The organism is Microcoleus sp. N9_B4 (assembly GCF_036701635.1).
In the GTDB taxonomy this organism is placed as follows: domain Bacteria; phylum Cyanobacteriota; class Cyanobacteriia; order Cyanobacteriales; family Microcoleaceae; genus Microcoleus.
The window spans coordinates 1-57671 of sequence record NZ_JAUBRC010000044.1 but is presented as its reverse complement, the minus strand read 5'-3'; the positions used below and the strand labels follow the sequence as shown (position 1 = coordinate 57671).

41 protein-coding genes and 1 tRNA gene are annotated in these 57671 nt (G+C 46.2%); 18 read left to right on the top strand and 24 right to left on the bottom strand.

The features are described from left to right. Positions 1-42: 42 nt before the first annotated feature. From QUA43_RS24390 to QUA43_RS24365, 6 genes are all read right to left on the bottom strand, one after another. The gene (locus QUA43_RS24390; RefSeq protein ID WP_333377161.1) at positions 43-819 is read right to left on the bottom strand and encodes a DUF6816 family protein; all 777 of its coding nucleotides are present in this window, start codon (positions 817-819) and stop codon (positions 43-45) included. Positions 820-1073: 254 nt separating this feature from the next. After that, positions 1074-1478, bottom strand: coding sequence for a ChuX/HutX family heme-like substrate-binding protein (locus tag QUA43_RS24385; protein ID WP_333377159.1), 405 nt, complete (start codon positions 1476-1478; stop codon positions 1074-1076). A gap of 112 nt (positions 1479-1590) precedes the next feature. Continuing rightward, complete coding sequence (locus tag QUA43_RS24380; RefSeq protein WP_333377157.1) at positions 1591-2544, bottom strand: PhoH family protein; 954 nt, start codon at positions 2542-2544, stop codon at positions 1591-1593. A 373-nt stretch (positions 2545-2917) separates the two neighbouring features. Beyond that, positions 2918-3439 carry a KH domain-containing protein gene (locus QUA43_RS24375; RefSeq protein WP_333095964.1) on the bottom strand — a complete coding sequence of 174 codons (522 nt, stop codon included), beginning with the start codon at positions 3437-3439 and terminating at the stop codon, positions 2918-2920. Continuing rightward, positions 3378-3662, bottom strand: a complete 285-nt coding sequence (rpsP, locus tag QUA43_RS24370; protein ID WP_333377155.1) for a 30S ribosomal protein S16 — start codon at positions 3660-3662, stop codon at positions 3378-3380. The genes QUA43_RS24375 and rpsP overlap by 62 nt, the downstream gene beginning before the upstream one ends. An 81-nt stretch (positions 3663-3743) precedes the next feature. Then, positions 3744-5078, bottom strand: a complete 1335-nt coding sequence (locus QUA43_RS24365; RefSeq protein ID WP_333377154.1) for a D-alanyl-D-alanine carboxypeptidase — start codon at positions 5076-5078, stop codon at positions 3744-3746. Between the two features lie 366 nt (positions 5079-5444). Here QUA43_RS24365 and plsX point away from each other — a divergent pair, with 366 nt between their 5' ends. The 5 genes from plsX to QUA43_RS24340 all read left to right on the top strand — a co-directional run bounded on the left by plsX (position 5445) and on the right by QUA43_RS24340 (position 10860). Continuing rightward, positions 5445-6494: a phosphate acyltransferase PlsX gene (plsX, locus tag QUA43_RS24360; protein WP_333377163.1), complete on the top strand. Its 1050-nt coding sequence runs from the start codon at positions 5445-5447 to the stop codon at positions 6492-6494. Between the two features lie 164 nt (positions 6495-6658). Then, a complete protein-coding gene (locus QUA43_RS24355) occupies positions 6659-7660 on the top strand; it encodes a beta-ketoacyl-ACP synthase III (RefSeq protein WP_333377152.1) in 1002 nt (333 codons plus the stop codon). 403 nt (positions 7661-8063) lie between these two features. Beyond that, positions 8064-8945 carry an ACP S-malonyltransferase gene (fabD, locus tag QUA43_RS24350; RefSeq protein ID WP_333377150.1) on the top strand — a complete coding sequence of 294 codons (882 nt, stop codon included), beginning with the start codon at positions 8064-8066 and terminating at the stop codon, positions 8943-8945. A 243-nt stretch (positions 8946-9188) separates the two neighbouring features. Next, positions 9189-9902: a PspA/IM30 family protein gene (locus QUA43_RS24345; RefSeq protein WP_333377148.1), complete on the top strand. Its 714-nt coding sequence runs from the start codon at positions 9189-9191 to the stop codon at positions 9900-9902. Between the two features lie 10 nt (positions 9903-9912). Beyond that, entirely contained in the window at positions 9913-10860 is a 948-nt protein-coding gene (locus QUA43_RS24340) for a phosphate ABC transporter substrate-binding protein (protein ID WP_333377147.1), read from the top strand. A gap of 562 nt (positions 10861-11422) precedes the next feature. On the opposite strand, the gene QUA43_RS24335 is transcribed toward QUA43_RS24340, so the two are convergent. The 3 genes from QUA43_RS24335 to infC form a co-directional block, all read right to left on the bottom strand. Continuing rightward, positions 11423-11899, bottom strand: a complete 477-nt coding sequence (locus tag QUA43_RS24335) for a Crp/Fnr family transcriptional regulator (protein WP_333042796.1) — start codon at positions 11897-11899, stop codon at positions 11423-11425. A gap of 157 nt (positions 11900-12056) precedes the next feature. Continuing rightward, positions 12057-15101 carry a HEAT repeat domain-containing protein gene (locus QUA43_RS24330; RefSeq protein ID WP_333377145.1) on the bottom strand — a complete coding sequence of 1015 codons (3045 nt, stop codon included), beginning with the start codon at positions 15099-15101 and terminating at the stop codon, positions 12057-12059. 107 nt (positions 15102-15208) lie between these two features. Beyond that, positions 15209-15745, bottom strand: coding sequence for a translation initiation factor IF-3 (gene infC / locus QUA43_RS24325; RefSeq protein WP_006635262.1), 537 nt, complete (start codon positions 15743-15745; stop codon positions 15209-15211). A gap of 423 nt (positions 15746-16168) precedes the next feature. Here infC and QUA43_RS24320 point away from each other — a divergent pair, with 423 nt between their 5' ends. From QUA43_RS24320 to QUA43_RS24295, 6 genes are all read left to right on the top strand, one after another. Next, positions 16169-17191 (top strand): alpha/beta fold hydrolase, encoded by a 1023-nt coding sequence (locus tag QUA43_RS24320; RefSeq protein WP_333377144.1) that lies wholly within the window; start codon positions 16169-16171, stop codon positions 17189-17191. A 502-nt stretch (positions 17192-17693) separates the two neighbouring features. Next, the gene (locus QUA43_RS24315) at positions 17694-18176 is read left to right on the top strand and encodes a hypothetical protein (protein WP_333377142.1); all 483 of its coding nucleotides are present in this window, start codon (positions 17694-17696) and stop codon (positions 18174-18176) included. 455 nt (positions 18177-18631) lie between these two features. Further along, on the top strand, positions 18632-20422 hold the full coding sequence (locus QUA43_RS24310) for an N-acetylmuramoyl-L-alanine amidase (RefSeq protein ID WP_333377140.1): 1791 nt from the start codon (positions 18632-18634) through the stop codon (positions 20420-20422). Positions 20423-20585: 163 nt separating this feature from the next. Continuing rightward, entirely contained in the window at positions 20586-21446 is an 861-nt protein-coding gene (gene murI / locus QUA43_RS24305; protein WP_333377139.1) for a glutamate racemase, read from the top strand. 180 nt (positions 21447-21626) lie between these two features. Further along, complete coding sequence (locus QUA43_RS24300) at positions 21627-22181, top strand: NYN domain-containing protein (protein ID WP_015176151.1); 555 nt, start codon at positions 21627-21629, stop codon at positions 22179-22181. A 107-nt stretch (positions 22182-22288) separates the two neighbouring features. Then, a tRNA-Asn gene (locus QUA43_RS24295) sits at positions 22289-22360 on the top strand. 176 nt (positions 22361-22536) lie between these two features. On the opposite strand, the gene QUA43_RS24290 is transcribed toward QUA43_RS24295, so the two are convergent. The 4 genes from QUA43_RS24290 to QUA43_RS24275 all read right to left on the bottom strand — a co-directional run bounded on the left by QUA43_RS24290 (position 22537) and on the right by QUA43_RS24275 (position 25708). Then, positions 22537-24249, bottom strand: coding sequence for an NAD(P)/FAD-dependent oxidoreductase (locus tag QUA43_RS24290; protein ID WP_333377137.1), 1713 nt, complete (start codon positions 24247-24249; stop codon positions 22537-22539). A gap of 105 nt (positions 24250-24354) precedes the next feature. Then, positions 24355-24546: a hypothetical protein gene (locus tag QUA43_RS24285; protein WP_333377136.1), complete on the bottom strand. Its 192-nt coding sequence runs from the start codon at positions 24544-24546 to the stop codon at positions 24355-24357. Between the two features lie 83 nt (positions 24547-24629). Beyond that, complete coding sequence (locus QUA43_RS24280; RefSeq protein WP_333377135.1) at positions 24630-25373, bottom strand: hypothetical protein; 744 nt, start codon at positions 25371-25373, stop codon at positions 24630-24632. Between the two features lie 188 nt (positions 25374-25561). Further along, positions 25562-25708, bottom strand: a complete 147-nt coding sequence (locus QUA43_RS24275; protein ID WP_333377133.1) for a hypothetical protein — start codon at positions 25706-25708, stop codon at positions 25562-25564. Between the two features lie 162 nt (positions 25709-25870). On the opposite strand from QUA43_RS24275, the gene QUA43_RS24270 reads away from it, so the two are divergent. Further along, complete coding sequence (locus tag QUA43_RS24270; protein ID WP_333377131.1) at positions 25871-31783, top strand: AAA family ATPase; 5913 nt, start codon at positions 25871-25873, stop codon at positions 31781-31783. Positions 31784-31912: 129 nt separating this feature from the next. On the opposite strand, the gene QUA43_RS24265 is transcribed toward QUA43_RS24270, so the two are convergent. The 3 genes from QUA43_RS24265 to QUA43_RS24255 form a co-directional block, all read right to left on the bottom strand. Next, a complete protein-coding gene (locus QUA43_RS24265) occupies positions 31913-33118 on the bottom strand; it encodes a glycosyltransferase family 2 protein (protein WP_333377128.1) in 1206 nt (401 codons plus the stop codon). Positions 33119-33540: 422 nt separating this feature from the next. Continuing rightward, positions 33541-35172, bottom strand: a complete 1632-nt coding sequence (locus QUA43_RS24260) for a polysaccharide biosynthesis protein (RefSeq protein ID WP_333377127.1) — start codon at positions 35170-35172, stop codon at positions 33541-33543. A gap of 569 nt (positions 35173-35741) precedes the next feature. Next, on the bottom strand, positions 35742-37025 hold the full coding sequence (locus tag QUA43_RS24255) for a PilT/PilU family type 4a pilus ATPase (protein WP_333377125.1): 1284 nt from the start codon (positions 37023-37025) through the stop codon (positions 35742-35744). A 281-nt stretch (positions 37026-37306) separates the two neighbouring features. Here QUA43_RS24255 and QUA43_RS24250 point away from each other — a divergent pair, with 281 nt between their 5' ends. After that, positions 37307-38476 carry a DUF58 domain-containing protein gene (locus tag QUA43_RS24250; protein WP_333377123.1) on the top strand — a complete coding sequence of 390 codons (1170 nt, stop codon included), beginning with the start codon at positions 37307-37309 and terminating at the stop codon, positions 38474-38476. 217 nt (positions 38477-38693) lie between these two features. Continuing rightward, the gene (locus QUA43_RS24245) at positions 38694-39149 is read left to right on the top strand and encodes a TerB family tellurite resistance protein (protein ID WP_333224981.1); all 456 of its coding nucleotides are present in this window, start codon (positions 38694-38696) and stop codon (positions 39147-39149) included. Positions 39150-39176: 27 nt separating this feature from the next. Here QUA43_RS24245 and QUA43_RS24240 read toward each other — a convergent pair whose 3' ends face one another. The 4 genes from QUA43_RS24240 to minC form a co-directional block, all read right to left on the bottom strand. Beyond that, positions 39177-39662: a zinc-dependent metalloprotease family protein gene (locus QUA43_RS24240; protein WP_333377122.1), complete on the bottom strand. Its 486-nt coding sequence runs from the start codon at positions 39660-39662 to the stop codon at positions 39177-39179. 282 nt (positions 39663-39944) lie between these two features. Further along, positions 39945-40316, bottom strand: a complete 372-nt coding sequence (minE, locus tag QUA43_RS24235; protein WP_333377120.1) for a cell division topological specificity factor MinE — start codon at positions 40314-40316, stop codon at positions 39945-39947. Between the two features lie 202 nt (positions 40317-40518). Continuing rightward, positions 40519-41325 (bottom strand): septum site-determining protein MinD, encoded by an 807-nt coding sequence (gene minD / locus QUA43_RS24230; protein ID WP_333377119.1) that lies wholly within the window; start codon positions 41323-41325, stop codon positions 40519-40521. A 199-nt stretch (positions 41326-41524) separates the two neighbouring features. Further along, on the bottom strand, positions 41525-42334 hold the full coding sequence (minC, locus tag QUA43_RS24225) for a septum site-determining protein MinC (RefSeq protein ID WP_333377117.1): 810 nt from the start codon (positions 42332-42334) through the stop codon (positions 41525-41527). A gap of 157 nt (positions 42335-42491) precedes the next feature. Here minC and QUA43_RS24220 point away from each other — a divergent pair, with 157 nt between their 5' ends. The 3 genes from QUA43_RS24220 to QUA43_RS24210 all read left to right on the top strand — a co-directional run bounded on the left by QUA43_RS24220 (position 42492) and on the right by QUA43_RS24210 (position 45988). After that, positions 42492-43421: an ADP-ribosylglycohydrolase family protein gene (locus tag QUA43_RS24220; protein ID WP_333377116.1), complete on the top strand. Its 930-nt coding sequence runs from the start codon at positions 42492-42494 to the stop codon at positions 43419-43421. 294 nt (positions 43422-43715) lie between these two features. After that, entirely contained in the window at positions 43716-43952 is a 237-nt protein-coding gene (locus QUA43_RS24215; RefSeq protein WP_333377114.1) for a hypothetical protein, read from the top strand. Between the two features lie 305 nt (positions 43953-44257). Then, the gene (locus QUA43_RS24210; protein WP_333377112.1) at positions 44258-45988 is read left to right on the top strand and encodes an NAD(P)H-quinone oxidoreductase subunit 4; all 1731 of its coding nucleotides are present in this window, start codon (positions 44258-44260) and stop codon (positions 45986-45988) included. 67 nt (positions 45989-46055) lie between these two features. On the opposite strand, the gene QUA43_RS24205 is transcribed toward QUA43_RS24210, so the two are convergent. The 4 genes from QUA43_RS24205 to QUA43_RS24190 form a co-directional block, all read right to left on the bottom strand. Beyond that, positions 46056-47699 carry an NB-ARC domain-containing protein gene (locus QUA43_RS24205; protein ID WP_333377110.1) on the bottom strand — a complete coding sequence of 548 codons (1644 nt, stop codon included), beginning with the start codon at positions 47697-47699 and terminating at the stop codon, positions 46056-46058. Positions 47700-48133: 434 nt separating this feature from the next. Beyond that, positions 48134-50098: an ABC transporter ATP-binding protein/permease gene (locus tag QUA43_RS24200; protein ID WP_333377109.1), complete on the bottom strand. Its 1965-nt coding sequence runs from the start codon at positions 50096-50098 to the stop codon at positions 48134-48136. Positions 50099-50309: 211 nt separating this feature from the next. Beyond that, positions 50310-51167 (bottom strand): DUF1361 domain-containing protein, encoded by an 858-nt coding sequence (locus QUA43_RS24195; protein ID WP_333377107.1) that lies wholly within the window; start codon positions 51165-51167, stop codon positions 50310-50312. Between the two features lie 322 nt (positions 51168-51489). Continuing rightward, entirely contained in the window at positions 51490-55767 is a 4278-nt protein-coding gene (locus QUA43_RS24190; RefSeq protein WP_333377105.1) for a PAS domain S-box protein, read from the bottom strand. A 459-nt stretch (positions 55768-56226) separates the two neighbouring features. Here QUA43_RS24190 and QUA43_RS24185 point away from each other — a divergent pair, with 459 nt between their 5' ends. Further along, entirely contained in the window at positions 56227-57594 is a 1368-nt protein-coding gene (locus QUA43_RS24185; RefSeq protein ID WP_333377102.1) for a TldD/PmbA family protein, read from the top strand. Positions 57595-57671 lie beyond the last annotated feature (77 nt).

Below are 57671 nucleotides of genomic sequence, written 5' to 3'. Positions count from 1 at the left end.
AAAAAGTCGATCGTTGCTAGGTCGATCGAGATGACAATGTAATTATGCCCGCACCAACTCCAACCGATATCGGTACAAAGCCACAGGATGCCCCCCAGCCGCAAAATAATCCGGGTCTTGCGGCGACAAATAAATCGCTGTCACCTGATCCGCCTCAATTCTTTTACTCGCAGAATCGCCATTTTTCCCGCCTCCAACAACTCGATAAGCCGTTGTTGTTTCCACCTCATTTAAATAAATATCAGACTCTCCACGAAAAATCTGCTGAGAAATCTCTGTAGACACAAACTCGCGAGGATTCGGCGTCTCAGTTCCCCGACTCGTAACAATCGAAATTAGTTGGCGTTCCCCTTTCAAAACAGTAATTTGGCGGTTGGGATTGGTCGGATCGACTTTCACCGAAACTACGCCACGATCGCCTAAATAAGCCTTGGCAATATTCAAACCGTTAAAAGTGCGATCGGCTACAATTTTTTGAGCATTTTTAAATGTATAATTAGAAATTAACCCAATATTTTTTTCCGGTTGAAATCGCACTTTAAATAATACCGGCTGCTGCAAATACTGGCGGTTGCTTTCAAACCCTGGCGTGACAATATTTGGCGCTAAAGGAGCGGCTAAATCTACCAAAGTGCTAGCAACATTCCAATTCCCCGCCATCCAGTCGGGATATACCAAATCTCCCTTAGCTACAGCGATCGGAGGCTTGCTTTCCCAATTGGGAAAACTTGATATGCGATCGCCCAAAACCCCCGCCCTCGCACCGCCACCCCACAGCAACACCAGCAAAACCAGACAAAAACCCCAAATTCCCTTCATACCCAATTACATTCAAACAACTAATTTTATTTCTCTCTTTCTCTTCTTTATCTCTTCGGGGCGTTCTCTGCGCCCTCTGCGGTTCATTAATCCAAAAATTAGACAACAAATCAGTTAAACATCATATTTTATACCATTTTCATAAACAGGCAAGATGCCTGTTGCACAAAAATAAATGTGCGGCTTGTGGGGATTAGGGGTTGGGAATCCTACCCGCCCCCCATATGCAATTCAAAGGTGGAAAAGCCTATTTTTTAAAGCGCCTCAACAGGTGCCGGTTCCCAAACCTCCCCGTATTTTTCCTTCAACTCGTGCCAATTTTCCACCTGTCCTGGTTCGTATTCTCCCGGCTTTCCCCACTGCAAAAACGCGCTCAAAGCAGCCTCATTTTGTTCGTCGAGAAAACGAATTGCATAAGTAGTGAAATTGCCTCTTTTCGCCTCACCCGTTTCAAACTTCACCTGTTTGATTTTGTCCATGTTCAAGTGAAACTCAAATATTTCGGCGTGCATATTGGCATACTTTCCTTTCGGCAAATCCGCATAAAACAGCTTGTGAATTGAACCGCGCACTTCCAGCACCGCCGCGCTGCTAGTCACGATTAAACGCAGCGTTCCCAATTGTTCGCAAGCTTCCAAGAATTCTTTCAAATTAGGCATAATTTAATTTGGGAATTGGGTATTGGGTATTGGACTTTGAGCATTAGAACCAACAACAACTAACAATCAACCAATGACTACTGACTAATGACTACTGACTACTAACTAATGACTATGTTTCGTGCAGTTCGTAAGCAGCCACAATCCGCTGCACTAGAGGGTGTCGCACCACATCCGCCTGAGAGAATTCGCAGAAAGCAATGCCCTCAACGTTGCGTAGAATGTTTTGGGCGACTGACAATCCCGACTGTTGGTTTGGCGGCAAATCTGTTTGAGTGATATCGCCCGTTACTACCATTCTCGATCGAAAGCCCAGACGAGTCAACACCATTTTCATCTGAGCCGGCGTCGTATTTTGAGCTTCGTCCAAAATTACGAAAGCATTGCTGAGAGTGCGCCCCCGCATATAAGCTAAAGGAGCTACTTCGATCAAGCCTCTTTCCATTAAATCGGCCATTTTTTCAGGGTCGATCATTTCTTGCAGGGCGTCGTAAAGCGGGCGCAAATAGGGATCTACTTTTTGCTGCAAATCTCCCGGCAAAAACCCTAATTTTTCGCCAGCTTCCACGGCGGGCCTGGTTAAAATCAGCCGTTCGTACTGCTTGCTCAACAGCGCTTGCACGGCGAAAATAGCTGCTAGAAATGTTTTGCCAGTACCAGCGGGGCCAATGCAAAAAGTCAGGTCGTGCGTGCGTACTGCTTGGACGTATTGCCGCTGCTTGAAGGTTTTGGCTCTAATTTCTTCGCCGCGGCGGGTTCTGGCGAGAACGTCTCGCTGCAAGTCTTGTAAATCGCCTTGGCGGTTGGTATCCAAAGCTTGGCGCGCCGTCTGGATTTCAACTCCGGTAATATTTTTGCCGGATTTCCAATAGTCGGAGAGCGATCGCACTAATTTATGACACAATTCTACTTGACTTTTTGTGCCGGAAATCAGCAGTTCTTGCCCTCGCATTACCACGTTAGCACCGGTTTGCTTAGAGATCATTTTCAGGTTTTCTTCTTGATTACCGGCCAGCGACATTGCGCTTTGGGTGCTCGGTAACTCTATTATTAGTTTTTCATTCATGCCAACATAAGCTCCTCCAAATAAGCAATTAAAAGTTAACAACTAAACGTTCAACCTGTCGTCACTATTTGCGAACAAAAAGACGCCAGTTACTAGGTTTTACCTAGTATCTAAGGCGTCTTTTAGATTTAGCTCCCAAATGAGTTTGGTGCTTGAGGCACAAATCAAATCTCCCTTCTATTAAGTCAGGCAATTTTAGATTTTAGATGGGAAATTTTAGATTTTAGATTAACCTGATGCCGCTGACATTTGAAATTTAAAATTTTACATTTGTTTCCGATCGCAAAACCGGCAATTTCAAATCAAGCGGGGCTTGTAATACAAAGTTTACAACAGGCAATCTAAAATCTAAAATTGTTTTGGGGATATGCAGTTAATAACCGGGAGTATTTCTGCTCGTTCTAAACGTAGGTGTGTTAGTACGGCGAGGTTGTTCTCTCGGAGTTCTGCTAGCTAAGGGACTCGGCGACGGAGGTGGCGTCCGGGGTCGGAAGTCGCCTCGCGGCTCCCGCGAGCCACGATCCGGGCGGTCGCGATCTGGCCGATCGCGATCGCCCCTGGGCGGGCCAGATCCACGATCGCCCGCTTCACCATCGTATATATCTAAGTAGAGGGACTGACCCGCCGTCTGCGCCACCGCTTCGAGCGTAGTTCTAATTGCCTGAATATTGCGTCCGCCCCTACCGTAAACCCGGCCTTTGTCCGGATCTTCAAAAGCCAGCCTAACCCAGACCCGCGATTGGCGCGGGTGCAGTTCGCAATCAACCCGCAAAGAACCTGGGGTCTCTAAAAAAGGCCCAATTAAAAACTTAACCAGTCCAGCATAGTTGGGACTAGCTGACTGTTGCTGTGCTGGATTCAACGTTGGCTCCGGCTCCGACTTGTTCAAATACATGGGCTTTTCTCAGGATGTCACGCACGGTGTCAGTTGGCTGAGCGCCTTCTTGGAGGCGCTTGACAATCGCTGGAACATCCAGCCTGGTTTCATTATTTCTCGGGTTGTAAAAGCCGAGCTCTTCTAGGGGACGGCCGTCGCGGCGAGTAGAACTGTTCATCGCTACAATCCGGTAGCTTGTCTCGCGTTTTTTCCCGTATCTCTTCAATCGCAGTTTGATCATCTTCTTGCACAATAGTCTTGTTCCAATTCTAAGCTATTTTGTCAGTGCTCCTTCCCCGAACCCCAACTCAACCCCTATTTCTTAACCTCCGACCAAAATATCGCTACGATTTGCGGCCCCCAAGGCAGGTCTGGCGCCGTCAATGTGCGGTGTAATTGCTACTGGCAAAATCGATGCAGTTCCCCACTGCTGCACCAATTTTTGCAAAAATATATCTTGCTGCTCTCTCAAAGAGTCCCAATCGGTGCCGCGATTAATAATTGCAAACCACACTAAACCCCGATCGCGCGTGGGTATAGCTCCAGCCAAAGCAATCACCGTGTCCAAAGTACCAGTTTTCACCACAGCCGATCGCGGAATGTGTCGGTATTCCAAAGTTCCTTTATCGCGCCCGGACACCGGAAACAAGTCAGCAATCGTCAGCCCAGTAGTCTGAAGGTTGCGGGCGATCGCCTGCATCATCCCACAAGCCGCCCTCGGAGACATCCGATTTTCCACTCCCAATCCCGAACCGTTAACTAATTGAAGTTCCTCCTCCGGCACCCCCGCAGCCCAAGTCGCTTGCTGCTGCACTATTTTTGCCCCGCCCAAATCGTCGGCCAGCATCTGAGCTATTTCATTATCGCTGTGGACGTTCATCTGCTTGAGAATTTCGGCTAAAGGAAGCGATCGGCGTTTCAGCAGCAAATGCCCCGAACTCACAAATTTCTCAGCAATGACGCTGCCGGCCACCGTTACTTGCGGCTTTCTAGTTCCTGGAGCCATCTTAGAATACATTGCCACCACGTCCGCAGGCCAATTGCTACCCTCAAGAGCTTGCCGCAGTATCTCCCCCGCCACCAAAGGATCGGACTCGTAATTCATGCGGAAATTGCCTGTCACCACCAAATTTCCCGCCACACGATTGATACCCATTTGATTGAGAGCATTGCCAACGGCGATCGCCTCCTCCCACACAAACAGCGGATCGCCCCCGCCGCTGACCACCAAATCTCCCTGCAATACACCATTGCTAATCGGTCCCGTTCCCCGGAACCGCGTTTCAAACTGATAATCCGGGCCCCAAGTTTCCAGGGACGCCAGAGAAGTCGCAATCTTAGTCAGCGAAGCCCCAGGCATCAGCGTCTTGCCCTGCTGACTTACCAGCGGCACCATTCCCGCTTGCACCCAAATTCCCTGATTCCCATCAATCAGGTTCTTTTCTTTCAACTCTTTTAAATATTCCCGCACCGTCGCTTCTGCAGGCAAGTCGGGATTTGCCGCATTTATTCCCCCAAAAGCCAAATCTTCGGTCACCACTAACCCGGGTATCCCTCCCCGCCAAGCCAGCACTGACGCAGCATTAGGCGCGGCACTGCCTACCCCAGCCATGTCCAGCCACAGAGACATCATCCCTGAGCTAAATAAATCCAGCATTTTTTACTCCTAAAGTCAATCGATTTTAGATATTAGATTTTAGATTTGAGATTAAAGAATTGAAGAAAGCGCTCCCACTGATAAATCCGGGGGCAAGTGATGAGGATGGGGAGCTTTTTTTTCGCTCCACGGATGAATCCGGGGTTTCCGGACTAAAGTGCTTGCGGTCATGTAAACTATTTCATTGATTTTTTCAATTTGCAGTCAAAAATAGTAAAGTAGTGACAAAACAAGTTCTATCAGAGTAGTCGGAAATGAGAATTGTCCGATCGCCGTAGCGAGCGGATTTTAGTTCTTTATTCAGACTTGTGGATTCACGCTCCTGACTTCCTGGTAGAATTTTTAGTGTTTCTCAAACATTGGTCAATGGGATCGACACGCGCAAGAATTGCAATAGACGCTATGGGTGGGGATCATGCCCCCGCCGAAGTTGTAGCTGGAGCGCTTAAGGCACAAGAAGAATTAGGCGTAGAGATTTTGCTTGTGGGCGACCCACAGCAAATAGAAGACTCGCTCCGGCAACAAGACGCGATCGGCCGCGTCTCTACAGGTCAGCTAGAAATCGTTCCTTCTGAAGGAGCGGTGGAAATGCACGAAGAACCTTTGAGTGCCCTCAAACGCAAGCCCAACGCTTCGATTAACGTAGCGATGAACTTGGTAAAGCAGCAGCAAGCTGATGCTGTGGTGTCCGCCGGTCACTCCGGCGCGGCAATGGCTGCTGCCCTGCTCAGGTTGGGCCGGCTCCCCGGCATCGATCGCCCTGCGATCGGTGCGGTTTTGCCGACAATGATACCGGGCAGCTCTGTACTCATTCTCGATGTTGGCGCTAATGTGGACTGCCGCCCCAAATTTTTGGAGCAGTTCGCTCTTATGGGAACTATTTACAGCCAGTGTGTGCTGGGTGTCGCCGAACCTAAAATCGGCCTGCTCAACATTGGCGAAGAACCTTCTAAAGGCAACGACGCCGCAGTGCGAACTCACCAGTTATTGGTGGACAACCCGAACATTCCTTTTGTGGGGAATGCCGAAGGCCGCGACGTGCTGTCGGGGAAATTCGACGTGATTGTCTGCGACGGGTTTGTCGGCAACGTGTTGTTGAAGTTTGCCGAAGCGGTGGGCGAAGTCGTCGTGCAAGTGCTGAAGGAAGAATTAGTCAAAGGACTCCAACATCAAATGAACGATCCTCTGCTGCAAAAAAGCTTGCAAGGATTTAAGCAGCGGGTAGACCACGTTGAACACGGCGGCGGTTTGCTATTGGGCGTTGCTGGAGTTTGCATTATCAGCCACGGTTCGTCTCAAGCTGGCTCGATTTTTAATGCCATTCGTTTGGCGAAGGAGGCTATTGACAACCAAGTGCTGGAGCGAATTCGATCGTCCAATCAGCAAAGCGCTCTGGAACAAGAAGCTGTGAATTAGAGGCAGTAAGTAGGAATTAAAAATTAAAAATGTAAAATTAAAAATGTCAGCTTAAACCAACTGTTTTGCTTAAAAAAAAAGTAATTTCAGCAGTTTAAAAAATAATTTTAATTGGTAGTTTTTAATTTTTAATTTCTAGATGGATCGCTCATAAATGGAGAGGAATGTTGCAGCAATCAGGGTTCGGCATTGCCGTCACGGGTAGCGGTTCTTGTACACCGCAGGTTTCGCTGGATAATAACGGTTTGAGTCAGATAGTAGAAACTTCTGACGAGTGGATTGGAGCGCGGACGGGCATTCGTTCCCGCAGGCTGGCGGACGATCGCACTTCTTTGTGCGATTTAGCGTCGGAGGCATCGCTTCAGGCGATCGCAATGGCAGAAATTTCGCCGACAGATATCGATTTAATTATTTTGGCGACTTCCAGTCCTGACGATTTGTTTGGCACTGCCAGTAAAATTCAATATCAGTTGGGTGCGACAAAAGCTGTGGCTTTTGATTTGACAGCAGCTTGTTCGGGCTTTATTTTTGGTTTAGTTACAGCCTCGCAGTTCATTCGGACAGGGGTTTATCAAAATGTTTTGCTGATCGGAGCCGATATTTTATCTCGCTGGGTGAATTGGTCGGATCGGGGTACTTGCATTCTCTTTGGAGACGGTGCAGGTGCGGTGGTATTACAAGCTTCAGAAGTCGATTCCTTTTTGGGATTTGAAATTCGCAGCGACGGTACGCAAAATTCGTCTCTCAATTTGGCTTACAAAGCCGAGCCCAAAGAATTAATTGAGGGCGTCAGCGTCGGAGTTGGCGGATTTGAACCCATCACAATGAATGGTCAAGAAATCTATCGCTTTGCCGTGAGAAAAGTGCCGGAAGTCATAGAAAAAGCTATGTTTCGGGCAAATATTAGCGTCGCTGAAATAGACTGGCTGTTGTTGCACCAAGCCAATCAGCGGATTCTGGATGCAGTTGCCCAAAGGCTAAAGATTCCCCCCGAAAAAGTAATCAGCAATTTGGCGAATTACGGCAATACCTCAGCGGCTTCAATTCCCCTTGCCTTAGACGAAGCCGTGCGTCTGGGTAAAGTTAAAGCGGGCGATACTATTGCTGCTGCAGGTTTCGGTGCAGGTTTGACTTGGGGGGCTGCGATTTTTCAATGGGGAAGGTAATATTTGGCGGCCGGCTGTAAACTTGCTCCGGTTATTGTCGGGAGTTCGATTGAGTAAAATACAAATCCTTTAACACGCCATACATAGGGCAAGGTTCGCAGCGGTGTACCACCCGGACAGCAGTTATTGACAAGCGCGTGCTGAAATGGAAAATCCTCTATTCTTCGATCGACTTTCCCCGGTTTGAAGGTTAAAAATTTTGTTACGGCTATTAATTAAATTAAAGTAGCAAAAAAAATATAAACCTGGTAAAAAGGGCAATTATATGTTATAATTGTGAGTCGCGAGTAGATAGTTCGTTAACCGAAAGATAGCGGATACCAGCGAGCGAAGTTAGAAGCGGGAAAGAAAGAATTTTTGCAATCACCAATTAGCAACCACCAATTAGCAGATTACCGGAAAAATGACTAAAACAGCATGGGTATTTCCCGGACAAGGTTCCCAGGCGATCGGGATGGGTGCAGACTTATTAAACTTGCCAACAGCCAAAGCCAAATTTGAGCTCGCTAAAGAAATTTTAGGTTGGTCTGTCTCGGAAGTTTGCCAAAAAGAAGAAGCAAAACTATCTCGGACTCTCTACACTCAGCCTTGCTTGTTCGTAGTAGAAAGTATTTTGACCGACTTAATGCGAGAAAAAAGCGATCGACCAGCGGTAGTTGCCGGTCACAGTTTAGGAGAATACGTTGCCCTCTACGCAGCAGGCGTCTTTGATTTTGAAACCGGATTGCGCTTAGTCAAACGCCGCGCCGAACTCATGGAGACTGCCTCCGGCGGGCAAATGGTGGCTTTGATCGGATTCGACAGGCAGGAACTAGAATTGCAAATTCAATACAGCCGAGATGTGGTGCTGGCAAACGACAACAGCGAAGCACAAGTCGTGATTTCTGGAACGCCCACAGCAGTAGAAGAGTTACTCGCCAAAATCAAAGTCAAACGCGCCGTTAAATTGAATGTTTCTGGTGCGTTTCATTCTCCCCTGATGGCATCAGTGGCGGCAGAGTTTCAACTAGCCTTAAAGTCTGCAAGGTTTTCCGATGCTAAAATGCTGGTGCTCTCGAACGCAGAACCCTCAGCCACTACCAGCGCAGCCACTTTAAAGCAGCGGTTGAGTCAGCAAATGACCAAAGGCGTGCGCTGGCGAGAAATTTCCCTGCAATTGCCGCAACAAGGAATCGATCGGGTAGTGGAAATTGGCCCCGGCAAAGTTCTCACAGGTTTGATCAAACGCACTTGTCCCGATTTAGCGTTGGTAAATGTTAGCAGTTTTGCAGATTTGCCGGCTTAATCTATTTTTAACCTGTTATTAAACGGCAGGTTATAAAATTGAGAGTTAACAAGCCTGAAGATTGCCGAAAAACAAATAGCACAACAGGCAAATCCGAATATTGCCTGTTGTGCAAATTGGGGATAGACGATCCAGACAGTTAGAAAATATTAATCAAAAATCGAGAAATCGATCGACCTGACGGGGCGATCGACAAATCCTGATGTAGACTAGGCGTAAAAACCAAGCTTATCTGGTACTTATATGAAAAAAGTCCTTTACTGGTTGATGGGCGACAAGGCAGGCAGAACCATAGTAGGCGCGTGGAATTGGATGTGGGGACTGCCCGTGGAATCCGGCGGCCAGGTGTCGGTGGCGGTAGCCGAAGAGTCACTGCGATCGATGCAAGAATCAGTGCAAAAGCTAGCAGCAGCAGTCTCCACCCAAGTTGCAGCCTACCAGCGCGCCAAAACGAAATATGAAGAAAAAGTTAGGGAAATGCAAACCCTAGAGCGCCAAGCCATCACAGCCCAGCGCAACGGCAACGAAGAAGCAGCCCGCTTGGCAATGGCGAAGGTAATTCAGACAGAACAAATTCTGCCGCAATTAGAATCCCAAGTAAAACAAGCCGAACAGTACGTCAACGCTTCCAAAGACAAGCTAAATCGAGAACGGATGAAGTTGGAAGCCTACAAAACCGATATGCAAAATATGAAAGATATGGCCGAGATTAACGAAGCCCTCGGAGCCATATCCCAAGTCAACAACGACCTCAGTATCGATTCAGCTCGATCGCAATTTGAGCAAGCCAAAAACGCCGTCCACGGCCGCCACCTCAAACAGCAAGCTTTAGCAGAAATCTCTGAAAACCCCCAAGAAAGACTTCAGGCCGAATTAGAAAATATGACCTTAGACGATGAAGTTAATCGCAGGCTACAAATGTTAGACGACTCCAACAACAAACAACTTCCAAACTAAGGAGAGTTTTATGGCTAAGAGCGGGCCTCCCCCCATAGTTTTTATTCTGTTATTTCTGTTGCTCGCCGGTGGCGGTTGGTTCTTTTTTCTCAACAAACCAGCATCGGAAGATGTTAGTAACAATCCCCCCACTCCCATACCCGCAGGCGGTGGTGGGGCCAATCTGCCTCCCGTCGCGCCAGTAGTCGGCGGCGCTTCGCCTGTAGCAGCTAGTTCCTTTGCGCTTCCAGATTCTGTTCCTGCGGGTACGACTGTCAGGATTCAAGGTTCTACCAGTATGGTGACAATCAACCTCAACCTTAAGAATGGCTTTCAAGCCAAGTTTCCTGGCACTAGAGTTGATTCCAAAGCTAACGGTTCTGCAAAGGGAATTCAAGATTTGGTCGCAGGAACAGCCGATATTGCGGCGGTATCGCAGCCTTTGACGGCTCAAGAACAAGGTCAGGGTTTGGCTGCGGTGCCTGTTGCCCTAGATACGATCGCCCTTGTAGTTGGCATTAACAACCCCTTCAAAGGAGGTTTAACTTCCGCTCAAGTTCAAGATATTTTCAAGGGAAATACTCAAGACTGGTCGAAAGTGGGCGGCCCGGCAGGCCCGATTAAAGTAATTAACAGACCGGCAGTTAGCGGCACTCACCAAACGTTTAAAGAACAAGTGCTCGGAGGTGGCGAGTTTGGCGCAGCGCCAAATATTACCACGCTCGATCGAGATGCAACAACTCCCCTGCTACAAGCTTTAGGCAATAACGGTATTGGGTATGCGACTTTCGCTCAAGTAGCCAATCAGAAAACGGTGCGCGTTGTTCCCGTTAACGGTGCGACGCCGGATGCGGGTAACTATCCTTACAAGCGGCAGTTGTACTACGCCTACAAAAATCCTCCTAGCCAAGCAGTTAAGGATTTCTTGGGCTACGCGACTTCTTCGGAAGGACAGAAAGCTATGCTGGCCGGAAATTGAGCCTTTGCAAACATCCGACATTGAGTGAAATAGTCCACCAGACTGAAGTCTGGCGCTACACAAGCTTGCGTCCGCGCAGGCGGACTTCTTCTTTAACCGGATATGATATCAATTCCCCCTGCGCCGGAATGATATCATATCCGCGCTTGATCGTCATGGTAAAGTCGAATGAAGCTGCCAACAAATATCAACGCAACTTTCAGTTTTTTGACTCACCGTCAACAGTTAACAGTTAACAGTTAACAGTTAACAGTCAACAGTCAACAATCATGAGGAGTGCAACCGGAATCGATATGAGGTAGAACCCCAATTTGGTGGGTAGCGGGCTATCACAAACCTACTAAATTGGGGGGTCTTACTTCACGAGTATCTCTTGAATGCTGCTGTCACTTTTTTGAATAATTTCCCGCTCTTAGGTATCTCTAATAAAATGCGATTACCCTGGCATTGTGTAATCTACCAGAGAAATTGTGTATATTCGTAATCGCTATTCGCACCTTACAGAAGATAAATTGTGCAGAATTACCGATCGACTAAAAACACAATTCCCAACTCCCCAATTTCATCGCATTTCAGGAACTCTCACAGTCTCTGTAGGAGGCATAATTGCCTCTTTAGCATTCAACTTTTGATTCAACTCCCGAATCCGGCGCGACAGCAAGCGAATAATATTCACCGCAATTCCCGGCGTTTCATCAATCGCATCGTATAGCTGCATTTGAGTCAGCATCAAACACTCGGATTGTTCGACAGTAGAAATAGAAGCCGATCGAGGTTCTGCATCAAACAGCGACATTTCCCCGAAACAAGCCCCCGCTTTCAACTGTGCCAAATCCCGATCGCCTATATGCACCCGCACCGTTCCCGATACCAAAATATAGAGAGACCGACCTTCTTGTCCTTCCGTAAAAATCCTGTGCTTGGAAGGAAACGAAAGTTCATCCATTACCGATGCTAGACGCACGAGAAAATCATCCCGCAGTTCCTTAAAAATCGGAACCTCCCTCACAAACAATAGGCGTTCGACGCTTGTTAACATAATGAGATGCAATGATTAATTTAAACTTAAACAAAGGAAGAGGCATTGGGCATTGGGCATTGGGCATTGGGCATTGGGCATTGGGCATTGGGCATAGTTTCTTGTTGTTCCCTTTTCCCTCTTCCCTCTTCCTTCTTCCTTCTTCCTTCTTCCTTCTTTACCTTTTTCCCCCGGCACCCAACTCTGCCATCATCTCTTCAACTTGAGCGGATACCAAATTATCGGGGTCATTTTGCAGCCTGGGCAACAATTCGACCAAAGCCCGCGGCGAGGCTATTTTCAAATAGGCTAACACTGCTTCGCGGACAAAACCCGTCGGGTGCTGCAGACAGACGAGAGTTTGTTGAGCCGTAAGACTCCAGCGCGCTTCTCTCGCCAAGTGAAAGCAGCAGGCCAAGGCCCAATCCGAAAGGAAGTGGCGCAATTCTAGCAAGCGGCGCAAACGATCGCTAGGGGCTAGAGGTTTGTAAACCATCAATTCCGAGAGGTTGCTCAATTTTTCTCTTTCCGAGTGTTGATCTAACAAATTGATGAGCGATCGCTTCCTAGCTATATCCACAGTATTATCGAGAATTTCCAATCCCCTAGCAACCAAAGAAGGTTGGCCAGAAGCGATGTTGAAAGCAGCGGCTTGTACCGTGTCCAGCGGATAAAGAAACTTCATCAGCAAAAAACACCGCTCCCTAGCATCAGCTTCCAACCCCGCCAGAGCCCGCTGCAACAATTGAGCCGTATCGTTCCCCGGTTCCCGGGCGCTGTTGGCCTCTCGCTCTGAGAAATTGCCGTAGCTTGTTACCCCAGACAAATCTACCAGAGCTGCATAAATTTGACCGATAAACATTAACTCCTGTTCGATAAGAGTTTCCAAGCCACTACGGCCGATGCGGTCTAGAACCCCTTCTATCCCCGCCTCCGAAGGCATTTTTAACAGGATGCGGAGGATATTGCGCCTCGTCGTTCCCCAAGCCGTCATCAAATTGCTCACCAAAATGTCGATCGCCTCCGGAGTCCCAATTTGACCCAGAGCCGTCCAAGCTTGCAACCTGACCAAATCCGACTTGTGGATATCCTCAGCCAAATACACTAGCAAAGGAATGGCGTCGTTGTGAAGTTTGACTATAGCCTGCAAAGCCGCTTCCCTAGTCGATTTGTAACCCAGTCCGCGCAGCAGCGAAGGATAATATTCTTCCGAATGAGTAGACGAAATCACGTCTAACAGAGCGCAGCGCACTCGCAGAGATTCATCTTGCAACAGATTGGGGATATGCAGCCGCAGTCCTTGCAAATAATCAGCTTCTCCCAGAGCCCGCGTCCCCATGACACGTTCCCGCTCTTGTTTGTGCGTCAGCATTTGGCGAAGCGTGTTAGTAGCCTCTGCCTTTTGCAGGCGATCGCCCCTTCTCATAATTAAAGCAGCCGCCGTCCCCCGCACCACCGGATCGACCGTCGGCTGCAAGTAAGGCCTCAAGCTCTCAATATTTGGTTCAGCTTCCGTCAGCCAGATGTAGCGCAAAGCCAAGGCCAGAACCTCCGGCGGCAAGGATTGCTGCGAGAGTGCGCGGACTGATTCTAAATATGCGGGGTTCGGGTGTTGCAGCATCGTTTCCAAGCTCTGGCGCTGCAAACCTGGGGACAGCGAATCGAGGAGGGGAGCTAGAACTTCTCCGACATTTTTGGGGTCAATTTGCGTCAGGAGTTCTATGCAAGAGCGCTTTTCATCTTCGCCCCCCGGCTTTTGTAGAGTTTCCACCACTGCGCGCTTGAGAGCTTTGAGGTCAACGTCTGTGACTCCCAAGCGCCCCCGCTCCGCACTTTTGACCAACAAACCCACGTATTGAGAGCGGATCAACCATACGACAAACACCCACAACAGTGCCAATATGACGATCACGCCAATAAATATCAAGCTTTGCTGGTCGTGAAATACATTTTCGTCTTGCTGGGGGAGTATCTTGCCTGTCACCCACAGCATAATCAGGATGCCTACTCCTGTAGCTCCGCAGGACAAAGGTTCGCCCACACCGTTGACCAGAGTTTGAATTCCCGATCGAATATTGTCGGGAATCGGTTGAAATAAAACCGGGCTAACAGTTTCCAAAAGCGTGTAGTGCAGCAGTTCGTCTAAAAATCTCAGCAATATCAGTCCGATGAACACAGATACTAGCTGGCCGAGGGATGCTCCTATGGTCAGCACCCCGAGTATCGCGATGCCCGCCGGCAAAATCATCGCCGTCACAAATACACCGATTCTTTCCACCAACCGGCTCGAAGCGAACCACTGAGTCGCCACTTGAAACAGGCCTTGTATGCCTTCATAAATGCCCAGGAAGCTAGCGATCCAGCTAGCTCCGTCCCCCGGGTTTTGGTATTCTAGCTGGCTGTAGAATTGGAAATCTACCAGCACGTAGACGACTTCTGCGAGGATGAAAAAACTGACTAGAGGTACGGCGTATTTTTGAAGTGGGCCTGTAACTTTGCGGGCGGTAAATTCTTCTTGGTCGTCGTCTTCGTCGTCATCCGTCCAGTGAGCCGTTTCCGGGAATGCTTGGCTGTATTTTTCCGTGAGGTAGTAGAGCAACACCGAGCCTGTCGCCACCATCAGCCCCGATATGAGGGTAACGTTTTTGAGTCCGACTACGTACAGCAAAACAGGCAGAGAAAATCCGCTGACTACTCCAGCTACTAGATAGCCGCTACTGACTAGCGGATAGGTGCGCTTGATTTCTCTAATATTAAACAGTTGGTTGGAAGTGATAGAAGTATTAAGGTCATTGAGGACATAGCAAGCTTCCACCCACAGCCACATCAAAAAAATAGTAATAAAAGCGATGCTGATGCCAGCTATCTTAGTATTTTCGTAGCCGATGCCGAATCGAAACAAAAATAAGGGTACCGACATCATGCCCAGAACCACTACGACGGTGCGCCTCAGCGGCAGGATTTTTTGCAGCCACGAGTAGACAAATCCCAAGCCAGAACCGATAAAGGCGCTGGCTATGTAGATAAAAGGCATTTTGTCGGCACCGTACTCGTCTAAAAACAGACCTACTGTGCTGAGTTCCAGCCAGATCAGCCCGACGGAGGTTAGAGTGTAGACGAGGAACATCAGTGCGGTTCGCTCTACTTCTTCCGATCGCAGGTTGAGCGATCGCAGCACTCCTTGTCTTACTCCCGCCGAACCGCTGATTTGAAAATTTTCCATGCAGCCTTGATTTCCCTGTGTGGTAGCTTATTCCTGACTAACTTCGGAAGTCATCAGCTATCAGTCACCAGTTTATGACTGATGACTGCTCACTAATGACTATGTATTTATACTTTCTTGGGCGACAGCAGCATCATCATACTGCGTCCTTCTTTTTTGGGGGCTTGCTGCACTTCTGCGATTTCCTGCAAATCTGTGGCCATGCGCTTAAGCAAGTCCTCTGCTAGGTTGCTGTGTTGGATTTCCCGACCTCTGAACATGATCGTGGCTTTTACTTTGTCCCCAGATTTGATAAAGCGGTCTGCTAGTTTGAGGCGCACTTGGTAGTCGTGTTCTTCAATTTTGTAGCGCATCTTCACTTCTTTAACATCGGCAGTGTGCTGCTTCCGCTTTGCTTCTCGCGCTTTCTTTTCCTGCTCGAATTTGTACTTCCCATAGTCCATTACCCGGCATACGGGCGGGTCAGCTTTGTCGCTGACAAGTACGAGATCGAGTTCTTTTTCTTCTGCGAGGCGCAGCGCTTCTGCAGGCGTCAATATCCCTAGTTGCGCGCCGTCGGTATCGATTACCCGGATTTTGGGGTATCGAATATTTTCGTTGATCTGGGGTAGGTTGCGATTTTGTCTTCTTTCAATCACAGGCATGAATGGTTTTACAAGCAGTAGTTTAATAGCGAAGCTTCTTGATAGTTACAGGTTTGATCGGTCAATTTTTCACGATTGACGATCGAACTGTTTTATAAGGTGTTACCCTTACCGGACGTACTACCGCGCCCTGTGTCCCCTCCGCTAACGCCTTGGGGAATATTTGGACGATCGTAAATGAATTCTTACAATACTTGCTATTCTACTCAGTCTGGCTGAGTTTCTGCCTAGTTTTATTTTAACTTCACACACGATCACGATCGCCCGCCCCCTTGCCCGATTGATGACAAAACCGTCAAAAATTCAGGGTAAAAGCTTAAGGATGAGGTAAAGTCGCTTTTCCTCGCCCATCTCGCCCGGTCGGACAAGTCCCCCAAGTCGCCTGATTTGCCTTGTAGAATAGCTATAAGCAAGTGTAAATTTATGTTGCGAGCTGAGGCAAAATTGACAAACTCTCTGCTGTGGCACCAACGGGTGGGAACTCAACGAGACTGGATGTGGCGGGGTTGGCAAACTCGCTACACTTATTTGCGGCCCGATGGGGTACGAAATCAAGGCGCGCTGGAATTTCAAGATTCTGCGGCCAAACCAATGGCGCCGCGCGCATCGGGAACGCCGATTATTTTACTGCACGGGTTTGGAGCTTCGATCGGTCACTGGCGACAAAATCTCGCCCAACTCGCCGAAAACCAAACCGTTTACGCCTTGGATTTGTTAGGGTTTGGCGCTTCCCAAAAAGCTCCAGTCAACTACTCTGTGTCTTTGTGGGTCGATCAAGTTTATGATTTTTGGCTAACTTTTATCAGAGAGCCAGTAATATTGGCAGGAAACTCGATCGGCTCGCTGATTTGTCTGGCCGTGGCTGCAGCTCACCCGGACATGGTTGCCGGCACGGTGATGATTAGCCTCCCCGACCCCTCTGTGCGAGCCGAAGCGGTGCCCGGATGGCTGCTTCCGGCGATCGAAGCGGTTGAAAGTTTGTTTGTTTCCCCGATCGTACTCAGGCCTTTGTTTTATTTGGCCCGCAAGCCTTCCTTTGTCCGTCGCTGGGTTGGCTTTGCCTACTCCAACCCCGAAGCTGTTACCGACGAATTAGTGGAAATTCTAGCAGGGCCAGCGGGCGATCGGGGAGCAGCCCGCGCCTTCTGCGCTTTATTTAAAGCTGTAGGCAGTTCACAATTTTGCCCCAGTGTCAAGACAGTAATGCGAAATTTAACAATTCCCATGCTGTTAATTTGGGGCAAACAAGACCGGATGATTCCCCCTCGGTTCGCCCGCCCCCACCAATTTGTCGAATGCAATCCCAATTATGTAGAGCTAGTTGAATTAGATAATGCGGGTCACTGTCCCCAGGATGAATGCCCGGAACAAGTAAATCAAGCAATTTTGAACTGGATGAGCCGGAATTTTGCACCTATGGGCGAGAGCGAATTGCAGCACTGTTGATTAGACAGGGGGCCGTGGATTACTAAGGAAAAAAATAACCTCCAGGTATCCATCCCGCTCAAAAATAAATTTGCTAGAACTCGATCGCACCGGTGGTATGGTATAGCAGATGTTGAAAGCAATAGCGGCGAAGCGGAGCGGGTAAAAAGAAGTCCTGCAAGAAGGCGCAATCGACCGCTTAGGCTTCAAAAATTAAGAACGTCCTCACCGTCAGGGCGGTTGCTATATTACAAAACTTCCCTATCTTGAGAGTCAGTCGATTTGAGGTTCAAGATTGACTCCCCAGCCGCTATCTAGAGGCTTGAACTAACCTAAACAACTTGTTTGCTGTGGACGACTCATGGAGGAAAGTAAGTCTCCGTCTTTCTGTGATGTCATGTATCTACTGTTATTGATTGCCCCCTTTTTTAGAAGATCAGAGATTGACACAATCACCAAGATAGTGTATCTTCTCTAACTGGTAGTACACATCTAAGTTATGCAGTTAGTCGAAAGGCAAGTCATGAAACCAAACCACAGGTTTTACCCAGAAGCCGATCGATTGTCTTTGCTGTCCAACAAACTTTACAACTGCGATAACTATTATATCTACGGTCAAAACTTTGTCTCAGGTCAACCAACCAATGCTCTGGGTGTCGATCGTGCACTCAAAAAGAGTCTAAAGTACAAAGCATTGCCGGCCCAAGTAACACACAAAACTCTCCCGTTACTGCTGAAAACATGGACTAGCTATCATAGTGTTAAATTGGCGGGCGCGATCACGATCGCCCCACTAAGTGTCAAGCAGCACCGAAAACCACTGATTAAAAAAATCCAGAAAAAAAGAGAGCAGGGGCGATATGTAGTTGTATTTAACTGTCAATCTCTTAGCAAAAAAGTAGCAAAAAAGCTTTTCCCAAAGAATATGTCAGTTTGTCAGGGACTAACATTTGGTGGCATTGAAAAGTTACCTAAATCTTGGAAATCCGGATTGTTACTGAGGTAAGTTGTTAAGTTATTGAGGTAGTTTAGGAAAAGTTAGAACAAAACGCAAGTGTAAAGCGGATTATAACCCTTGCCGTAACGAGCTTCGCCAACATTAAAGAGCTATGAAACCCCTCCCTGGAAGAACGGTAAAATTCTACCTTCTAACTTGTACCTTCTAACTTGTACCTTCTAACTTCAAGAAACACCTTGTTTCTTGCTCCTAAAAATAAATACCTTCCCTTGTGCCAACAATCTTTCAGTCTGCTTATAACCGATCGCCCCCAATTATACGGGAAAGTTCAAAAATGCCCGTATCTGGCATTTGGGAGCCTGTTAACGCATAAAAAAGTCAATTTAGCCAACAACTGAGGGCTCCCGTGCCCCCGGTCTGCTGGCGGCTAACTGCTGAAAGCCGATCGGGCAAGCAGCGCCCTTCCAGCTTTTGGCAGTAACGCAAACGAGGAAAAAACTGTCGTGAAATTCCACTGGCTACTACCGAGTTTCTTAAGTGTATTTTTGCTCGCCGGAGCCGCCGAAGCAGCTAGACTGCAATCTTGGCGGTTTGATGCTTCAGAGAACCGGCTTTACATTACAACAGAGGGGGGAGTACAACCCAAGGCTCAACTGATTTTCAACCCGATGCGGTTGGTAATCGACTTGCCGGGGACGAGTCTGGGTCGTCCCTCGGTCAGCAAACCGCTCTCAGGGGCGATCGAATCGGTGCGGGTAGGGCAGTTTGACAACAATACGACCAGAATTGTGGTCGAGATCAGAGACGGGTTTACTATAGACCCTCAGCAAGTAAAATTCCGGGGTATTTCTCCGAGCGAGTGGACAGTGGATTTGCCAACGCCGGTGCGGGGAGAAACTCAAAATCCGATTTCAGAGCCAGGGGGAGAAAGGTTATCGGTTGAACCTTCAGCATCCCAAGCCCAGTCGGGTGAGGCGACTGTAGTTCAAAACGTTCAGGTGACGGCGGACGGTTTTTTAGTCCGCACTGCGGGCGGTCGCCCCCAAATTAATTTTCAACAAAGTCGGGCCGGGGACATCGCCACCCTCGATATTGAAGGAGCTAGTTTAGCTCCGGCCCTAAGCAACCAACAGCCTCAAACGAACGGTAAGCACGGGGTTGACAAGATTGAAGTCCGGCAACTGCCAACAGACCCGCCCGTTACCCGCGTGACTTTGCGGATGAAGAGTCCTAATACTCAGTGGCGGGCATCTGTGAGCAATTTGGGCGGGGTTGTGCTATTGCCTGGAAGTGTAAGACAGCCATCGGTTTCCCGCAGCCTGACTGTAGCTCCTCCGGCGAGACAATCTCAAGGAAATTTAGCGAGAGTTCAGTCAATTGATTTAGCCAGTAACGGCACGCAACTGGTGGTCAGAACTGACCGCCAAGTCTCCTATACCAGCGGGTGGGACCAGGGGTCGAGAGCTTACTGGATTAGGATCGCCTCTAGTTCCCTGGCGGGGGAAATTCCTCAGCTCGATGCCAACAGTCCTGTATCGTTTACAGCCAGCCAAGAAGATGCGGAGACTGTGGTGATTTGGGTGCAGCCGCGATCGGGGGTAGAGGTAGGCAGGGTGACGAGACCAAACCCGCAGTTGCTGTCTTTGCAGTTGCGATCGAATGCTAGCGCGCAGCAGCCTTTGACTCGCACTCCCAGCCTGCAACCTTTGCCGAGAAGCAGTGTCGGAACCGGCGATTTGCCCCAAGCTTCTAACCGCCGGGCTGTGGTAGCGATCGATCCGGGCCACGGCGGCCGCGATCCGGGAGCAGTCGGGATTCAGGGCATTCAGGAGAAGGAGATTGTTTTGGATATCTCGTTTCAGGTGGCGAGGCTGCTGGAACAGCAGGGGGTGCAGGCGGTGATGACTCGGACTGACGACAGCGAAATCGACCTGGAACCCCGAGTTTCTTTGGCGGAACGGGTGAATGCTACTTTATTTGTCAGCATTCACGCTAATGCGATTAATATGAGCCGGCCGGATATCAGTGGGATTGAGACTTATTATTTCAATAACGGTCAAGATTTGGCGAGGGTGATTCACGCCAGTATTTTGGAGGGCACGGGGGCGACTGACCGCCGGGTGCGGCAGGCGAGATTTTATGTTTTGAGAAAGACTTCTATGCCTTCTGTTTTGCTGGAGGTGGGTTTTGTGACGGGTGCTGAGGATGCTGCTAGGCTTTCAGATCCAGCTTACCGCAGTCAAATGGCGGCTTCGATCGCTCGCGGCATTTTGTTTTATCTTCAACAAAGATAATGGGCAGTTGGCAGTGGGCAGTTGACTGTTGACTGTTGACTGTTAATTAATGTTATTGGTTATCTGTTATTAGCCACAGCAAAAGATTAACAAATGACAAATGACAACTGCCAACTGCCAACTGCCAACTGCCAACTGCCAACAGATAACTAACTATTAACAAATGACAACAGACTCTGGACAACAAAGAATCGGTATTTTTGACAGCGGCGTGGGCGGTTTGACTGTTTTGACCCAGTTGTACCGACAATTGCCCAACGAATCGATACTTTATTTTGGAGATACGGCGAGGCTGCCTTACGGCACTCGCACGCCGTCAGAAATTGTGGAGTTTGTCCGCGAAATTATGGTCTGGTTGGTGGAACAGGATGTGAAAATGGTCATTATGGCCTGTAACACCAGTTCTGCTTTGGCGATGGAGATGGTGCAGGCTGAATTTGATATCCCGGTGCTGGGAGTAATTCTGCCGGGGGCGCAGGCTGCAGTGCAGCAAGGCAAGCGGATCGGGGTCATCGCAACTCCTGCTACGGCTGCTAGCAATGCTTATCGAAATGCGATTTTGGAGATGGACGATTCTTGCCTGGTGTGGCAGGTTAGCTGTCCGGCTTTTGTGCCGCTGGTGGAGCAAAACCGGATTCACGATCCTTATACTTGTGAGGTGGCTCGGGAATATTTGGCTCCTTTGATTCAGCAGCGCATCGATACGCTGATTTACGGCTGCACTCATTATCCGCTGTTGGCTCCTGTGCTTCGCTCGCTTTTGCCTGCTGGGGTGACATTGATCGATCCTGCGGTACGGGTGGTGGCTGCTGCTGCCAGAGAATTGGAGCTTTTGGGGCTGCGGAATGCTGGTACTGCGCTACCGACTCGTTTTTGCGTGAGCGGCCCCCCGCAGCAGTTTGCCCAGTTGTCGGTGCAGTGGCTCGGTTGTACTCCTGCTGTTGAGAAAATATCCCTGCCGACTGTTGTACGTAGCGAAGCGGGGCGTAAGCCATCGCCCGTATCGCTGGAATCTGCCGAATAAGCCGGAAAATTTATAGGTTAATGTAACCCCCCAAAACTCAGGTAAAGCTGGCTCTGGGGGGTTTAATTATTGCGATGTAACCTAGCAATTACACATCAATAGGTAATAATATTGAACAAAAGCTTTGATGAACAATGCAAATAATGTCCTATACGTGCTGGAGCTCTTCAGCCTTGAACCATGTCACTCTATGTATCACAAGCAGTTTTACTTGTAGACGGCTATAACATAATTGGACTTTGGCCTCGACTCCGAGAGAAGCGCGATCGCGACGAACTCGAAACAGCTCGCCGCGAGTTGATTGAGGTTTTAGTTAACTACAGCGCCGTTCAAGATTTTGAGGCTCGACTGGTGTTTGACGCGCACTATCGAGATACTCCCGGCGTTAAAGAAATTATTACTAAAAATTTATCGGTGCACTACACTGACTTCGGTCAGACAGCAGATACTTATATTGAAAAATCTTGTGCTAGTTTGCGCTACGAGTTGCGATCGGTCAAAGGCAAAGGCCGCATGATTGTCGCCACCTCAGACCGAGCGCAGCAATTGACCGTAGTCGGCTACGGTGCCGAATGGATGTCCGCCGAACAACTAGCGGCTGACGTAGAATCCACTGCCCGCCGCAGCGAGCGCCGGCACAAATCCCGCAAACAAAATTCCAGTCGCTTTCTCGCCAGTTCCCTCGATCCCGAATCCCAGCAGCGCCTCGCCAAGTTGAGAATGGGGCTGCATTAGCTGCTGAAACCCGCTCGCTGTCTGATAAAAAAAAAGTTTATCAAAGGCCTTGCCAAATCCAGTAAGTTCAGCTATTGTTAGTAAATGTGGGTAACACACACTACCAATCCTCGGTAGCTCAGTGGCAGAGCGGTCGGCTGTTAACCGATTGGTCGTAGGTTCAAATCCTACCCGGGGAGTTAGTAAAAGTCTGAAGTTGGAATTTTCCAGCTTCAGACTTTTAGCATTTTCACATAGATATTGTTCATTAACTAATCCGGCGATGGTTACATCCATTGCGAGTGCGATCGATATTTTGTAGTAAGGAAACGGCAATGCCGTCTCCTCACTCAATATTTCTCAATTACTTAGGGCATTAATTCGCATCGCTGTGAGTGTGAATTAACTCACCTTCCATAGGTATGGAAATATTCAACTTAGACAACTCCGGGTTTAATATCGCCTTGACAATACCAGAACTCACCATCACCTCCAAACAACCAAGGGCTTGATGAAGAGCTACTCGAGCGTGTTGCACAGAAAAACGCTCCCCAAACACCAGTACAAGCTGCCGATAAATTTGTTCAATGTACTGAGTGCGGCTCAAAATGTCAATCAGCAAACCATAAAAACCGGTAACAGGCAACCGCTGACCGTTCTTAACATAACACTTGATCCTGTTAATTTCACCAGCATTATAAACAGCTACAAATTCAACATCAGCCTCCACTAGGTCTAACTGAAACACATTGTACGCCGAAAGTAGCCAAGGAACCTCCTCCTTTGAAAAGCGCTGCATCACCTGTTTCATACAACCCAAATCAAATCCAGCAATCACCGCTTGACCCAAAATATCATTCGTAAATCCACCTTGAGCTAACCACCGAAAAGCTTTTTCCGGGCTTAAATTCAAACCAGCATCCCGCGCAATTTCCCTTGAATGTTCTTGTAAATCAGTGAATTGACCGTTAGCAGCGTACCAATAATCAGCGAAGCGAATATGCTGTTCAACTCGGCTCCGTTGATTGTGGTCGTATTGAGATTTAAGCCAGTTGCCGTCGTATTTCTGCTGCTCTTGCTCTAATTCCAAAATCGTGTAAGCCAATTCACGGGCACCGGTATGAGCTAAAGTCATGCCCGCCGATAAAATCGGGTCAGCAAAACCAGCAGTTTCACCTACCAAAAACCAATTTTCTCCTACTGTTTTATCAGCCAAAAATGACCAATCTTTTGTAGTTTCAATCTTTCCGGTACTGGTAGCATTAGCGATTAACTTGTTGATGCGAGGTTCGCTATTGAGAGCTTCGGTATAGATATCCTCTGGTCGCTTTTTCAGTGACTTATAATGTTCCGCAGGGCAAACGAAGCCGATACTGGTGCGAGTTGGGCCCAATGGAATGAACCAAAGCCACCCGTGACTCAAACTCATTACCTGTATCCGGGTGCCGCCAACGCCAATTTTATCTGACCATTCAGCGTTTGTCCAATAGTCCCAGATAGCTATATTTTGCAGTCGCGTCGGGCTGTGTGTCTTGACGCCCAAAGCTCGCCGCAGCACGCCAATGTGACCGGATGCGTCGATGTAGTAGCGGGCGGTTATTTGTTCTTGCGATCGCACGTGCAAAGCCGTAATCCGATCGCCCTTTGTATCTACTTTAACAACCGCAGTTTCTTCTCTTACCAAGCATCCCATTTCTTCCGCGTGCCGCAGCAAAATTTCGTCATATTTTGCTCGATCGACCTGGAAAGCAGTTTGCCGTCTCTGTCCCTCAAATTTAGCAGGCCGCTGTTCATCTTTAAACTGTTCAGGCTTGATAAAATTAAAATCCCAAGGCTGCGGATCTGTTCCCCAGCGATAGATTCCACCAATCTTAATCGGGAAGTCGGCTGCTTCTACTTTATCCCAGCATCCCATTTCTTGAAGCACATCGCTAATTTGAGGTAATTGGCTTTCTCCAACGTGATCGCGAGGGAATTTTTCTTTTTCTAGTATGAGCACGCTCAGATTGGGATTGTATTTCTTGAGCAGAGTCCCAGCAGTGGTACCAGCGGGGCCGCCGCCCACAATAACAACGTCGTAATGGCTCATATCAAATAGGGATAGTAGATGCTAATTTTGGGCATTGACGAGACAAATGTATGACTGTTCAGCCTCGTCGGAATGAGCGAGGCTGAAATTTGTTGGCAACAGGTTTTATCCAACTGCTACTTTTTCCTCTTCCGGTATGGGAGAAGTATGAGCAATATCCAAATTCTCAGTCCAAGTATGAGCAATATCCAAATTCTCAGTCCAAGTATGAGCAATATCCAAATTCTCAGTCCAAGTGTGAATAAGAGTTGGTTCTAGCTCATTGATTACAGTTGAATTGCTGTTCGATTCAGACATAAATTCTGTCCTTCTAAGTAACGAATTTGATCTAATTCTAAGATGATCTGGCTCTAAAAGTTGAAAAATTTACATCTCTTAAGCTACGCAGCTTTTAAAGGTTGCAAAATATCGCGTGGTTTGGCAAAAGGTTGCTCAAAGCTATGCGTTTTTGCATAAACAAGCAGCTCATCCGTCAGTTCCGTGAAAACTTCAAACAAGTTGTTAACTATCTTAAAAGCCTCTTGACTGGTTTCCTCTGAGAGTTGTATGTTTTTAATCAATTTATCCACTTCCAGGGTCCCTGTAGTATGACCTGTTTCCCGTGCTAAATGAAAACTGCCAAAATAAAGCAACTCCTTTTGAGTAATTGTTCGTAATTCTTGAGCAATAGGTGCCGCGGTTGAGAAGAACACATTACCGGTTGCTTCTATCACTTCCAAGATGGCTAACTTAATAATAGGACTAGCCCCAAAAGCGAGTCGGAAAATTTGATGTGATACCCAACGCGATCCTTTAGTTTCCTCTTGCCAGAGAAAATTTAAAGCATCACTGAAATTCACAGATATGTCAATACCCAGTGTTTCCAAATCTTGCAAAAACCACAACCAGTGATGATCATCTTCATAAGTATGATTGTTGACTATTACCTGAAGTGGATCGTTGGTTGGTTCCTCTCGGAAGACATACTTGTTAAATTCACCAAAACTCATCACGAAAGGAGAAACGCAGGGAGCAAAAGCTAGGCGTTGTCTTGGGTCTATACTTGTGTCTCGCATAAACTCGAATAGCCCAGATTTAGCAAATTCTTGCTTCTTATTTTCAATCAATGCTAGGACTTTTTCCATTGTGATGCACCTGATTATGAAAAGATGCTAGCAAGTTCATAACTCTGCCCTTGTGATCTCAATCACAATTGTTTGTAATGCAGGTCATATTAGATGGTGTTCTCGATCGCATAAACCAGCGTTTTCTAGGCCCGGGCGTCCCATTTTTTCTTGGTGAGAAGGCTCAAAAATTTAGTTAAACCTTGAATTTATAAGGATTTGTCTGTCATGTGTGCGATCGACATCACAGAATTTGTTAGAATATGGCAATCAACTCGGTGAGGTGTCAGACCGTACATGATTAAGTCGGAGTTCAAACCAGATGTTTGGCTGTCCGCCCGTCCAGGCACTTTCACAGTTTAGGCATCTCGCTATCTAAAAAATCCCTGAGTAATTACTGAGATTTTAAAGTATCCTCACTTACCACACTTACAAAAAATACTTAAGTAGCGTCCGCCCGCGCTCCGCTCGATATCAAGCGCAATGTTAACCCAAAGCTTCGTCAGAGAATAAAACCCATGAATACACTTCCCGGTTACAAAATCACAGAAGTTGTTCAACTTGGTGTGAAGTCGATCATTTATCGCGCAGTCAGGGAATCCGATCGAGCGTCAGTCATTATTAAAACACTCAATACCGAGTACCCCACAATAGAAGAAATTACCCGTTTGAGACATGAATACAAAATTAGCTCGAATCTCAAACTCGAAGGGATTGTCAAACCCCATAGCTTAGAAAAATATAACAACCGTTTAGCTCTGATCTTAGAAGATTGTGGCGGTCAATCTCTCCAGCACCATCAAGCAGGTAAAAGCATTAAACTTCTGAAGTTTTTGCCACTGGCTATTCAATTGGCACAAACTCTCGGAGAATTGCATCAAAACCAGATTATTCATAAAGATATAAAACCCTCAAATATTATCATCACACCAGATTTGGAACAAGTAAAAATCACTGATTTTAGTATGGCAACGCGCCTATCCAGAGAGATTCACCAAAATAACAATACCACCGCGCTAGAAGGTACTCTAGCCTATATATCCCCAGAGCAAACTGGTCGAATGAACCGCGACCTCGATTACCGAACTGACTTTTACTCTCTAGGCATCACGTTTTATGAAATGCTTACAGGAGAGTTACCCTTTAATTCAACCGACCCCTTAGAATTAATTCACAGCCACATTGCGTTGGCGCCTGTTCCTCCCCATCAACTAAACAGTGAAGTCTCATCGATGGTTTCATCTATTGTCATGAAACTATTAGCTAAAAATGCCGAAGACAGATATCAAAGTGCCTTGGGAGTAAAAGCAGACCTGGAAAATTGTCTAACCCAGCTACAAACTACTGGCAAAATAGAAAATTTTATTCCGGGCAAGCTTGACAAATCCGGTCAATTTTTGATTTCCCAAAAACTCTACGGTCGCACAAAAGAAGTCGCTGATTTGATGGCATCTTTCGACCGAGTCAGTTGGGGACAAACTGAGATGGTGTTGGTAAGCGGTTATTCAGGCATCGGTAAAACCTCAGTTGTTAATGAAATTAAAAAACCAATTGTACGGCAACAGGGTTATTTTATTGCTGGCAAATTTGACCAGTTTAAGCGGGATATTCCTTATGCTGCAATAACTAAAGCGTTTGAGTCATTGATGCAGCAGTTATTCACAAAAAGCTCAGAAGATTTGGTAATTTGGAAAGAAAAGCTTTTGTCAAGGCTGGGTGATAACGGTGCAATTATTATTGATGTTGTCCCTTCTGTCGAACTAATCATTGGTTCACAGCCTGATGTTCCACAATTGGGAGGGTCAGAATCTCAAAATCGTTTTAATCGATTGTTTAAAGAATTCATGAATGTGTTTGCCCAAGCAGAACACCCATTAGTTCTATTTTTGGATGATTTGCAGTGGGCGGATTTAGCTTCCTTAAAATTGATTCAGGAATTAGTTACTTACCAAGATAGCCGATATTTTTTACTAATAGGAGCCTATCGAGATAACGAAGTAAATTCAACTCATCCGTTAGTTCAAACTATCGAAAAAATTCAAGAGACTGGTGCTGCTGTGCATCACCTTATACTCCCATGTTTAGAGTTGAGCAGCGTCAATGAGCTAGTATGCGATACTTTGGGTAATCAAACCGAAAAATTAAAGTCTTTGACAGAGTTAATTTTTAATAAAACTGGCGGAAATCCATTTTTTATAACTCAACTGCTCTCAACTCTTCACTCAGAACAACTGTTAGTTTTTGATTTCACTGTTGGTGCATGGCAGTGGAACCTCACGGAAATTGAAGCCACTGGTATTGGAGATTACAGTGTGGTTGAATTAGTTGCTCGGAATCTGCAACAACTGCCAAAGGAAACGCAGCAAGTATTAAAATTAGCTGCTTGTATAGGCAACCATTTTAGTTTAGAAAATTTGGCAATTGTTAGGGGAAAATCAGGTTCGGAAACGGCGGCGGATTTATGGGATGCGCTGCAAGCTGGTTTAATTCTGCCAATGAGTGATGCTTACAAAATTCCAATGCTTGATGAGGAAATCGTGAAAACACACCGGATGGGCGGGACACCCATCCCACAAAACAATCAAAATCATCCCGCAATTATACACCGCTCAATTGATTACAAGTTTTTGCACGATCGCGTACAACAAGCCGCCTATTCTCTGATCCCTGACTCCCAGAAAAAACAAACCCACTTAAAAATCGGCTCCCTGCTGCTGAATTCAACCCCGCCATCGGAAATAGCAGAAAATATCTTTGATATTGTTAACCAACTCAATATCGGGGTGGAATTCATCACAAATGAAAAACAGCGATATGAACTAGCTAACTTTAATCTCATAGCAGGCAAAAAAGCTAAGAGTTCTGCCGCCTATGAAGCAGCACTCAAATATTTTAATGTAGGTCTAGAACTTCTACCAGAACAAGCTTGGCAGAGTCACTACGATTTAATAATTGAACTCCATACCGAAGCGCTGGAATCGTCCTATATAAATACCGATTTTGAGCTAGCGTTCCAGCTATCAGAAATTATTATATTCCGCGCCAAAAACTTGCTCGAAAAAGTCAAGGTTTATGAGTTCAAAGTTGTTTTCTACTTCAATCAAAATCAATCCCAAGCTTCGATAGATATAGCTCTAGAAGCTTTGAAAATGCTGGGAGTGTACATCCCTAGAACTCCACAAAAACTAAAGATATTCAAGGAGCTATTTCTGACAAAATTAGCTTTAAGAAATAAGCAGATTGAGGATTTATTGGAACTGCCGCCAATGACTGACCCTAATAAAATTGCGGCTCTACGGATTTTAACCAATATGGGTCCGGCTACTTTTGTAGCAGCACCCGATATGTTCCCATTGATAGTCTTTAAAATGGTTACACTTTCTATTAAATACGGGAATGCGCCGCTATCTAGTTTCGGATATACAAACTATGGTTCCCTCCAGTGTGGGGTGTTAGGCGATATGGATGCTGGATACCGATACGGTCAACTAGCTCAGGCACTTTTAGATCGATTCCACACCAACTTGCACAACTCTCAAATCTCGCTAAATTTTAATGGTTTTATCCGTCACTGGTCTGAGCAGGTCAGGGAAAGTCTTATCGGCTTACTTGAGGGTATTCAGAGTGGACTAGAAACGGGAGATGTCAACAATGCTTGTTATTGTGCTAGTTTTTACAGCAATTATATATTTTTGAGTGGCGAACCTCTGGACTCCGTGGAGACTAAGCAGAGTCAATATATTCAAATGTTGGTGAATTATCAGAATGAATTTATGATGAACCATAGCAGAGTGGGGGCGCAAGTGGTCTTAAATTTGCAAGGTAAAACAGCTAATCCTTGCCTGTTAGTTGGCGAACGATTTAATGAAGAGATGATGCTGCCAACCTTAAGAGAGAGTAAAAATAATTTGGTAATATTTGTAGTATATCTATCGAAATCATGGCTAAATTATCTATTTAAAAATTATGTAGAAGCCGTAGAAAATGCCAGAACAGCATCAAGTTACTCTGAGGCTGTAATGAGCATGATGTATATTCCGCTCCACAATTTTTACTATTCCCTAGCGCTGTTAGCTTTATATCCCACCGTTGACAAAAATGAACAGAAAAAACATTTAAAACAAGTTACTTCGCTTCAAAAAAAAATGAAGCATTGGGCTATGAGTTCTCCTGAAAATTATCAGCACAAATATGACTTAGTAGAAGCAGAAAAAGCGCGAGTAGTGGGACAATATGAAAAAGCTGCTCTGTATTACGATCGAGCGGTGAAAGGAGCATCGAAGAATGAATACATCCACGAAGAAGCCCTAGCCAATGAACTAGCGGCAGAATTTTATCTAGCTAACGGTCGAAACAAAGTGGCTCAGACTTATCTGATAGATGCTTACTACGGCTATATTCACTGGGGAGCAACCGCCAAGGTAAAACATTTGGAGTCACAGTATCCGAGCTCTTTACCGCCTGTATCGGTGGGAAAAGCCAGCGCCGATCGAACTATTACTAGCACTAATTATAGCACGAGCAGCAGTCACAGCAGTTTATTGGATTTGACAACTGTTGTTAAAGCATCTCAAGCGCTAGCTAGTGAAATTGTGTTGGACAAGTTGTTAGAAAAGTTAATGAAAATGGCTATCGAGAATGCTGGTGCCCAAAAAGGTTTTCTCCTGATGCCCAAGGACGGAAAATTGCGGATTGAAGCAGCGGCATCGGTGGAGTCTTCGGATGTTGCAGTTGAACAATGCCCTAGAGTATCTCCTGCAGAGGTTTTGCCAATAACGGTGATTAATTATGTTGAAAAAACGCACTTAGATGTAGTTTTAAGTCAGGCTGCTAGAGAAGGTATATTTACAGACGACCCCTATATTAAAAGGCAGCAAGTGAAATCTGCGCTTTGTACTCCTATTCTGAATCAAAGCAAACTCGTAGGTCTCCTTTATCTGGAAAATAATTTAGCTACTGAAGCGTTTTCTCCAACTAGGTTGGAAGTTTTGAAAATACTTTCTTCCCAGGCTGCCATCTCTCTAGAAAATGCGGTACTTGTTGCTAATTTGTCGGCGGCTAAGGAACAGTTGGAGGATTATTCGCGGACGCTGGAGGTGAGAGTAGAAGAGCGCACGCAGGAATTAAAGACTAAAGAAGCTAAGCTGCAAGAAGCTCAAAAACTGGCGCACCTCGGTAACTGGGAATTTGATTTGGAGGGGGATAAATTAACTTGGTCTGAGGAAGTATTCCGAATTTTTGGCCTTGACCCTAAACTACCAGAACCCACTATTTTAGAACACAGGAAGCAAATTCATCCAGATGACCTAAAGTTGTGGTTAGAGGTAGTAGAGCAGATTAGTCGGTTAGGAAATCCTTGCGAATATGAGATGAGAATTTTGCGCGCTGATGGAGCTGTTAGATATATTTATATTAAGGCGCAAGCTATTTTTGATGGCGGTAAGGTGATTAAGTTATTTGGGACGATACAGGACATTACGGATCGCAAGTTAGCGGAGGATGCTTTGCGACTGTCTGAGGGGCAATTGAGAGAAAAAGCGACACAATTGGAAGTTACTTTGTCCGAATTACGCTCGACGCAGACTCAACTAATTCAAACGGAAAAAATGTCTTCTTTGGGGCAGTTGGTGGCGGGGGTTGCTCACGAAATTAATAATCCGATTAATTTCATTTATGGCAATGTTCTCCATGCTAGCGATTATAGCTCGGATTTGCTGGGATTGATTGAGCTTTACCAGGAGTCTTACCCGAATGCTAATCCTGAGATTGTTGCTAAAACAGAAGATATTGACCTCGCTTTTATTCAAGAAGATTTGCCTAAAATTCTAAAATCAATGCAGGTTGGGGTCGATCGCGTTCGCAATATTGTGCTGTCGCTGCGGAATTTCTCACGCCTAGATGAAGCCGAGATGAAACCAGTGGATATTCACTCCGGGATTGATTCGACTCTGCTAATTTTGCAGCACAGGTTGAAAAAGGATGCACTCGGACATGGCGTTGAGGTAGTTAAAGAGTACGGTCAACTGCCGAAGGTAAATTGTTATGCTTCTGGGTTAAATCAGGTGTTTATGAATATTTTGAGCAATGCAATTGATGCAGTCGAGTTAGGAGTTTGGCGACCGGAGACAAATGCCCAACTAGAAAATCCTTTATCTCCTATCTTTGAGCGAAAGATTGAGATTCGGACTGAGGTATGCGACCAAAACTTGGTGAGAATTTATATTGCTGATAATGGTCGGGGGATGACGGAGGAAGTACGATCGCGAATATTTGACCCTTTCTTTACTACAAAAGCTGTGGGCAAAGGTACCGGTTTAGGGTTGAGTATCAGTTATCAGATTGTAGTAGAGAAACACGGCGGGAAGCTAATGTGCTTTTCCGCGCCCGGTGAGGGGGCTGAGTTTGTGATTGAAATTCCCGTGAAGCAGTGAACTTTTTTTAAGTTTTTATATAAGTTTTTTAAACCGCCGATAAACGCCGATGAACCTAGATACAATTCTATCTGCGTTCATCTGTGTTTATCGGCTGATATCTGCGGTTAAAACTTCTCAAGCTCAATATTAAACATCGCGTTCTGTTCGCACCCATTTGGTTTGCCGCTTCAGGAGAAAACCTAAATACAAAGGGATTTTCCAAAGGATGTAAAAAGGTACAGATAAAAGAGTTAAGCCAGAAATATCGGCACGCCCGAATTTTGCCCAAGCGCTGACAATTGAAACTAAAATCAGTAATCCTTGTACTGCTAACAAGACGGCTGGAATTGAGGATGTTCCAAAGGTTGCTGCTAGTAAAGAGGCGGCAAAAGCAGCTAGCCAGATAGCGACTAAAAGCGATAGGGGTGGGACGGATAAGTCGAGGGCGATCGCCAATAAGTCAAAACGTTTTTGCTCGACTGAAGCTGCTGTCAGCCGGGGAGTTTGAGTTAACAATGTCTGTATGTGACCGTGTTCCCACCTGGTTCTTTGACTTTTAGCTGCTTGCTGCTGCTGTGGCAAACACCCGGTGACGTTGGCTTCGGGGCAGAATACTGTTGGGTGTCCGGCGATCGCCAAATCCAAACTCATCTGCATATCTTCAACAATATTGCTGCTAGCTAGGGAAACCGATCGAATTATCGACCAGGGAAAAGCCATGCCAGTACCTGTTAGTAATGATGGGAATCCTAACTGTTTTAATCCGCTGGGACGAACTAAGTTTTTCACAAGAAATGCTAAAGCAGAAATGGAATCTTTGGGAGTAGGATTGGGTGGCTGTTCCATGAGATAAGTTGCTTGCACTGGTCTTTGTTCAGCAACTGCAACCCTGGCTAATTTTTCTATAGAGTCTGGCTGACAGATGCAGTCTGCGTCAACCATGATGACTACTTCGGGGGGTTCTGATTCGATCGACTGCAAGCCGAAATCCAGTGCGTATCCTTTGCCCTTGCGTTGGGTGTCTTGGCGCTCGATCGCACTTGCACCGCAGTTGCGGGCGATTTCTGCCGTGGCGTCCGTGCAGTTGTCAGCAATCACTAACAGGCGGTCTTGAGGTGTTAGCTGCGGCAATATGGTGGAGATGGTGGCGGCAATTCCTGCTGCTTCGTTGTAAGCGGGAATTAAAACTGCTACTTTGGGGCGGGGCGCTTTAGTTTCCGCTGTCTTGCCCTGGCCGGAGAAGAAAGCTGCACTGCATTCTAGAAATAGAACTGCAACGGGAATGAGAAGGAGCAGGGCGATCGCCCATAGCACAACATCAATAAATAGGAACAGTAGCTGATTAATTTCCACAATTCTAGTACCTTAATTTAATTTACTGATTTCGTTGAGTTCATTTAATAAAATTGCCCCTTTGTTAACTCACCCACAATGCTATCTAAGGTATCATATCATGCCCGGTAAAATAACCATTATCAGGTTTGTAGTGATGACTTAAGTCCTCATAAAACTACTACTGGCGTCCTCACTACCAACTAATTTGATGGCGGTTGGTAGTGAGGACTATTATATCATATCGCTTCTGACAATGTTAAGTAAATCAATTTAATTAAACCTCAAACACGCCCAGACTGGAGAAACCAGGTTTCTAAAAGAAACCTGGTTTCTGGCTGTTCTGTTTTTAATCAACTAAACACCTAGGCGATGTTTAACTGATTCATTCCCTGTAGGTTGCCAGTCAGGAAGCCATCTCCCAACTCAAAACTATGTTCAAGCTACGCTGCATCGCGGACAGCAACAGGTTCAGATTTTTTGGTGGTGAACTGTGCGGGGGCTGCAAATTCTCTGAGATATCTCGATATCGATCGCAAATATCCCACTTCTGCTTGAATCAAATCCAGGGTAGAAAGACTCTCAACTAAGTCATCAAACTCATCTGCCGTAACTCCAGCATTGTGCAAGACTTCTTGGTTAAGTCGCCCGCAAATTCCTTGCAGGAGGAGTTCGATAATCTCGCTATAGTCAGCGATTTCCGTTCCGTAACCTTGCAATTTCTTGGGATTGATTCCCCACTGCAAAATCTTCAACAAGTCTTCAGGGACACTCCACGCAAAAGAGGAAGCAATCACTTCTTTTTCCGCTGCGACAAGAGCGTGCTTGATTTGCACTTCGGGGAAATCTGGATCAATGATTAAGCTTTCCAGCTTCGACACTTGTTTATCTAAGACTGGCAAAGAAAAAGGAGCTAATTCTACACTCACCATGTCGCCAGTCTCGTTAACACTTCTAAAGGGATCTTCCAACACATTAATTAGGAGGTGAATGTCTGTAGGCTTTTTCCAGTCAAACTGTCCAAGGAAAAACGGTTCTTCGTAGCCCGGCAAAAGTCCTTGAAAATAAATTGGCAGATTTTTGCCTGATTCAAGAATTTTATAAAGAGCTACTTCCAAGGTTTCTGTCGGCCAACCGAGATTACTTACGGCAACAAATTTCAGTTTTCCGGGAACGGACACAATCAGAGAATTCAGCAATAAATGTACGGCTTCGATAAGATTTTGAGCAGTTACGTAGCGGTGGGGAGCGTGAACGTTGACAGTTTTACCTTGCTCTACTTTTTTGGACATTTGCTCGCAGAACAAGCTATTTTCCAACATATGAGTAAAGCGAACCATCCCGTAAGTGACATCTCCTTCTTGAGCTGCTTTGGCAAATTGCCATTCGGCAAACTTCTTCGAGGCGGCGTAAACTTCGGTTGTAAAATATCGAGATGTTTTGCCTGTAGAAGAGAAGATGCAGTGTTCTACGCCGTATTCTTCGCAGAGTTGGATGACGTGTTTACATCCTAACAGGCTGGTTGTAACTGTTTCGCGGATTTTGATTTCAGCTAGTCCGGGTTGGCGTTGGGCTGCTAGGTGAAAAACAATTGCTGGTTTTTCTACCTCAAATATGTGTTTGAGCGCCTCGAAGTTGCGAATGTCGGCGGCGTAGAAAGTTACAGCACCTTCTCGGTTAAAAAGCGGGAGATTTTCTTCGGGGTTTTGACATCGGGCATTGTCTGCGGAAATGATTTTAGTTGCGCCTAATTCGAGGAGTTTTGCGATCAAGAAACGACCGACACATCCTTCTCCACCGGTGATGAGGATGGTTTTTCCTTTGATTTTGCTGCTGACTGCGGATGCGTATAGGTGAATAGTGCGATCGCGCACGTCGCTAAAAGGTTCGCTTTCTAATTGTCCGTCGGCTTGATAAGCTGCGATTAGGTGTGCGGTGAGAGTTTGTAAGGCCGCGAGGATTTCAGGATCTTGCGGTTCCGGGGAACCCGGGGGAACTAGCTGCTGGATGCGATCGATTATTTCGGCTTTGCTGGCACCTTCAAACAATTCTGAGGGGTTAAATGCACTCTTCACTTTTTTGCCTCCTTTAAATTATAGAAACACGGTTGCTGATAAGCGAGTTGTTAAACAGGTTTTCGAGGAACAGAATCTTTAAAAGTCTGCTGGGTTTTAGGATTTTTTAGACTGAAAGCCACTTAAGCGAAAAGACACGCGCTCGGTTCTGCTACTAATTGCTTGTATTAAGCCTACTTGTAGTTTTCTTAAGCGCTTTTTTTACCTGCTTACTTTGGCGATCGGCAAAGTCGGAACCTTCTCTGTGCAAAATTTGTCTCTACAACTATAAACTTAAATTGCTGACTGTTGGCAATACTCAGAACAGATCTTTACTATTTCTTTGTAATTTCCTGCGAGTTTTTACGCAATTTTAAAGTTAATGTAAAGTAGGATCGGTGTTTAAAAAACTTAACAATATACTTGACATTGATAATAGCATTTTATTACTTAATAAAAATGTATTTGTTGCTACTAAATAATCTAAAAAATTTAAGTAATATTACGCATAATATTTGTTGCGTCGGCTGAAAAGATTGCTACTTGATGGGTGGGGTAGTGCTGTGCCTACCCCTGTATGTGTGCTGCTACTAGGCGCGAACGGTGCGTTCTTTTTTGCTACCTTCAAAGCCGCGAGCGTCCCCAACATCATAGCCTCCTGTCCGCAAGCGGCGGTCTAAATCGCTGGGTTCGGGAGAAGTTTTTGCTGCTTCTTCGATCGTCACTCTGCCTTCAAGCACCAGTTTGTAAAGACCCTGGTTGATAATCTGCATTCCTTCGTAAGTATCATGTTCCATTAATCGGAAAGCTTCATCATCATCACCTTTCATCAAGTAATCGTGCATGGCAGGTGTATTCACCAAAATATCGTGAACTGCTACCCGACGGTTGTCAACTGTTGGCAGCAAAAGTTGGGCAATTACTGCTACTAAAGAATCGCAAATTTGAATCCGCATCGCCTGTTGTTCCTCGGGTGGGTAGAGGTTCAACAACCGATTAATAGCGTTAATGGCGCTGCGAGTGTGGAGAGTTCCCAATACTAAGTGACCAGTTTGAGCTGCTTGCAACGCTGTATTGATGGTAACTCGATCGCGCATTTCCCCGATGAGAATTACATCGGGATCTTCCCGCAAAACTGCGCGCAAAGCCTGCTGAAACTCGTGGGTATGCAAGCCGACTTCCCGCTGGCTGACCAAGCATTTTTTAGAGGGGTGAATGAATTCGATCGGGTCTTCAATTGTAACTACGTGCTTTTGCTCCATCTGGTTGAGGTGGTCGATCATCGCAGCTACGGTTGTCGATTTCCCCGAACCGGTAGGCCCCGTAACCAATATTAATCCCTGCGATCGCAAAATGATATTTTTGAGAACTTCTGGCAACCTCAAGGAATCGATAGTAGGTATTTCCAAACTAATCAACCGCAATACTATGGCACCGCCGCTGAGGGAATCAAAACAGTTTAGCCGACACCGCACGAAGCCAGGGTAAAAAATTGCTGAGTCTAATTCCTTGGTAGTTGCAAACTGTTTTCGCTGTTCGGGGGTGAGAATTTCGGCTAGGTAATTTTCAAAAATTTCTGGGGTTACTTTGGGGTGGTTAGTTGCTACTTGCATCACACCCCGAATCCGAAATCGAGGTAGTTGGCCGACTCGAATGTGAATGTCAGAAGCTCCTGCGCTATGGGCATCTCTGACCATTTGTTCGATCGTACTGACGGGTGTCTCAACAGGCCGCTGCTGCTGGGCTGCGGGGGGCGCACTCGGCGCGGGTGGAGGCGGCGCGGGAGTTGCAGCCAAGGGCGGCGGCGGCGGCGGTGTTCGTCGGCGGGCTTGAGCCTCTGGTTGAACGGGTGTAGGATTGTTTAATGGGTTCATTTTTTGGTCTCCAGTCAGTCTATTTTAGATTTTAGATTTTAGATTTTAGATTTACTCCACAGATTAATCTGGGAGCAGGAACTAGAGTCTAAAATTTGGGTATCGACCCTGACTGAGTGTCGGGGGCTTGTATCCGTTTTTGGGCGGGTCAATGTAGATTTATTGCGAAAAAATGCCCGATTTCTAATCTAATCGCTCGCAGCTAATTCGGTGTTAAATGCTGAGAATATTTTACAATTAGGCTTGATGGGGCGATCGAGTAATTAACAATTTTAACTCCTATGAACATCGGTCACAAAATTGCCGACTGGCTCGAAAATCGCGCTGTTACCCCCGCCTACGCAGGTTGGCTGCTCTTGGGGATGACGGTTTTCTTTTTTGGGTCGGCGACTAATACAATGTCTGGATGGCTGTACGTACTCAGCGGTGGGGGTTTGGCGCTGTTGGGAGTAGCGGCAGTTTTGCCGGGAAAATCGCTCCGTTCCTTGGAAGTCCGTCGCCGCCCGATCGAACCGGTGAGTGCGGGCGATCAAATCACCGTTGAACTAGAAATCGAAAATCGCGCCCGCGAACCTAAGACTCTGTTGCAAGTGGTAGACATCTTGCCGTTTGTATTGGGAGAACCGATCGTCCGCCCGATCGAAGTCATAGAGCCTAACAGTATATACAGGGATACATACTATCTGGAAGTCCGGCAGCGCGGCGTCTATCGGTGGCAAGAGGTAAACTTGAGGACGGCGGCACCTTTAGGGTTGTTTTGGTGCCGACGCAGCCGCCCAGTCAAAGCGGTGGCGGTTGTGTATCCACAAGTTTTGCCGTTGAGCACTTGTCCTTTGATCGATCGCATCGGTCAAGAAGACAGCCCGCAATTTTACAATCGCAGTCGATCGCAAACTGCCACCGAAGGCCTCACCCGCAACCTGAGACCTTACCGCCACGGAGACCCCACCCGCCTGATTCACTGGCGCACCAGCGCCCGCTACGGAGAACTGCGGGTGAGAGAGTTAGAAGTTGCAGCCGGCGGTCAAGAAATTATTATTGCTCTCGACAGCGCTGCGACGTGGCAGCCAGAAGAATTTGAACGAGCCGTGACAGTTGCTGCGTCTCTTTACTTCTATGCTAGCAAGCGTCTGTTAAACGTCAAACTTTGGACGGCCGGGACTGGACTCGTATCGGGGAACCGGGTAGTTTTGGAAACTTTAGCGGCGGTTAATGCTGGGGAAGATGCGATCGATAATCGGTCGAAACTGCCGATAATTTGGCTGACTCAAAACTCTGCAAGTTTAAGCACTCTTTCCCTAGGCAGCCGCTGGGTACTTTGGCCGAGTGCCACTGCTGAAACAGGCGAAAAAATGTTAGTCAAACATGAGTTACCCGGTTTAGAAATTCGCTCCGATCGACCCTTAGAACTTCAGTTACAAGATCCTCTGGAAAGAGCGATTAATTATTAAGTAAGATAGACCACGAAAAAACCTGTGAAAGAGCGATTAGTTATGAAGATTGACTTGATTAATCTAAAACCTCAACAACCATGATACACTACAGGAGTGTAATTGATCAAGTTAAGGGTCTTACGGGTCTGGCAATTGCTTGGCAAGTTAAGAGCAGCTTAGATTACTAGGACTCCGGTCATAAACATCATATCTCATTCACCAAACAGGAGAAAAAATGACTTTCTGGGAGAAATTAAAGCAGAACGTATCACAAATCAATGATTCTCTGCAAACCAATATTTCCAAGTTTAAAAATAATGATTTTGCTGATGCCTCAATGGCAATATGTGCATTGATTGCGGCTGCTGATGGCACTATCAATACCGAGGAAAGACAAAAAACGGCGGCTCTAATAATTTCCAATGAAACACTCCAAATTTTTCCGGCGTCGGAGTTAAAGCAAAAATTTGATTTTTATTGTGAGAAGCTCTCACAAGACTTCGATTTTGGTAAAATTGAGGCTATCCAAGCGATAGGGAAACTTAATAAAAAACTAGACCAAGGTCGTGCCGTCATCCAAATTGGCATTATTATCGGTGGTGCGGATGGTAATTTTGACAAAGATGAAAAGAAGGTTGTCAAAGAAGCTTGCCATGCTGTAGGCATTAATCCTGGGGAATTCGACCTCTAAATTCAGCTATTTCCTGGTTCGGACCAATCAATTATTCAAGGCTTTATATCTGCGAATAGCATTGTTCATTGAGTTTATTTGCTCTGCATGAAATGAGGGAGGCATTAAGCTATGAACAGTATGAACGAGTCCATTGTGCATGACATCGGTCGGAAGTGCAGAATGATCGAGTCCTAGTGTATGTCCTATTTCATGGGCAATGGTATTTGCAATTAAGTTAGATAGTTGATTGAGACTAAGGCTCGCATTGTAAGAAGCATAGAATACTTGATCAATCCGAATAATCGCCCGATCTGTAACCATTCCCGATTTGAAGCTAGCCACGCCGAGATAGTCAACCGGCTGGCTATCAACGAATATATAAACATGGGTAAAATCTTCGCCCCACTCTTTGCGATCGGGGGGATCGGAGGTCAAAAATACCTTGACGCTTCTAAATGCGCCGTAGAGTTTGGAGAAAGCGTCCATCAGTAAGGAAAAGATCGCTTCTTTATTTTCGGGTGCGACATCCATTCCTGATACCATCGACTTGTAGCGTCGATGGTATCAGGAATGGATTCCCAACTCTTGAGCGGCTTCGATTTTCTTCATGCCATTTAACTCGATCGCTGGGATGACCTGATGAAGGAGGTATAAATGTACAGTTTGGGCCCAAAAGTCGGCGCGATCGCTCTGCAAAACTGGCAACTAACGGTAGTCTATTTTCTAACCGACGAAAGCGGTTGCTATAGTTTAATTTAAATGCCGATCGGCTCGAATCGAACTCTTTGCCTGACAATAAAATCTCAATCCCTATCACTCTCTAGTTTCAGGGAGAATTTCGACTACATACTCCGGTACATATTCTGGTCGATTTTCGGGCAAATTCGCGGGCAAATTCTGGGGCAAATTCTCCGGTGGATGTTCGAGCCTGACGCGCCGGATCGGGAGATTTGCAATTAGTGCTGTGGCCCGCTGGTCGCTCTCCAGCGAGAACTCAGACCCGGTGGTATCGATTTCCACGTAGCGAGACACCACCTCTAGAATTTCTCGGCGCATCGACTCAACCATTTCTGGGCTGAGTTCTGAGCGATCGTGGGCTAGAACCAGTTTGAGGCGCCGTTTTACCTCGTCGCGGCTGTTGTCAGGGGTGCGCGGGAAAAGTCGTTCGAGAAGTGTGTGTATCATGGGTCAGGCTGATTTGTCAAGGGTTAGGCATAGAAAACGTTATACGATTTTCGATTTTCGATTGGGGAATCACTCATTCCCTAATGGTTTGAAGTTGACCTACAGTTTCATTCTTTTTGGGAACTGGTGTCACTGGGGGAAAATTTGGGCTAGTTTTTGTGATGAAGTTGCTGCTGTTAAAGATCGATCGCCAATCAGCACATCACATAATTTTAGTATTTAAGAACTTGCGGAGGCGAGTAAAGAAGTTTTCCCGATGGGGATTGAGATCTAGAAAATCAACTTTTTCGCCTTCTAAGCGGCGGGCAATATTGTCGAAGGCAGTTCCAGCTAAAGAGGCCGTTTCCGACAATACTAATGGTTCGCCTCGGTTGGTGGAAACGATGACGCGCTCGTCGTCGGGAACCACGCCTAACAGCGGAATGGCGAGGATTTCCCGCACGTCTTGCACCGACATCATATCATTTGCCAGCACCATTGCGGGTCTGATCCGGTTGACGATTAGGTTGATTTTCTTGACGTTGTTGGCTTCCAACAGGCCGATGACTCGATCGGCATCGCGGACAGCAGCGATTTCGGGAGTGGTGACAATTATCCCTTCTTGAGCCGGGGCGATCGCATTTTGAAAACCTTGTTCAATTCCAGCAGGAGAGTCGATCAAAATATAGTCGTATTTTGCTCCCAACATCCCCACAAGCTGCTTCATTTGCTCAGCGCTGATGGCATCTTTCATCCGAGTTTGGGCAGCCGGCAACAGCACCAAGCGCGGCTGCCGCTTATCTTTCACCAAAGCTTGCTCTAATCGGCACTCTCCAGCGAGAACTTCTAATGCCGTGTAAACAATGCGATTTTCTAAGCCCAGCAGCAAGTCTAAATTTCTGAGACCGAAATCGGCATCAATTACGGCAACGTTCCGCCCCCGCTTAGCTAAAGCCATGCCGAGATTGGCTGTGGAGGTGGTTTTTCCTACCCCGCCTTTCCCTGATGTAACAACAATAATGCGAGCCATAAGTGATTTTTAGATTAGTTATTGGTAATTGGTAATTGGTAATTGCTAGTTGCTAATTGGTAATTGCTAGTTGCTAATTGGTAATTGGTAATTGGTAATTGCTAATTGCTAATTACTAACAACTGTCAACCGTCAACTGCCAACCGTCAACTGTCAACTGTCAACTGCCAACTGTCAACTGTCAACTGTCAACTGTCAACTAACCATTACCCCCGACTAACTGCGATTTGTCAAAATCAGAGGCTCTACCGATCCGAATCCCTTGAGGCGTCACATAGGCGACTTCCGGGAAAAACTGAGCGGGTGAGGTTTCTGGGCCTCTGGCAACATACTTAGCAATCCTAATCACCATCGGTTCCATCTGCAAGGTCATAATCACGCTTTTGGTGTTGCCACCGGCACCGGCGTGCACGACTCCCCGCAAACGGCCCCAAACTAGGATATCGCCTCCCGCGATGACTGAGCCGCCAGGATTTACGTCTCCCAAAAGTACGACGGTGCCAGGATGGCGAATTTCTACGCCCGATCGCACTGTCATCTGCAAATATAAAGGTTCCGCCAGCGATTGCGGTTTTTCGGCAGTGGCTTTATTCAGGGAAGAAACCGGAGGCTGCTGTTCTACACAATAGCCTGCTGTAGCTGCGGCAACGGCGGTTTGGCGGCGACTGGTGTGGACTCGTTTGAGTTGCAGTTCCACTTCGGAGAGGGCATCGGCGATTTCTTGTAGTTGGCGGATATCTAAAAGTCGATCGTTCCCCATCAATTGTACTTCTGCATTTGGCTGCCAAAAGCGTTCTCCTGCGTTCAGCCTGACTTTTAGCTGCTGCCAAAGTTCAGTCCAAGTCGAGGCCGTGGCTGTTGGTAATTCACTGGTGTTAGTTTCTGAGGGGAGTAGCAGTAGTAGCTGTCCATCTTCTGTTTTAAGGCGGACTTGCATATCAAGGCTGACTTCGGGTGTCGCTTGAGGGGCCGGTTCCGCAGCGGCTCCGGGGAAAACATCGGGTGTCATGGACAGGTCTGAGTTCGGGTATGGACAGGTTAACATCAATATTAGCTCGATTGTTGACGGTTCACTGTTGACTGTGGACTGTTCACGGTTCACTGTTCACTATTGTTATTTGTTACCAATTCCCAATTCCCAATTCCCAATTCCCAATTCCCATTTTATGCAGCAAATAGAACGTTATCGCGGCAGTCTCCTAGGTCTAGCAGTTGGTGATGCTCTCGGAACAACTTTAGAGTTCTGTCCCCCAGGAACTTTTACACCTATTACCGATATGATTGGCGGTGGCCCGTTTCGACTGCAACCGGGCGAGTGGACTGATGATACTTCGATGGCGCTTTGTTTGGCTGAAAGTTTGATTGACAAACAAGGTTTCGATCCAATCCATCAGTTAGAAACTTATTTGCGGTGGTGGCGAGAGGGACATTTGAGCAGTACGGGTGGATGTTTTGATATTGGCAATACGGTGCAGCAAGCACTTTGGAAGTTTGAAGATACAAGAAAACCTTACTGCGGTTTTACCGATGCTCAGACTGCTGGCAACGGTTCGATTATGCGCTTGGCTCCCGTGCCTTTGTTTTATGCTACAAATCCTTTAGAAGTAATAGAAAAATCGGGAGAAAGTTCGAGAACTACTCACGGTGCTGCTACTTGTGTGGATGCTTGCCGCTATTTTGGTAATTTAATTGCGGGGGCTGTGAATGGAGTTGCTAAAGATGTCTTGCTTTCGGAAAGATATTGTCCGATTTCTGGATATTGGGCAGCAAATCCGCTGGTAGCAGAGATTGATGAGATTGCGGCGGGTTCTTTTAAATTGCGACAACCTCCTGAAATTAAAGGTACGGGTTATGTCGTCAAATCTTTGGAGGCGGCACTTTGGGCGTTTTACAATAGTTCTTCTTTTGCTGAAGGCTGTTTGTTGGCTGTGAATTTGGGCGACGATGCGGATACAACTGGTGCGGTTTACGGACAGTTGGCGGGGGCTTTTTACGGAGAATCTGGTATACCGGAAAAATGGATCTCGCAATTAGTCGATCGCACTTTAATTGCATCTTTTGGCGATCGGCTTTTGACTTGCTCTAGATCGCTCTGAATACTTATATCATTTTTCAACCTTCTTTGTTTTTACAATAACTAGCAAATTGAGTTAACATAGATAAATTGGCGTTGCTTAATCAGGGTATGAAAAAAATCAATTGAAAATCCCGAAGTTTTGTGAATACTGGTTTCTATGACTTGCATATTTAGCCTTTCATACCCTAAATCAGCAACGCCAAAAATCCATGAAGGCTGAGGCAATCCCCGTTGAATTGGGAAGCCCACACCCTATCTGTACTCAGATGGGTGTTGGTTGGGTAGTTCACATTCAGCCAATGAGCAGGGGCGGGTGTGGATTCCACAACTGGAACTATATCTGGGGATTTGGTCGGGGGAAAGGTTGGGACAAACCATGAGCTGGCTGCGCTGGTGGGATAATTTAGGTAATTTGTTGCTGTGGAGTTCAGAACAAGCTGACCAGGAAAGCCAAAGGGCTGACCAGGAAAGCCAAAGGGCTGACCAGGAAAGCCAAAGGGCTCAACGATTGGCGGCTAAGTTGCGCGAATTGGGAGTTGATCCAGATTGAAAGCTGATTGAAAGCTAATTTGCGATCGCCCTGAATACACAGGACTTACCCAACTATCTACCAGAATAGGCGCAACCACAGGCAGATTGCGCCTACAAAACGCTATATTTTGCTGTTCGTAAGTCCTGAATCGAAAATCACAAATCAAAAATCGAAAATCAAAAATCAATTGACGTGTGTAGCAATTCGTGATAATGTTCTCCGCATTTCTCGATATATAAAAAAATTTTATGAATAAATCTTAAGTTTTAATTAAATTTAGTATTATAATTTTGATAACTTCCCACTAAGTATTTATTCTCACTATGATAGCGGATCAATTTCCTTGGCTGACCGCAATTGTCATCCTACCCCTGCTAGCTTCCCTCGCCATCCCTTTTTTGCCGGATACAGACGGCAAAACCATTCGCTGGTATGCCCTAGGCGTAGGCATTGCAGATTTTGTATTAATGTGCTGGGTGTTTTGGACTCATTACGATCCGAGTATCTCTAGTTTCCAAATCGTAGAACAATATTCCTGGATACCTTCTTTAGGCCTCAACTGGTCTGTTTCTGTTGACGGACTGTCAGTTCCGTTGGTACTGTTGGCGGGATTGGTGACGACACTATCAATCTTTGCAGCCTGGGAAGTCGATCGCAAGCCACGACTCTTCTACTTCCTAATGCTGGTGATGTACTCCGCACAAATAGGAGTGTTCGTCGCCCAAGACATCATGCTGCTGTTCATTGTCTGGGAACTAGAACTAATTCCGGTGTACCTCCTCATCTCGATTTGGGGCGGACAAAACCGTCGCTACGCAGCTACCAAATTCTTGATTTACACCGCAGGCGCTTCCATCTTTATTTTGATAGCTGCCTTAGCAATGGCATTCTACGGCGGAGGCACCCCCACCTTCGACATGGTAGAACTAGGCTTGAAGGACTACCCACTGGGTTTAGAATTATTCCTTTATGCGGGATTGCTGATTGCCTTCGGCGTGAAATTGGCGATTTTCCCCTTCCACACTTGGCTACCTGATGCCCACGGTGAAGCATCTTCTCCTGTATCGATGATTCTGGCCGGCGTATTGCTGAAAATGGGCGGATACGGACTGATTCGCCTGAATTTGGAACTTCTTCCCCAAGCACACGTTTACTTTGCACCGATTATGGCGGTGCTCGGCGTGGTCAATATTATCTACGGCGCGCTGAATTCCTTCGGCCAAACGAACATGAAGCGCCGCCTAGCGAATTCGTCTATTTCTCACATGGGATTCGTGTTGTTGGGTATTGCTTCCTTCACGGATTTGGGAATCAACGGGGCGCTGTTGCAAATGATTTCCCACGGTTTAATCGCCTCAGTATTGTTTTTCCTGGCTGGCGTTACTTACGATCGCACCCATACAATGATTATGGACGAGATGGGCGAGATTGGAAAAGTCATGCCGAAAGTGTTTGCCTTGTTTACCGCAGGCGCGATGGCATCTTTGGCACTCCCCGGAATGAGCGGTTTTGCTAGCGAACTCTCAGTGTTTGTGGGCGTCGCAACTAGCGATATGTACAGTGGTTCTTTCCGCGCGGTGACAGTGTTCCTGGCTGCCGTAGGATTGATTTTGACGCCGATTTATTTGCTCTCGATGTTGCGACAGTTATTTTACAACTGTGGGACACTAGCGGCTTGCGATCTTGAGGATCTCAATTTGCAGAATCAGAGAAACAATCTGGATGAAGCGGTTTGTTTTGGTAATAGTTGCGTTTTGCCTGGTGAGGCACCGTTTATTGATGCTAAACCTCGCGAAGTGGCGATCGCATTTTGCTTTTTGATACCGATTGTCGGCATTGGTTTTTATCCCAACATGGCGATGCAAGTCTACGATGCCAAGACTGTCGCAGTCAACGCAGAAGTCCGCCAATCTTACATCCAAATTGCTCAACAAAATCCTCGGATTTATGCGAATCAACTTTTGGTTCCCAAAATTGCCCAAGCTCAAAAATCGCCTGCTTTGGACAAAATTACAGGGTCTGAATCTGCATCGGTTTTTGGCATTGTCAAATAATTTTATCGAACTCTGTTTGTGTTGAAAATTGGGCGATCGCTTTTGTCAAAGGGCGATCGCTTTTTTCTTATCGCTGAATTTCTGAAATAATCTGCGCCAGATTCTCCCTAGCATATCCCACCTCAAGGCTCGATTTATCCTCCAGATCAGAGGCAACTTTCTTCAAGATATTTAGAGGTTCTTCAGAGCCTGTCGTCTTCAAAAACAACACTTGCAACCGATGTTTAACTAATTCTAAAATAGAGTGAGTTCTATCCTCTTTAGCCCCTTTTCCTTTAGCAATACTGATGCTCAAGCTGTGAGTTTTCAACAGCCGCATCCTTTCTCTTCCTTGCGTCTTAACTGTCTCCAAAACCTCGGCTCGAATCTGATCGACTAATCGGTCGGTCACATATTGCACGATCAAAGGCTGAAGCATAAAAACCGTTTCGCCACCCTCACTGATTTTGTCAATTAGCGAGCGACGACCCAGAGAATCGAGATTTTTTAGCAAATCTGACAGCGATGAATTGACCAACATCTGCTCTCGTAAAGTCGCCAGGGAAATCGGACTTTGAGCAATAGCCATCCAGTAGGCAATATCTTGTTCGGAACTCGACATTCGATCGAACTGCTGCGCCAGCAAATTGCTGATATGTTCTTCAATAAATAACGCTGTTGCTTCCAAAAACTTTAAAACATTTCCCTCAAAAAACTCGTTAATTGTGGTAGCTACAATCTTTAGTGCTAACAGATTGCCTCCGTACCGGGATAACAATATTTCCAACTCTTGATCTTGGGGCGACAAACCTTTTTCTTGGAAAATTTCCCGCGCTATTTCCTCGGAAATAGCAGGTTTTAAAGACCGCACTTTTTCTCCCGCCAGCAAAGCCAGTTCCGTAGGTTCTTCGGAACTAACGAGCATTAAACAGCTATTGTGATTGACCTCACAGAGCCGCACAATTAAATCTTGATATCCTTCGTAGCCTTCGCGGTAGTGTCCCGCTAATTCTTCGGGTCTGAGAACCGCTTCAAAATCGTCTAAAATTACCAGACAGCGGTGTTTTCGCAGATACTCGACCAAGCGCGAAATTTTGCTGTTGAGGTCGATCCTCTTAGATGGCTCCGCTAACGGCACATCGGGTTTTTGTTGATTAGAAAAAAGTTGAATTAAGCTTCCTAGGAAGTCGGATGGTGCGGGTGTCGATCGCAGCGATCGCCAAATCACAAAATCAAACTCATTCTGTACCTGTTTTGCCAACTGTACCGACAGAGTTGTTTTGCCGCTACCAGCCAAACCCAGCAGCGCTACCAGGCGACAATTATCTGATACAATCCACTGCTTTAAAGTAGTTAATTCTTCAGTCCGTCCGTAAAAAACCGAAACATCCGGTGCTTGGCCCCAATCTTCCTGTCGGTGTCCAATCGCCATTTTCAAGAGAGAGCCTTTACCTCCACTAAAATCGCTCGTTGCCTGATCGGTGTGGTATGAAAACAGCAACTGATGCCTCAATTCCGACAGCTTTCCAGGGCCGTTCCCCCCGATCTGAAACTTTTTGTAAACTTCGCCGAGTCTTTTGCGAACGGCGATGTCGCTAATGCCAAGCTTGGTTGCGATGGTAGCCGTAGATTGACCGTCTAGAGCCATAAACACAGTTTCTAACTCGGCATCTGTGACACCGCGCTGTTTGGCGATCGTTTGCACAAAGTTTTGAGGAATCGGAGTAGTCAAGGTAGGAATCTCGCCTATACTAAAAAAATCTATCTTCTATTATATTGTGTGAGTTCTCGCGGGCGAAAAATTAAATCGAATCCGCCAAAGTTCAGCTTGCTTTTTGTTTTTGCAGTTTTAGATATTTATACCCAATTATCGATCATGATATCAGTTTAAACCAAGAATGCAACTGTAGACCCGCGATCCAAACCAATACACAATCAGTCATTACTAATTTTTCAATTCTTGAATTCTTTAATCTAAAAGGGTATGAGGAACCGGGAATCGATCGGCATTAATTGTTGCTGTGTTTCTACCCGTAGAACCTATTGTCGGGTGGGTGGAGGCGCGGCGATTAATCTGTCGAACCAAGCGATACATTTCCAACCGCGCCACCACTCACCGCCAACCAACAACCGGGTAAATTCACAATTCTTGAAAGCAGCGCTGTATCAGCCAAAATTTGTTGCACTAGCGCGGTATTCTTGGGCCGAAAGCAGCCGCCAACTCCCATCGCCCAGAAGTTCCAAAACCTGCTGGTGATATTTCACTAAACTCAATCGGTGGCCCACACTCACAAACGTAGTTTTAGTGGCTTGCAACTGCTCGTATAAATGTTGCTCGTTCTTCAAATCCAAAGCACTTGTCGCCTCATCCAAAATAGTGTATCTCGGTTCCGTCAATAACAATCTAGCAAAACCTAAACGTTGCTGTTCTCCCAGCGACAAAATCTCACCCCAATCTAAATCCGCTTCAAAACCGCCCAATCTGTCCGGCAAATCTGCTAAGTTTACTGATGCCAAAACGCGGCGCAATTTTTCCTCATTAACCTCGCTGCTGCTGTTGGGATAGAGAAGTTGCGATCGCAAACTACCCAAAATCATATAAGGACGCTGCGGCAAAAACAGCATTTCCTCCAATTCCGGCCGCGCCAAACGGCCGGTTCCCGATTCCCACAAGCCCGCAATTGCCCGCAGCAAAGAACTCTTCCCAGCACCGCTTTGACCGACAATTAACAGTCCTTCACCGGGCGACACGGCTACCGACAAATCCCTAATCAAAGTCTTTTGATGCTGCGGAGTATCTAAAGTAACGTGTTCCAGTGTCAATTGCGAACTTATAACTGTATCGATTGTTCTGAAGTCTAGTTGAACAGCACTTTTTTTATCTCTTAAAGACTCATTAAACGTGGCTAAACGATTAATTCCCGCTGCAAATAAACTCAAGCTTTCAATCCTATATACAACCAAAGAAAAGGCTTCTGAAACCTGACGAAAAGCAAATTCAGCTTGAGTAATATCGCCGTATCTAATCTCACCTGCAAAGTAGATAGAAGCCAGGAATAAAGAGGGAATAATATAAGTTGCATATCTATAGCCAACTCTAAAATATCCCAGATTCCGCTGCCAACCAATTAGTAAATGAAAATTCCGAACTGCTTCTAAAAATCGGTGTTTAACCTGAACAGATTCCTGTGCTTCTCCTCGGTAAAAAGCAATTAATTCTGCATTGTCCCGAATATGAACCAATCCATAGCGAAAGTTAGCCTCTTTGGATAGCTGATTGAAGTTCAAAAATATCAACCTTTTGCCAAAAAATACCATAACTGTCGTGCCAAAGACAGCATAAATAATTAGTCCGATCGAAAGACCTTTGGAAATAGACCATAGAATGCCTGTAAAAGAAATAATATCAATCACTGCCCCCAATATCAGCAGCAAAAACTCTAAACTTGTGCTAGTGAAAGATTTGATATCTTCAGCAATCCGCTGGTCGGGATTGTCGATTTCCTTCTGAGAATTGATTTCGTAATAAGCGCGGTTTTGAAAATAACTACTCAGAAAACTCTCAGTCATCCACTCTCGCCAGTACAATCCCAGTTTATCTTGGGTATAGCCGTAAATAACAACTATCGGGGTACCGATAATAAAAACTCCAGCATAAACCCACATAAACCGCCAAAAAGTAATCTGATCTTTTTCAGCCAGTGCTGTCGTGAAAAAATTACTAATATAGCTAATGACTACGTTAATTCCGCTAACAGACAGTGACAAAAGTAGCAGCAGAGCTAACATTACCCACTGCTTCCAGCGCGGTATCAACTTGCTTCTGAAAAAGACAAAAGCAGCCAGCGGGAGGATTAGCATTAAACCAACGATCGCAATTTTCGGTGAGTAGATAATTCCTTTGATCAAAGTAGCTAAACCAGCCGCAACCCCGTTAAAAGCCTCTGGAAATAAGACTTGAGTACCCAAACATACAGCGCTGACGAACACAAACATCGCAGCGAAGAGAAATATCAACAACAGCGCTACTAATCCTAAAAAGATTCTGCCACCCCCAGGCTCTAAAGGATAAAAGTAAGGTTGAGCGATCGCAATAAATCTCTGCCACAACTGACGGTCAAATCGATTCATCTTTGCTGTTTACAAAACTACTTTGACTGTTCTAACATATCAAGTCTGGTGACAAACTGCAGCAGTAATTTATTTCGGAGTTTCGCGAAAAATTTTGTCTTACCCACAGACAAAAACTTGTTTTCCGACTTAAGTGGTGGAGACAAAAAAAGTTGGGAGGTTAGTTCAAGTTCTTAGATTCATCTGTGGAGTCAATTCTTGAATCTCAAATCTAAAATCTCAAATCGATGGCATCAGAAGAAGTAGCGCTTTCGCCGGATAACTCCGACTGGGATTGGCTGCTGTAAAATCGCTGGCTAATTCCTAAAATTACTTGTTTCATTAGCCAATACAAAACAGCAATTACTACAAAAGTGACAGCCATTACTAAAACCGGACGCTTGCCTATCAAATCGTTCATTACTGTGTTAACCAGCGCATCGGGGTTAGTCAGAATGTCCCAAGTGTTGAAGCGGATAAATCGCCCTAAATAAATGCCGATCGCCGAAAGTGCGTGTATAGTTATCTCCGTTGCCAGGATAAATCTACTCAAACCCTGTTGCTTCAAATAGTAACCCAAATTCATCACCGACAGCACGTAAGCCCCAAAACCAGCCAGCATAAACGCCAGATACTGCGGGATCAAAGCTAGAGTCACAATCCACACCGAGTTCCCCTCTTTAATCTGGCGGATCAGGTGAATGATATCAGTTAAAACGTAGGGCGCATTGGGTAAAAATGCGATAAACCAGAAAAAACCGCCCCACCACCGGAGAGAGCGAACTCCGCGCTGCCGCAGTACCCAGATGTCTACAGCCATCAGTGCCAGCGTAATCGCGATCGCCCCCAAAACGTAAGTTTTGCCCACATCTTGCACAATGTGCTTCAGATAGTTCAAAACATGGCGCGTACTGGGCAAAAAAGTAGCGCCCAGGAGAAAGGCCGTACCCCACAGCAGCCAGCGCGATCGAGGTTTGCGGAACAGCCAAAAACTCAGGCCCAGCGGTACTAAAGCCAAAAACAAATTCCAAGACATCCAGCGGACATTATGTGCCATTGCTTGCAGCGCTTCCAGGATTAATCCCATCATGTCAATTTTTATACAATTAAAGGTTTGATGCAGCACCGCTTCGTTAGCAGCTTCCGTCTATTTTAGTCCTTAACTTGTAGGGTGAGTCAGCCTCTGGCTCCGGGCGCTGCGCCTGAAAATCAGGATCTGCTGACGCACCCTACCACTGCGGAGTCATATCAAATCCGTTAGCATCGGAATAGTAAATTCGAGTTCACTGTTGACTGTTGACTGTTGACTGTCAACATCATAAGAAGTGTAACCGGAAATGATATCAATCTAAAATCTAAAATCTAAAATCTAAAATCTAAAATCTAAAATCTAAAATCGACTGACGCCCCTACTATTTATACACTTTGTCGATCGGAATCTCAATCTTAAAAGTTGTTCCGCATCCTATGGAAGAAATACATTCAATCTTGCCCTTGTGCTTTTCCACCACAATCGAGTGCGCGATAGACATTCCCAACCCCGTACCTTTACCCACAGCTTTTGTAGTAAAAAACGGGTTAAAAATTTGATCGACTATCCCCTCGGGAATGCCCGTACCGTTGTCCGAAATTTCTACCCTCACAGTGTTCTGGGGGGTGACACCAGTGGAAATAGTAATGCAGCCACTCTTTGTATCTGCTTCCCGAACGGATAACTTTTGATATTGTTCTTCAATAGCATCAATTGCATTAGCAATAATATTCATAAACACCTGATTCAGTTGGCTGGCATAGCACTCCACCAGCGGCACTTTTCCGAACTCCTTAATTACTTCAATTTCCGGGCGGCTGTCGTGACTCTTCAAGCGGTGCTGCAAAATTAACAAAGTGCTTTCAATCCCCGCGTGAATATCGACCGGCTTCATTGCGGATTCGTCCAACCGGGAGAAATTTCTGAGGGACAACACAATTTGCCGGATGCGATCGGTTCCTACCTGCATCGAGCCCATAACTTTTCTTAAATCCTCAGCCATGAAGTCCAAATCAATCTCTTGAATGCGATCGACAATTTTTGAATTAGGATCGGGATACTCCTGTTCGTAAAGAGTTACCAGATCGAGCAACTGTTTTGTATACTGGTTGAGATAATCAATATTAGCGTGAATGAAGTTAACGGGATTATTAATTTCATGAGCTATCCCAGCCACTAATTGCCCCAAGGAAGACATTTTTTCTGTTTGAATAAGCTGAGTTTGAGTAGATCGCAATGACCGCAGCGCTGACTCTAAGTCTCTAGCTTTTTCTCTTTCTCGTCCCTCGCTTTGCCGCAGTGCTTCCTCTGCTTGCTTGCGAGTCGTAATATCCTGGGAAACTCCAATTATTACCTTAGCCTGACCGTCCTCATTCCTACTAAAAATAGTATCGCGACTTTGGAGCCACAACAATTGACCGTCGGCTGCCCGTACCCGGTACTCAATTTCCCTAGTTTCGCCATCTTCAATTCCTGCAAAGCTGGCGTGATGTTTCACAATTTTAGGCAAATCTTCGGGGTGTATTAACTGAGGCATGAGTGACGAATCCATCGCTGTAATGTCGTCGAGGGTATAGCCCAAAAGTGCGAGCAGTGAAGTATTAGCGTAGATATTTCGCTGTTCTTCCAAGTCGTAGAGATACAAAATACCGGGAGTAGCTGATGCTACTTTTTGAATAAACTGCTGGCTTTCTTGCAAAGCTAATTCAGCTTGTTTGCGATCGGTAACATCAACGGTGATGCCGTCCCAAAGAATATCGCCATTTTCTTTAGCTTCAGGACGCGAATTTGTCTGAAACCAGCGAACCTTGCCCGAAGGCAGCACCAGCCGTCCTTCCCACTGCCAAGGCTGCAAAGTTTGGGCTGAAATAGCAATAGATTCGTCATGATTTTGGCAGTCTTCGGGATGAATCAAATCTGTGACCAAAGCCGCATTTTTAAGAACATCTTCTGGTTCTAATTCAAAAAGTTCTCGGCAAGCAGCACTTATGTAAGGAAAACTGAAAGAGCCATCTGGACACAACAAAAATTGATAAATGATTCCCGGCAAATTAGCAGACAGCTTATGGAATCTTGCCTCGCTTTCCCGTAGTGCTTCCTCTGCTTGTTTGCGCTCCGTAATGTCAGTAATTGAACCAACCATGCGGACTGCTTTTCCAGATGCGTCCCACAAAGCTTGTCCCCGACTCAATATCCATTTGTAGGCGCTGTTATAGCACCACAAGCGGTATTCGGTGATGTAATGCGGCGTTTTTCTCTCCAAGTGTTCTTGAAGGAGTTGCTGAGAAATCGCTAAATCATCTGGATGTAAACTCCTATTCCATTTGTTATTGTAATCGCTAATGTCACTATCTTCGTAACCAGTGATTTCCTTAAAGCGCTCGGAGACAAAAAGTTTTTGTGTTTGTAAGTTCCAGTCCCAAATGCCATCGTTGTTGCCTTTGAGTGCTAACTGCCAGCGTTCTTCAGTTTGCATCAATTGAGCAGTTCTCTGTTTAACTCTATTTTCTAGTTCTTGATTGAGTTGTTTGAGACTTTCTTCGGCTTGTTTGCGTTCGATCGCAATTCCTGCTAAACTTATGATTGCCTCTATCAATTGCAGCTCAAAAAACTGGGGCTGGCGCGATTGGGAATAGTACATTCCAAAAGTTCCCAAAACTTGACCCTGAGATGAGAAAATAGGAGTAGACAAGCAAGCTCTCAGTCCAAAACTCAAGGCTAAATCTCGAAAATTTTTCCACAAAGGATCGCTGGCAATATCTGTAACTATCACCTGTTGGCGACTAAAGGCAGCAGTGCCGCAGGAACCGACATCCGGGCCGATGGCTATGCCATGAATAGCAGCATTGTAACTGTCCGGCAAACTGGGCGCGGCTCCGTGCAGTAAATGTTTGCCATCTGGAGCGAGAAGCAATATCGAACCGATGATATCTCTAGATTGCTGTTCGATAATTTCAACTAAAGTATTTAAAGTATCGCCAAGAGGATCGCCCTTAGCAATCATTTCTAAAATTTGTTTTTGACCGGTCAACCAATTTTCAGCTTGCTTGCGCTCCGTAATGTCGCGGGCTACCCACAGAGCCGTGTTTTCTTTCATTGGCGAAATTGTAGCGGCAAACCACTTTTGTACGCTAGCAATTTCCAGGTTATATTCAAAAGTACAGGTTTGATTTGTAGCGAGGGCGGTGCGAATTTGCTCCCGAAAAAATTCTCCCTTTTCTGGGTCGAATAAATCGTTAATTTTTTTACCGACAAATTCTGCCGTCGGCTTGTACAATAATTGGGGATTGGTCGGGGCAACTTTCAGGAACCGTCCCTCAATATCGAGTTCAAAAATTACATCGTTCATGGCAGCGAACAAAGTCCGCAGTTCTGCTTCTGAAGCTTGCAGGGCGATTTCAGCTTGTTTGCGATCGCTAATATCCGTCCCGATACCAAGCAGTCCTGCTAAATTTCCCTTCGCATCTAGTAAAGGTTTATTTGTCCAGGCTATCCACACCCTTTCTCCATTGCTGCGGATGTTTTCATTTTCGTTTTGGAAGAATTTTTCTGGCTGTGCCAAACAGTCTCGAATCATTGCCGCGAGGTCACTTTCTGATAAATGTGTTTTCGGTATAATTGTGCCGATCGCACTTTTGCCGATGATTTCTGCTTCTGAATACCCGAAAAAAGTTTCAGCAAACTCGTTAAAAAAAGTAATCTTACCTTCACTGTCTAACTGCACAATCATGCTGTTAGCATTCTCAACTAATTGCCGGTACTTAACTTCGCTCGATCGCAGTTTCGCACGGCCGTACACCCAGCTAAAAACTGCGGCCCCGCTCAAAAGTGCCAGCAACTCGCCTCCAAAGATCAGCCACCCCCGAAACGGCGAACTCGCAGGCCATCCTCCCGTCGGAATTGCTGCCAACTGCCAGGAACCATTGGGCAAAGTCACTTCCAGCAGCACGGGATTGTTCTGAAAAATTGACCCGTCACCGAAAAACACTGGGCCGGATGCTCCCGAACCGTCTTTGCCCCGCAGAGCGTATTGCAGCTTCGCTGAGGAGTCGTTGAGTCCTGCTTCCTCAATCAGGGAATTTTTGTCGATGATCAGACCTGTCAAGCCCCAGTAAACTCCTGTTTCGGGCTCGGCACCGGAGGGTGTGAGAAAAATTGGCGATCGGCTGATGAACGTCTCGTCCCCCGCCAATAATTTCACGGGCCCGGCAAGCAAAGTTTTTCTGGTGTTGATGACCTCTTCGACCATTTGCCGCTGTTCGGGTAGCGCCGTCAAGTCAACGCCGATCGCCCCTTCATTTCCATCCCGCGGATAAATATAAGCGACCGTTGTGCCTTTAACTAAAGTTATGGCGCGAATGCCCGGTTGCTGTGCCACCAGAATTCTTGCCGTCGCTGCAAACTCGGCTTCGGTGATGTTTGGGTTGTTGGAAAGGTAAGCCCCCAAACCCCGCATCAAAAACAGGCGGGAATTCAAAGAGCCTTCCAGCTTAGAACGGACTGTGCTGAGGCGATCGAGGGTGCTAGCGCGGTTGTAGTGAAAAAACCGCCGCTGTTCCGATCGGTCTAAAATGCCAACTCCGACCAAAATTGCTATTGATGCCGAAATAGCTGCTAAATACGGTGAAATTTGGAATTTTTTAATCTTAAAGTAATCCATCTGCCGGGGGTTAAGGTAGATATTTACGTCTTTAGATAGATTTAGTTTAGTTCCATTTCTATATGCAAATGCAAGGTTTTCGGCATACCGGGCTTTTCGCAAGCCGGCGCGAGTTTTTTTTGTTCTAGGACGCGCGCCGAACGTAAGCGATCTGTAAACCTCTAATCCTCAATTCTATGGACAAAGTTTTAAATCTCCAATCGAGTGACCGAAAGTAATGTGGTCATAAGCCCCCGGATTCATTCCTTCGCAGACTCAGGACGGGATCAATCTAAAATCTAAAATCTAAAATCTAAAATCTAAAATCGACTGACTCGCCCTCGATCGGGTAGGGCGCACCATGCTCCCGCACCACAGCGGTGGGGGAGCGCGCACCCGAAAGACGGAAGTTATTAGCTAAAATAGGGTTAGCAATAATTTTTTTCAGCGCTACGGCTAATCATTCATAGGGGCAATTTGATGCAAGAACAGTTGATGGAAGCGATCGCACCTTACCGCGATCGCGTAGATTATCTAGAAGTTCGCCTCGAACAAAGCGAGTCAACTGCGATTAGTTTTCGCGGGCCTCAGTTAGATGCTGTCAACCGCAGTTTTAGTCTCGCCGGCGGCATCCGCGCCTGTCACAAAGGTGGCTGGAGTTTTGTAACTTTTAACGGTTTAGATGAGTTAAAAGACCGCATTGAAGAAGCTGTAGTGCAGTCTCGTTTGGTTGGCAGCGAAAAAACTCTACTAGCAGATGTCACCCCGATTCAAGATTATGTAGCGGTGGAATTGGGCCGCGACCCGCGCTCTATTACTCTAGCCGAAAAGCGGAAATTGCTCGAATCTTACAATCAGTTGCTGTTAGATTATGACCCGCGAATTCAGACGACAATAGCCGGTTACAGCGACAGATTCGGGATTACTTATTTTGTGAATTCTCAAGGTACTTGCATCGCTCAAGAGCGCTTGGACGTGACCGGGCGTTTCGGGGCGATCGCCCGCGGGGACGGCGGTGTCGTCCGCCAAGGGTTTGAGTCGATTCACTCGCGATCGGATTACAATGTCTTGACAAATATTGAAGATCGTGTTAAAAGTGCGGCCGTTCGAGCTGTAAGCCAATTAGAGGCAAAATCGGTGAAAGGCGGTCAGTATCCGGTGATTTTAGACCCTTATTTGTCGGGGGTGTTTATTCACGAAGCTTTCGGGCATTTGTCGGAAGCAGACGGCATTTACGAAAACCCGAAAATGCAGGAATTATTGACTTTGGGCAAGCCTGTGGCGATCGAACAATTAAATGTAATAGACGACGCAACTGTGCCGGGATTGCCGGGAACTTTGAAATACGACGACGAAGGTGTGCCGGCTCAGTGCAAGCATTTAATTAAAAATGGAGTTTTAGCGGCTCGGATGCACAATCGCGAGACTGCGGGCAAAATGGGCGAAAGTCCGACAGGAAATGCCCGGGCTCTGAGTGCTACTTTTATGCCTTTGGTGCGGATGACTAATACTGCGATCGAGTCTGGCGAACATTCTTTTGACAAAATGGTTGCCGACATTGACGAAGGAGTTTATGCAGTGCGGATGTTGGGAGGACAAACCAACGGCGAAATGTTTACCTTTGCGGCGGCTCAAGGGTTCATGATTCGTGACGGCAAATTAGCCGAACCCGTGAGCGATGTCACTTTAAGCGGCAATGTATTTCAGACTTTAAAGGATATTGAGTCGATAGGAAACGACTCGGTTTATGCCTACGGCGGTTGCGGTAAAGGTGGCCAGAGCGGTTTGCCGGTAAGCGTCGGCGGCCCCCATTTGCGGATTAAAAATGTTGTAGTCGGAGGAAGGTAATCATTAGTCATTAGTCATTAGTTATTAGTCATTAGTCATTAGTCATTAGTCATTAGTCATTAGTCATTAGTCATTAG

What these genes read in the sequence shown, in the direction of transcription:
- minC (WP_333377117.1), bottom strand. Translation starts at nt 42,334, where the DNA reads ATGACACCCGATGTTTTCCCCGGAGCCGCTGCGGAACCGGCCCCTCAA.
- QUA43_RS24250 (WP_333377123.1), top strand. Translation starts at nt 37,307, where the DNA reads ATGAACATCGGTCACAAAATTGCCGACTGGCTCGAAAATCGCGCTGTT.
- QUA43_RS24345 (WP_333377148.1), top strand. Translation starts at nt 9,189, where the DNA reads ATGAAAAAAGTCCTTTACTGGTTGATGGGCGACAAGGCAGGCAGAACC.
- QUA43_RS24270 (WP_333377131.1), top strand. Translation starts at nt 25,871, where the DNA reads ATGAATACACTTCCCGGTTACAAAATCACAGAAGTTGTTCAACTTGGT.
- QUA43_RS24220 (WP_333377116.1), top strand. Translation starts at nt 42,492, where the DNA reads ATGCAGCAAATAGAACGTTATCGCGGCAGTCTCCTAGGTCTAGCAGTT.
- minD (WP_333377119.1), bottom strand. Translation starts at nt 41,325, where the DNA reads ATGGCTCGCATTATTGTTGTTACATCAGGGAAAGGCGGGGTAGGAAAA.
- QUA43_RS24290 (WP_333377137.1), bottom strand. Translation starts at nt 24,249, where the DNA reads ATGAGCCATTACGACGTTGTTATTGTGGGCGGCGGCCCCGCTGGTACC.
- QUA43_RS24385 (WP_333377159.1), bottom strand. Translation starts at nt 1,478, where the DNA reads ATGCCTAATTTGAAAGAATTCTTGGAAGCTTGCGAACAATTGGGAACG.
- QUA43_RS24210 (WP_333377112.1), top strand. Translation starts at nt 44,258, where the DNA reads ATGATAGCGGATCAATTTCCTTGGCTGACCGCAATTGTCATCCTACCC.
- QUA43_RS24375 (WP_333095964.1), bottom strand. Translation starts at nt 3,439, where the DNA reads ATGTATTTGAACAAGTCGGAGCCGGAGCCAACGTTGAATCCAGCACAG.
- QUA43_RS24255 (WP_333377125.1), bottom strand. Translation starts at nt 37,025, where the DNA reads ATGAACCCATTAAACAATCCTACACCCGTTCAACCAGAGGCTCAAGCC.
- QUA43_RS24240 (WP_333377122.1), bottom strand. Translation starts at nt 39,662, where the DNA reads ATGGATGTCGCACCCGAAAATAAAGAAGCGATCTTTTCCTTACTGATG.
- QUA43_RS24335 (WP_333042796.1), bottom strand. Translation starts at nt 11,899, where the DNA reads ATGTTAACAAGCGTCGAACGCCTATTGTTTGTGAGGGAGGTTCCGATT.
- rpsP (WP_333377155.1), bottom strand. Translation starts at nt 3,662, where the DNA reads ATGATCAAACTGCGATTGAAGAGATACGGGAAAAAACGCGAGACAAGC.
- fabD (WP_333377150.1), top strand. Translation starts at nt 8,064, where the DNA reads ATGACTAAAACAGCATGGGTATTTCCCGGACAAGGTTCCCAGGCGATC.
- QUA43_RS24320 (WP_333377144.1), top strand. Translation starts at nt 16,169, where the DNA reads ATGTTGCGAGCTGAGGCAAAATTGACAAACTCTCTGCTGTGGCACCAA.
- QUA43_RS24280 (WP_333377135.1), bottom strand. Translation starts at nt 25,373, where the DNA reads ATGGAAAAAGTCCTAGCATTGATTGAAAATAAGAAGCAAGAATTTGCT.
- QUA43_RS24355 (WP_333377152.1), top strand. Translation starts at nt 6,659, where the DNA reads ATGTTGCAGCAATCAGGGTTCGGCATTGCCGTCACGGGTAGCGGTTCT.
- QUA43_RS24365 (WP_333377154.1), bottom strand. Translation starts at nt 5,078, where the DNA reads ATGCTGGATTTATTTAGCTCAGGGATGATGTCTCTGTGGCTGGACATG.
- QUA43_RS24245 (WP_333224981.1), top strand. Translation starts at nt 38,694, where the DNA reads ATGACTTTCTGGGAGAAATTAAAGCAGAACGTATCACAAATCAATGAT.
- QUA43_RS24390 (WP_333377161.1), bottom strand. Translation starts at nt 819, where the DNA reads ATGAAGGGAATTTGGGGTTTTTGTCTGGTTTTGCTGGTGTTGCTGTGG.
- QUA43_RS24330 (WP_333377145.1), bottom strand. Translation starts at nt 15,101, where the DNA reads ATGGAAAATTTTCAAATCAGCGGTTCGGCGGGAGTAAGACAAGGAGTG.
- QUA43_RS24315 (WP_333377142.1), top strand. Translation starts at nt 17,694, where the DNA reads ATGAAACCAAACCACAGGTTTTACCCAGAAGCCGATCGATTGTCTTTG.
- minE (WP_333377120.1), bottom strand. Translation starts at nt 40,316, where the DNA reads ATGATACACACACTTCTCGAACGACTTTTCCCGCGCACCCCTGACAAC.
- QUA43_RS24285 (WP_333377136.1), bottom strand. Translation starts at nt 24,546, where the DNA reads ATGTCTGAATCGAACAGCAATTCAACTGTAATCAATGAGCTAGAACCA.
- QUA43_RS24380 (WP_333377157.1), bottom strand. Translation starts at nt 2,544, where the DNA reads ATGAATGAAAAACTAATAATAGAGTTACCGAGCACCCAAAGCGCAATG.
- QUA43_RS24300 (WP_015176151.1), top strand. Translation starts at nt 21,627, where the DNA reads ATGTCACTCTATGTATCACAAGCAGTTTTACTTGTAGACGGCTATAAC.
- QUA43_RS24190 (WP_333377105.1), bottom strand. Translation starts at nt 55,767, where the DNA reads ATGGATTACTTTAAGATTAAAAAATTCCAAATTTCACCGTATTTAGCA.
- murI (WP_333377139.1), top strand. Translation starts at nt 20,586, where the DNA reads ATGACAACAGACTCTGGACAACAAAGAATCGGTATTTTTGACAGCGGC.
- QUA43_RS24200 (WP_333377109.1), bottom strand. Translation starts at nt 50,098, where the DNA reads ATGAATCGATTTGACCGTCAGTTGTGGCAGAGATTTATTGCGATCGCT.
- QUA43_RS24340 (WP_333377147.1), top strand. Translation starts at nt 9,913, where the DNA reads ATGGCTAAGAGCGGGCCTCCCCCCATAGTTTTTATTCTGTTATTTCTG.
- QUA43_RS24185 (WP_333377102.1), top strand. Translation starts at nt 56,227, where the DNA reads ATGCAAGAACAGTTGATGGAAGCGATCGCACCTTACCGCGATCGCGTA.
- QUA43_RS24195 (WP_333377107.1), bottom strand. Translation starts at nt 51,167, where the DNA reads ATGATGGGATTAATCCTGGAAGCGCTGCAAGCAATGGCACATAATGTC.
- plsX (WP_333377163.1), top strand. Translation starts at nt 5,445, where the DNA reads ATGGGATCGACACGCGCAAGAATTGCAATAGACGCTATGGGTGGGGAT.
- infC (WP_006635262.1), bottom strand. Translation starts at nt 15,745, where the DNA reads ATGCCTGTGATTGAAAGAAGACAAAATCGCAACCTACCCCAGATCAAC.